The sequence below is a fragment of the Microbacterium sp. ARD32 genome (assembly GCF_031844385.1).
Classification (GTDB): Bacteria; Actinomycetota; Actinomycetes; order Actinomycetales; family Microbacteriaceae; genus Microbacterium.
Map to the genome: position 1 here is coordinate 1,249,086 of NZ_JAUZVD010000001.1, position 57,671 is coordinate 1,306,756.

Below are 57,671 nucleotides of genomic sequence, written 5' to 3' on the forward strand. Positions count from 1 at the left end.
ACCGTCAGGTCGACGTCGTTCAGCAGCCGGTTCAGTCGGCGGTTGCGCCGCACGTCGTCGATGTGCTCACGCAGGTTCCCGCCCACGACGCCCTTGATCTCTCCGGCGCGTGCGAGCAGCTCGTCGAGAGTGCCGAACTGCGTCAGCCACTTGACGGCGGTCTTCTCCCCCACCTTCGGGACTCCGGGGAGGTTGTCGCTGGTCTCGCCGACCAGAGCGGCGATGTCGGGATACTGCTCCGGGCGCACTCCGTAGCGCTCCTGCACGGCTGCGGGGTCGTAGCGTTTCAGCTGCGAGACGCCCTGCACCGAGGGGTACAGCAGAGTGACCTCATCGTTGACGAGCTGGATGGAGTCGCGGTCTCCGGAGACGACGAGCACGTCGTAGCCCTTCTCCGAGCCCTGCCTCGCCAGCGTCGCGAGGATGTCGTCGGCCTCGATCCCCTCCTTGGTGAGCACCTGCAGGGACATCGCCGCCAGGCAGTCCTGCAGCAGCGGGATCTGACCCTTGAACTCGCTCGGCGTCTCGGAGCGCGTCGCCTTGTACTCCGGATACTCCTCGGTGCGGAACGAGTGCCTCGACGTGTCGAAAGCGATCGCCATGTGCGTGGGCCTCTCGGCCTTGATCAGGTTGATCAGCATGGAGAGGAACCCGTAGATGGCGTTGGTGTGCTGACCGTCCCTGGTGGTGAAGTTCTCCACGGGGAGGGCGAAGAACGCCCGGTAGGCGAGCGAGTGGCCGTCGACGACCATGAGGGTAGGCTTTGCGGAGTCCGTCACCCTGCAAGCCTAACGAGAGCGACGGACACTCGCCGAGGAGGAAGTGTGACGAAGCAGACCCCGACGACGGACCGTGACCCGCAGGCCGGCCTGGACTGGGCCACGAAGCGCGGCATGGGCGCACTCGCGCAGAAGATGGGGATCGAGTTCACCGAGTTCTCCATCGACCGCAGCGTGGCCACCATGCCGGTGGAGGGCAACACCCAGCCGGTGGGTCTGCTGCACGGCGGCGCCTACGTCGTGCTGGGCGAGTCCCTCGGATCCATGGCGGCGAACCTGCATGCCGGCCCCGGGCGCCTGGCTGTGGGCGTGGACATCAACGCCACGCACACGCGGTCGGCCACCTCGGGGATCGTCACCGGGGTGTGCACTCCCGTGCACCTGGGGCGCAGCATCGCCGTCCACGAGATCGTCGTCACCGACGATCAGGGCCGGCGATGCTCGACCATCCGCATCACGAACATGATCAGAGACCTGTCCTGACGCGGGCCCCACTCACTTCTTGGGAGCGAGCTGCTCGATGATCGCCTTGGCGACGTCCTGCATGGTGAGGCGCCGGTCCATGGACGCCTTCTGAATCCAGCGGAACGCCTCGGGCTCACTCAGCCCCATCTTCTCGTTCAGCAGACCCTTGGCGCGGTCGACGAGCTTGCGGGTCTCGAAGCGCTCGACCATGTCGGCGACCTCGGCCTCGAGCGTGATGATCTGCTCGTGGCGGGCCAGTGCGATCTCGATCGCCGGCAGCAGGTCGTTCGGGGTGAAGGGCTTGACGACGTAGGCCAGAGCGCCGGCCTCGCTGGCGCGCTCGACGAGCTCCTTCTGGCTGAACGCGGTCAGCAGCACGACGGGCGCGATGTTGTTCTTGTGCAGCTTCTCAGCGGCGCTGATGCCGTCGAGCTGGGGCATCTTCACGTCCATGACGACCAGATCGGGACGCAGCTCGGTCGCGAGCTGAACGGCCGTCTCCCCGTCGCCGGCCTCGCCGACGACATCGAATCCGTTGTCGCGGAGGATCTCGACGATGTCGAGGCGGATCAGCGACTCGTCCTCGGCGACGACCACGCGTCGCGGGGCGGATGCCGTGGGCTGCTCAGGCTGTTCTACGTCAGTCACGGGATAAATCCTATCTGCTCACCTTGTGCCCGCGGCGCGGCAAGGTCGGTGCCGGCGGTGGGACTCGAACCCACACGTCTCTCGACAAAGCATTTTGAGTGCTCCGCGTCTGCCATTCCGCCACGCCGGCCCGGATCGACTTTAGCGCACGGGAAAGGGCGGGGCCGCAGCCCCGCCCCTCCCTGTGGCTCAGTTCTTCGACTTGTAGACCGGCGCGGCCCCGCCGACGGCATCCCCCACCTTGTGGATGCGGATGTCGTTCGTCGAGCCGATGATCCCGGGAGGCGAACCGGAGATCACGACGACCTTGTCCCCCTCCTTGGCCAGACCTGAGCCGAGCAGGTGCTCGTCCACCTGGTGGTACATCGCGTCGGTGTGCTCGACCATGTCGACCAGGGTGGAGCGGATGCCCCAGGTCAGAGCCATGCGGCGGCGGATGCTGGGCTCGGGCGTGTAGGCGAGCATCGGGATGCGCGAGCGCAGACGCGACAGGCGACGCGCCGAGTCGCCGGACTGCGTGAACACGCACAGGAACTTGGCGTCGACGAACTCCGCGACCTCGAGGGCCGCCAGTGTCACCGCACCGCCCTGCGTGCGCGGCTTGTTCGTGAGCGGCGAGATGCGCTCCAGGCCGTGCTCCTCAGTGGATTCGACGATGCGAGCCATGGTCTCGACGACCACGACCGGGTACTCCCCCACGCTCGTCTCACCGGAGAGCATCACGGCATCCGCTCCGTCGAGAACCGCGTTGGCGACATCCGAGGTCTCGGCGCGCGTGGGCACGGGGCTGGAGATCATCGATTCCAGCATCTGCGTGGCCACGATCACGGGCTTCGCGTTGCGACGGGCCAGCTCGACCGCGCGCTTCTGCACGATCGGGACAGCCTCCAGCGGCAGCTCCACACCCAGGTCGCCACGGGCGACCATGATCCCGTCGAAGGCGTCGACGATCTCCTCGAGGGCGTCGACGGCCTGCGGCTTCTCGATCTTGGCGATGACGGGGACACGAACGCCCTCCTCGGCCATGATCTCGTGCACGCGCTCCACGTCGGCGGCGTTGCGCACGAACGACAGCGCGATCAGATCGGCACCGGTGCGCAGGCCCCAGCGCAGATCGTCCTCGTCCTTCTCGCTCAGCGCGGGGACGTTCACGGCCACGCCGGGCAGGTTGATGCCCTTGTTGTTCGACACTGCGCCGGCGACGATGACGCGGGTGGTCACGACCGTGCCGTCGGTCTCGACGACCTGCACGCGCACCTTGCCGTCGTCGATCAGCAGGAAGTCTCCGGGCTTGACGTCCTGCGGCAGCCCCTTGAACGTGGTGCCACAGATCTCCTTGTTGCCGAGGATGTCCTCGGTGGTGATCTTGAAGATGTCGCCCTCGGCGAGCTCGTAGGGGCCGTCCTCGAACCTGCCCAGACGGATCTTCGGGCCCTGAAGGTCGACCAGCACGGCCACGGCGCGTCCGGCGTCGTCGGAGGCGCGCCGCACGTTGGCGTAGTTCGCCTCGTGGACGGAGTAGTCGCCGTGGCTGAGGTTCAGCCTTGCAACGTCCACACCGGCCTCGATCAGTGCTCGGACCGTTTCATAGGTCGATGTTGCAGGCCCGAGTGTGGCCACGATCTTCGCGCGTCTCAACGGCATCTCCAGGGTGAGAGTGGGACAGGGGGAATGGCGATGGCGCCGCCGCTCAGCCTACGCGGGCTGAACAGCGAGTGCGACATCCGTTGCAGTGACGGGCGCCGGCAGCGTGGTCGCGCCCATCAGGTCGCGGTCTATCGCGGATGCCGCGGCGCGGCCCTCCGCGATGGCCCAGACGATCAGAGACTGGCCGCGGCCGGCATCACCCGCCACGTACACGCCCGGCTCCGAGGATGCGAACCGCGCATCGCGCTGGAACAGTCCGTGCGAGGTGAGCGCGGGCGCGTCGACGTCGCCGAGCACGTCCGCGTCTGGCCCGGTGAAGCCCATCGCGATGAGCACCAGCTCGGCGGGGATCTCGCGCTCCGTGCCGCTGCGGGGCACGCGTCTGCCGTCGACGAACTCCGTCTCTGCCACGCGCAGTGCACGCAGGGCGCCGCGCTCATCCGCCAGGAACTCCACGGTGGAGGCGAGGTAGGCGCGCTCACCGCCCTCCTCGTGCGCGGACTGCACCTCGAAGAGCGTGGGCTGGGTGGGCCAGGGCTGGTGCGCAGCGCGCTCCGTGCCCGGCCGGCGTCCGATCGCGAGGTTCGTCACGCTGCGGGCGCCCTGACGGTGCGCCGTTCCGATGCAGTCGGCCCCGGTGTCCCCGCCGCCGATCACGACGACGTGCTTGCCCTGAGCGGTGATCTGGTCGGGCACCTCATCGCCCGCCCCGGCGCGGTTGGACTGCACCAGGTAGTCCATCGCGAAGTGCACGCCCGGCAGATCCCGCCCCGGGATGGGCAGGTCGCGGGGCACGGTCGCCCCGGTCGCGATCAGTACGGCGTCGTAGCGCGCCCGAAGGTCGCTCCACGAGAGCTGCACGCCGATCTCGACCCCGGGTCGGAAGCGTGTGCCCTCCTCCTGCATCTGCTGCAGGCGGGCGTCGACGTGCCGCTTCTCCATCTTGAAGTCGGGGATGCCGTAGCGCAGCAGCCCGCCGATCCTGTCGTCCCGCTCGTACACCACCACGGTGTGACCGGCACGGGTCAGCTGCTGGGCGGCTGCGAGACCTGCCGGACCCGATCCGACCACGGCGACGGTCTTGCCGGTCAGCCGCTGCGGCGGCTGCGGCTGCACCCATCCGCTCTGGATCGCATCGTCCGCGATGGACTGCTCGATGTGCTTGATCGTGACGGCCGGCTGGTTGATGCCCAGCACACAGGCGCTCTCGCAGGGCGCCGGGCACAGCCTGCCGGTGAACTCCGGGAAGTTGTTCGTGGCGTGCAGGCGCTCGCTCGCGGCGCGGCGCTCGTCCCGCCAGGTCAGGTCGTTCCATTCCGGGATGAGGTTGCCCAGCGGGCATCCGGAGTGGCAGAACGGCACACCGCAGTCCATGCAGCGACCCGCCTGACGGCGCAGCACGGTGCGATCACCGTCCTCATAGACCTCTTTCCAGTCCATGATGCGCACGGCCACCGGTCTGCGCGCGGGCAGCTCGCGCTCGGTCGTCTTCAGAAAGCCCTTCGGGTCAGCCACGGGTCACCTCCAGGATCCGGGTCCAGATACTCTCGCCGTCGGGGTCGTCCCCTGCGGCCTGCGCCTCGCGTCGGATCTCCTGCACCGCCGCGTAGTCGCGCGGCAGCACCTTCACGAAGGCGGATCGCAGCGACGACGGATTTGTCAGCAGTTCGCCAGCCAGCGGGGAGCCGGTGCACTCGTGGTGCTCTGTCAGCAGCCGCTGCAGGACTGCCGCGTCATCGTCATCCAGTTCTTCCAGCCGCAGCGCGCCGGCGGTCAGCGCCTGCGCGTTCACCTGCGACTCGCGCAGTCCGTGCACGTAGGCCACCCCGCCGGACATGCCGGCGCCGAGATTGCGGCCGGTGGTGCCGAGGATGACGGCGACCCCACCGGTCATGTACTCGAGGGCGTGGTCACCCACCCCCTCCACCACGGCCGTGGCACCGGAGTTGCGCACCAGGAACCGCTCCCCCACGACGCCGGAGATGAACATCGATCCGCCTGTTGCGCCGTAGCCGATCACGTTGCCGGCGATCACGTTCTCGTGCGGTGCGAAGGAGGCCTCCCGCGGCGGACGGATCACGATGTCGCCGCCGGAGAGCCCCTTGCCCACGTAGTCGTTGGCGTCGCCTTCGAGGCGCAGCATGATCCCTGCGGGCATGAACGCGCCGAGCGACTGTCCGGCGGTGCCTCGCAGGGTGACATCGATCGTCTCGGGCGGCAGGCCGGCGGCTCCATAGCGGGTGGTCACGTGGTGCCCCAGCATGGTGCCGACCGCGCGCTCGGTGTTGCGGATCGGCAGGTCGATGCGAACCGGATCGCCGTGCTCCAGGGCGTCACCCGAGAGTGCGATGAGACGGGCGTCGAAGTGCTTGTGCAGTTCGTGATCCTGCACCCGGCCGCTCTTTCGCGGTTCCCCGGCGGGGAAGAGCGGGCCGGTGAGGATCGGCGACAGATCCAGCCCCTGGGTCTTCCAGTGCTGCACTGCGGAATCCGTGCGCAGCAGGTCGGCGCGGCCGATGATCTCATCCAGCGAGCGGAAGCCGAGTGCCGCGAGGTGCTCGCGGACCTCTTCAGCGATGAACTCCATGAAGTTCACGACGAACTCCGGCTTGCCGGTGAAGCGCGCGCGCAGCAGCGGGTTCTGCGTCGCGACCCCCACCGGGCAGGTGTCGAGGTGGCACACCCGCATCATGATGCATCCGCTCACCACCAGCGGCGCCGTCGCGAAGCCGAACTCCTCGGCTCCGAGCAGCGCGCCGATGATCACGTCACGCCCGGTCTTGAGCTGGCCGTCCACCTGCACCACCACGCGATCGCGCATGCCGTTGAGCATGAGGGTCTGCTGTGTCTCGGCCAGGCCCAGCTCCCACGGGGTGCCGGCGTGCTTCAGCGAGTTGAGGGGGCTCGCACCGGTGCCGCCGTCGTGCCCGGCGACCAGGATCACGTCGCTGAGCGCCTTGGCCACGCCGGCCGCGACCGCGCCGATCCCGGACTGGCTGACCAGCTTGGTGTGGATGCGCGCCTTCGGATTCGCCCGCTTCAGGTCGAAGATCAGCTGCTTGAGGTCCTCGATCGAGTAGATGTCATGGTGCGGCGGCGGCGAGATCAGTCCCACGCCGGGCGTCGCGTGGCGCGTGCGCGCCACCCACGGGTACACCTTCTGCGGTGGCAGCTGGCCGCCCTCGCCGGGCTTCGCGCCCTGCGCGAGCTTGATCTGCAGGTCGGTGGCCTCAGTGAGGTACTGGCTGGTCACCCCGAATCGCCCGGACGCCACCTGCTTGATGGCGCTGCGCCGCTCGGGATCGACCAGCCGCTCCGGGTCTTCGCCGCCCTCACCGGTGTTGGACTTCGCACCCAGACGGTTCATCGCGATCGCGAGCGTCTCGTGCGCCTCCTGCGAGATCGAGCCGTAGCTCATCGCACCCGTCGAGAAGCGCTTCACGATCGCGCTGACGGGCTCCACCTCGTCCAGCGGCACGGCCGGCCGCTCCCCCACGCGCAGCTCGAACAGCCCGCGCAGGGTCTTCAGCTCGCGCGCCTGGTCGTCGACCAGGCCGGTGTACTCCCGGAAGATGTCGTACCGCCGGGTGCGCGTGGAGTGCTGCAGCCGGAAGACCGTGTCGGGGTTGAACAGGTGCGGCGAGCCGTCGCGTCGCCACTGGTACTCCCCACCGGTCCACAGCCGCTCGTGCGCACGGGCCGCCTCGTCCTCGGGATAGGCGTAGTCGTGCCGCGCCTGGTTCTCGGCGAACACGTCCTCGATGCCGATTCCGCCGAGTCTGGTCTCGGTGCCGGTGAAGTACGCGTCCACGAGCTCCTGGCTCAGGCCGATCGCCTCGAACACCTGAGCGCCTGCGTAGGACGAGACGGTCGAGATGCCCATCTTCGACATGATCTTCAGCACGCCCTTGCCGAGCGCGTGGATCACGTTGTGCACGGCCTGCTCGGGCGTGAGCCCGGTGATGTAGCCGGTGCGGACCAGATGCTCCACGGTCTCCATCGCCAGATACGGGTTCACGGCGGATGCACCGTAGCCGATCAGCGTGGCGACATGGTGCACCTCGCGCACGTCTCCCGCCTCGACGACGAGTCCGACCTTCATCCGGTTCTCGCGTCGGATCAGGTGGTGATGCACGGCGGCGACCATCAGCAGCGACGGAATGGGGACGAGGTCCTTGTTGGAGTCGCGATCGGAGAGGATGAGCAGTTCGGCGCCGCGCTCGATCGCGGCATCCGCTTCGGCGCACATCTCCGCCAGGCGGTCCTGCAGCGTGTGCGGTCCGGCGTCGAAGTGGTACAGGCCGCGGATCGTGGCGCTGGATCGGCCGGGCAGCGCTCGGTCGATGTGACGGATCTTCGCCAGCTCGTCGTTGTCGATCACCGGGAAGTCCAGATTCACCGTGCGCGCGTGCTCCGGCCCCCAGTCGAGCAGGTTCCGCTCCGGACCCAGGCCGAGTCGCAGGCTGGTCACGACCTCTTCCCGGATGGAGTCCAGGGGCGGGTTGGTCACCTGCGCGAACTGCTGCACGAAGTAGTCGAACAGCAGCCTCGGGCGGTCGCTGAGCACGGCGATCGGCGTGTCGCTGCCCATCGCGCCGAGCGGCTCGGCCCCGTGCTGCCCCATCGGGGTCAGCAGAATCCGCACCTCCTCCTCGGTGTAGCCGAAGGTGCGCTGGCGGCGGGTGATGGATGCCGCAGGATGCACGATGTGCTCGCGCTCGGGAAGGTCCGCCAGACGCACGGCGCCCTCCGCCAGCCAGTCCGCCCAGGGATGCAGGGATGCCAGCTCGCGCTTGATCTCGTCGTCCTCGACGATGCGGTGCCGTGCGGTGTCGACGAGGAACATCCGGCCGGGCTGAAGCCGCCCACGCCTCTTGATGCGCTCGGGCGCGAACTCCAGCACGCCGGTCTCGCTGCCGATCACGACCAGCCCGTCGGTCGTCTCCGTCCAGCGTCCCGGCCGCAGACCGTTGCGGTCCAGCGTGGCGCCGACCTGGGTGCCGTCGGTGAAGATCAGCGCCGCGGGGCCGTCCCACGGCTCCATCTGATTGGCGTGGTACTCGTAGAACGCGCGCAGATCGGGATCGAGATCGTTCTGCTTCTCCCACGCCGCGGGCACCATCATCATGATCGCGTGCGGCAGGCTGCGTCCGGTGAGGGTGAGCAGCTCGAGCACCTCGTCGAAGGAAGCCGAGTCGCTGGCCCCATCCGGGCAGATCGGCAGCAGCGGGGCCATGTCGCCGAGCAGCTCGGACTCGAGCTGCGACTGACGCGCGCGCATCCAGTTGCGGTTGCCGCCGATGGTGTTGATCTCGCCGTTGTGGGCGAGCATGCGCAGCGGCTGGGCGAGCGGCCACGACGGGAACGTATTGGTGGAGTAGCGCGAGTGCACGACGGCGAGCTCCGAGGCGAACCGCTCGTCCTGCAGGTCGGGGTAGAACGGCTCCAGCTGCAGGGTGGTGACCATGCCCTTGTACCCGAGCGTGCGTGCCGAGAGGGAGACGAAGTAGGCGCCGACCTCGTGGTCCGCGCGCTTGCGGAGTCGGTAGGCGATACGGTCCAGCGCGAGGCCGGAGAGCCCGTCGGACGATGAGACGAAGAGCTGCTCGAAGGCGGGACGCACCTCGTCGGCGAGCTTGCCGAGGTGCTCGTTGGCGGTGGGGACGACTCGCCACCCGAGCACCGTGAGCCCTTCTTCGGCGGCGATGCGCTCGATGCCGGCCTTCTGCTCGCGGCGTGCGCTCGACTCCAGAGGGAGGAACGCGAGGCCCGCGGCGTACTCGCCGAGCGAGGGGAGCTCGAAGTCTGCGACTGAGCGGAGGAACGCGTCCGGCATCTGCGTGAGGATGCCGGCCCCGTCGCCGGTGCCGGCGTCAGAGCCGATCGCACCGCGGTGTTCCAGGTTGCGCAGCGCTTCCAGCGCCAGCGCGATGATGTCGTGGCCGGGTTCCCCGCGGAGTGTCGCGACCATGGCCAGGCCGCAGGCATCCTTCTCGTGGGCGGGGTTGTACATCCCCTGCTTCGGGGGGTAAGCGCCGGAGGCGCCGTAGGGAGGCTGGAAGTACACCAGTCACCGTCCTCAGTGTTAGTCGTGAAACCGGGGACAGCGTTGGCCCGCTCGTTCAGTGTGAAGGATCACACGCTGCGAGACGCCTCGGGCGAGGTCTCGCTCTAGGGAGCTGTGCTTGTGGCGGGTGCTCCTGCGTCGATCTCGTCGGCCGGAGGCTCACTCAGGTCGACGTAATCGTGGGAATCGTGCTCAGATTCTACATCGCCGCCGGCGGGCTCCCGGCCCGTTGTGTACGGGGACGACTCGAAGCCGGTGTGACGGCGTGTCTGCACGATCAGGATGACGATGCCGACCAGCACGCCGATGATCGCCGCCCACACGTTGCTGCGCAGGCCCAGGAACACCTCGCTGGGGTCGATGCGGATCGATTCCCACACGATGCGTCCGGCGCTGTACCAGATCAGGTAGACCGCGAACAGCTTGCCCCACTGCAGGCGCAGCCTGCGGCCGAGCCACAGCAGCACGAGCACGCCCAGGCCGTTCCAGATCACCTCGTAGAGGAAGGTCGGATGGAACAGGGTGCCATCGGGAAGGCCAGGAGGGAAGGCGGAGTTGGTGGACTCGATCTCCAGTCCCCAGGGCAGGTCTGTCGGCAGGCCGAACAGCTCGTGGTTGAACCAGTTGCCGAAGCGGCCCATGGCCTGCGCGAGCAGCAGTCCGGGTGCGAGCGCGTCGGCGAAGGTCCAGAACCGGATGCCGGTCCACCGGCATCCGAGGTACGCGCCGATGCCACCGCCGATCAACGCGCCGAAGATGGCGATGCCGCCCTCCCAGATCGCCCACACCGAGCCGGGCTCGAACGGGTTCCAGGTGTTCTTCCCGGGCCCGAAGTAGAAGTTGAAGTGGGTGAGCACGTGGAAGATGCGCGCGCCGATGATCGCCAGCGGCACGGCGAGGATGGCGATGTCGATGACGACCCACCGCTCCGCCCCGCGCTTGGTGAGGCGGTGGTTCGTGATGAAGGTGGCCGCGATGATCCCCGCGATGATGCACAGCGCGTAGTAGTGGATGGTGAGGCCGAAGATCGGGAAGGTGCTGACCGGCGGGCTCGGGATGCTGGCGGGCACGCTCGAGATGAGGCTGTGAAGCGCAAGGGACATGAGAGTGAGTCTAGTTTCCTGTCGCGAATCGCGCCGACGGCGTGCCGTCGGCAAGGGCTCGGGTGGTTGCGGCGAGGCCGTCGAGGCCTCCGTCGCGCAGCGCCTTGACGAGCGCCGTTCCGACGATCGCGCCGTCGGCGTACTCGACGACACCGGCGATCTGCTCGGGGTTCGAGATGCCGATGCCCACGCAGGCGGATGCTGCGCCGCGGGCGCGCATGCGTTCGACGAGCGTGCGTGCGGCACGGTCGAGCGCGGCCCGTTCCCCGGTGATGCCCATGGTGGAGACGGTGTACACGAAGCCCGTCGACGAGGAGATGACCAGGTCGAGACGCTTGTCGGTGGAGGTGGGCGCGGCGAGGAAGATGCGGTCCAGCCCCGTGCGGTTGCTCGCCGCGATCCACTCCCCGGCTGCCTCGGGAGTGATGTCGGGGGTGATCAGTCCGGCACCGCCGGCCGCGAGCAGGTCGTCCGCGTAGCGGTCGATGCCGTACTGCAGCACCGGGTTCCAGTACGTCATGACCACGACCGGCACATCGGTCTGCGCGGTGATCTCGCGCACCGCCGTGAACAGGTCCCGGGTGCGATAGCCGTTCGCCAGCGCCTGCTGCGTGGCCTGCTGGATGACTTCGCCGTCCATGACGGGATCCGAGTAGGGCGGACCCAGCTCGATCACGTCTACGCCGTTGCGCGCCAGCGTGAGCGCGGCATCGATGCTGGTCTGCAGATCGGGGAACCCGATCGGCAGGTATCCGACGAAGGCACCGCGTCCGGAGTCATGGGCTCGGCGGATCGCCTCCTCGACACGGCTCACGACGCGTCCTTCTCGTCGTACAGGTGGAAATAGCGTGCGGCGGTGTCCATGTCCTTGTCACCGCGACCCGACAGGCACACGGCGATCACGGCATCCGGGCCCAGTTCGCTTCCGACGCGCAGCGCGCCGGCCAGCGCGTGCGCCGACTCGATGGCCGGGATGATGCCCTCTGTTCTGCTCAGCAGTCGCAGCGCCTGCATCGCCTCGTCGTCGGTGGCGGGGATGTACTCGGCGCGACCGATGTCGCTGAGCCAGGCGTGCTCGGGACCGACGCCGGGGTAGTCCAGGCCGGCCGAGATCGAGTGCGATTCCACGGTCTGACCGTCCTCGTCCTGAAGCACGTACGTCCTGGCGCCATGCAGCACTCCGGGACGCCCGCGTTCGATCGAGGCGGCATGCTTCGGCGTGTCCACGCCGTCGCCGGCGGCCTCCACGCCGTAGAGCTTGACCCCGGCGTCGTCCAGGAAGGCGTCGAACATGCCGATGGCGTTCGAGCCGCCGCCCACGCACGCCACGACCGCATCGGGCAGCCGGCCGGCTTCGGTGAGCAGCTGCTCGCGCGCCTCCTCGCCGATGATCTTCTGGAAGTCGCGGACCATCGCCGGGAAGGGGTGCGGACCGGCCGCCGTGCCGAAGATGTAGTTCGTGGTCTCGACCGTCGCCACCCAATCGCGGTAAGCGTCGTTGATGGCGTCCTTGAGCGTGCGGGACCCGGTCTTCACCGCGACGACCTCGGCACCGAGCAGTCGCATGCGCGCGACGTTCAGCGCCTGCCGCTCGGTGTCGACCTCGCCCATGTAGATCGTGCAGTCCAGCCCGAACAGCGCGGCCGCGGTCGCGGTCGCCACTCCATGCTGCCCCGCGCCCGTCTCGGCGATCACGCGCGTCTTGCCCAGTCGTCTGGTCAGCAGCGCCTGCCCGAGCACGTTGTTGATCTTGTGCGAGCCGGTGTGATTCAGGTCCTCGCGCTTGAGGAACACCCGCGCACCGCCGGCGTGCTCGGCGAAGCGCGGCACCTCGGTGATCGGCGAGGGCCGTCCGGCGTAGGAGTGCAGCAGAGCGGCCAGCTCCGCGCGGAACGCGGAGTCGGCGATCGCGTCCTCATAGGCCGCCGTCAGCTCATCGATCGCCGCGATGAGCGACTCCGGCATGTACCGCCCGCCGTAATCGCCGAACAGCGGTCCGTGCTGGTCGCGAAGTCCCACTGCGTCTACTCCTCTCCCCCGCGCACCGGCAGATCGCCGGCCGCGAGGAACGCGTCGAGGGTGGCGACCGGGTCGCCGGTGACCAGCGCCTCGCCGATCAGCACCACGTCGGCCCCGGCCTCTCGGTAGCGGCGAACGTCGTCCGGTGCGAGCACGGCCGATTCAGCCACGCGGATCGCCGTGTCGGGGATCCGGTCGGCCAGGCGCGCGAACAGGTCACGGTCCAGCTCGAGGGTCTTGAGGTTGCGGGCGTTCACGCCGATCAGCTCGGCGCCCAGGTCGATCGCGACCTCGAGCTCCTCGGCGGAGTGCGTCTCGATCAGCGCAGTCATGCCGAGTTCGCGGATCAGTGTGTACAGCTCGTGCAGCACCTTCACCGGCAGCCCTGCGACGATCAGCAGCGCCAGATCCGCGCCGGCGGCGCGCGCCTCGAGCACCTGATACGGCGTCGCGATGAAGTCCTTGCGCAGCACGGGCAGCGAGACGCGCGCGGTGACCGCCTCCAGGTCCGCCAGGCTGCCGCCGAAGCGGCGCTCCTCGGTCAGCACGCTGATCGCGGACGCGCCGCCCTGCTCGTACAGCGCGGCCTGCAGCGCGGGGTCGGGAATCTCCGCCAGCGCACCCCGAGACGGGCTCGCCCGCTTGACCTCGGCGATGATCTTCACGCGGTCGGCGGGTGCGAGCGCTGCGAGGACATCGCGGGCCGCCGGGCGCTCGAGAGCATCGCGCTCGACGTCGGCCAGGGGCCGGGCCAGAGCGCGCCGCTCGGCGTCCTCGACTGCGCCGGCCGTCAGGTCGGCGAGCACCATCAGTGTCCCTTGGGCGTGTACTTGGGGCCCTTCACTCCCCAGCCCGCCTTGGCCATGACCAGGCCGACGACGGCACCGATGACCACGAAGGCGGCCGAGATCCACACGCCCACGACGCCGGAGCCGTTCGGCAGGCAGAAGAAGAAGGTGCCGATCGCGAAGGCGACGAGCATGATCACGACAGCGGTCCACGCAGCAGGCGAGTGTCCGTGTCCGGGGTCGGCGATCGGGTTGGTCATGTTCTCCTCCGGGAGGTCGACGATGTCATCAGTCTATCGGGAAGGCCCGGTCGGATCCGTCCCGTGCGACAGCTCGTCCCAGGAATCCACCGGGTCCAGCGGGCCGGCATCCGCGTGCCGAACCGCGGGATTCTGCTCGTACCGGCGCCCGCCCGCCTTCCAGCGGTGGGCGGTGAGCAGCACGAACGCGGATGCCGCCAGAAGCAGCGTCCACGCGATCAGCGCGGCGACCGGCCAGGCGGTCGGCTCGAGTGCGGTGACGAGTGCCTGCAGGGCCTTCCCGCCGCTCAGACCGGTGGCCTTGGTGAGCACCGGCGCGACCGATGACAACGGCGGGTCGAGCGAGATCGGCAGGGTGCCGGCGATGAGCGCCGCCGCGGCGCCCAGCCCGAGCACCGCGAGCACGTAGCGCAGGGCACGGCCGGCGATCGAGAGAGCCGCGCCCAGCGCGAGCACCGCCAGCGAGAGCGCCGCCAGCAGCGGCACGGCATCTGCACCGGTCACCAGAAGCGGCTCGGCGGCATCCACCCGCCGCGCCATGATCCAGGTCTGCGTGGCCGAGATGGTGCCGATGCCGCCTGCGATCAGGAAGCCGACGACGGCGTACATGCGCGCCCGCTTCACGCTCCCTCCCCCTCGGTCGCTGCTGCGTGCAGGTCTCGTCCGTCGAAGCAGGTGCGCGTGCCGGTGTGGCAGGCGGGGCCGTGCTGGTCGACGGTGAGCAGGATCGCATCGCCGTCGCAGTCGACGGCGACGCCGTGGACCCGCTGCGTGTTGCCGGATGTGTCGCCCTTGCGCCAGTACTCCTGCCGCGAGCGGGACCAGTACACGGCGCGTCCGCCGGTGAGAGTGCGCCGGAGGGCCTCGGCATCCATCCACGCCAGCATCAGCACTTCGCGCGTGTCGAACTGCTGCACGATCACGGGGGCGAGCCCGTCGGGGTTCCACGCGACGCGCTCGATGTCGGATTCGACGGACACGCTCACCTCACCACCACGCCGTCGGCGCGCAGCGCGTCCTTGACCTGACCGACCGTGAGCTGCCCGCTGTGGAACACGCTCGCGGCCAGCACGGCATCCGCCCCCGCCCGGATCGCCGGTGCGAAGTCGTCGACGGAACCCGCTCCGCCGGACGCGATCACCGGCACGGACGAGAACTCGCGCATCAGGGCGACCAGCTCCAGGTCGAACCCGTGTTTGGTCCCGTCCGCGTCGATCGAGTTCACCAGCAGCTCGCCGGCACCGCGCTCGATGGCCTCGCGCGCCCAGTCCAGCGCATCCAGCGTCGTCTCGGCCCGGCCGCCGTGGGTGGTGACGACGAAGCCGGATGCCGTGGTCGCAGCGCGCTTGACATCCAGCGAGAGCACGAGCACCTGAGCGCCGAAGCGGTCGGCGATCTCGTCGATCAGCCCGGGCCTGGCGATGGCCGCCGAGTTCACGCCCACCTTGTCGGCCCCGACCCCCAGCAGGCGCGCGACGTCCTCCGCCGACCGCACCCCACCGCCGACGGTCAGCGGCACGAAGACGTGCTCGGCGGTGCGCTGGACCACATCGAAGGTGGTGGAGCGGTCATCGACGGTTGCGGTGACGTCGAGGAAGGTGATCTCGTCCGCGCCCTGCGCGGCGTAGTGCGCGGCCAGCTCGACCGGGTCGCCCATGTCGCGCAGATCCTTGAAGTTCACGCCCTTCACGACGCGGCCGGCAGCCACATCCAGGCAGGGGATGACGCGCGCTGCCAGTGACATCAGAGCCTCGCCGCGTGGATCGCGGTGACCAGGATGGCGCGTGCGCCCAGCGCGTACAGATCGTCCATCACCTGGTTCATGCCCTTGCGCGGGATCATCACCCGGACGGCGACCCATTCGGGATCGCGCAGCGGGGAGATGGTCGGCGACTCGCGTCCGCCGGCGATCGCCGTGGCCTGGTCGACCAGGCGAGCGGGCAGGTCGTAGTCCAGCAGCACGTAGCGTCGCGCCACCATCACCCCGCGCAGGCGGCGCAGCAGACGCGCCGTGCCCGGAGCGTCGCCCGGACGGCTGATCAGCACGGCCTCGGACTCGATGATGACCGGGCCGAAGATCTCCAGCCCCGCCTGGCGCAGCGTCGTGCCGGTCTCGACGACGTCGGCGATCACGTCGGCGACCCCCAGCTGCACGGCGGATTCGACGGCGCCGTCCAGCGGCACCAGCTCGGCGCTGACGCCGTGCTCGCGCAGGAAGTCGTCGACCAGCCCCGGGTATGCGGAGGCCACGCGCACACCCTCGAGGTCCTCGAGAGTGGCGTACTTCCCGGGAGGCGCGGCGAAGCGGAAGGTCGAGCGGGCGAAGCCCAGCTGCTCGATCTCCCGCGCGTCGTCCTGGCGCACGTCCCGCAGCAGGTCGCGGCCGGTGATCCCGACATCGAGGGCGCCGGAGGCCACGTAGGTGGCGATGTCACGCGGACGCAGATAGAAGAACTCGACGTCGCTGTCGGCGTCGACGACGTGCAGGGTCTTGGGATCGCGCCGGCCGGTGTAGCCGGCTTCGGCGAGCATCTCGGCGGCTGTCTCGGAGAGCGAGCCCTTGTTGGGAACGGCGATGCGCAGCATGGAGGTCCTTCTGTTCGAGCGGTCGGATGGGGACGCGCTCACAGATGTCGGTAGACGTCCTCCAGGCTCAGCCCCTTGGCGAGCATCATCACCTGCAGGTGGTACAGCAGCTGAGAGATCTCCTCGGCCGCGTTCTCGTCGCTCTCGTACTCGGCTGCCATCCACACCTCGGCGGCCTCTTCGACGATCTTCTTGCCGATCGCGTGCACGCCGCGGTCCAGCTGAGCGACCGTGCCCGAGCCCTCAGGGCGGGCCTCGGCGGTGCGCTGGAGCTCGGCGAACAGCTCGTCGAAAGTCTTCACGATTCCAGGCTAGCCGCTCGGGCGAGATGCCGGAGCCGCGTGACGGCGGCCTCGATGTCGTCGGCGCCGTACACGGCCGATCCCGCCACGAACGTGTCCGCTCCGGCCTCGGCGGCCTGCGCGATGGTCGCATCGGAGATCCCCCCGTCGACCTGCAGCCACACGTTCGAGCCGCGGCGGCGAGCCGCATCGCGCAGCGCGCGCAGCTTGGGCATCGTCTCGGGCATGAAGCCCTGGCCGCCGAAGCCCGGCTCGACCGTCATGACCAGGATCTGATCGAACTCGCCGAGGATGTCGTGGAGCGACTCGCCCGCGGTTCCCGGCTTGATGGCGACGCCGGCTCTGGCACCGCGCGCCCGCAGAGTCCGCGCGAGGGCGACGGGATCGGCGGCGGCCTCGAGGTGGAAGGTGACGCTCGCCGCTCCGAGCTCGGCATAGCCGGGAGCCCAGCGGTCGGGGTCGGTGATCATCAGGTGCACGTCGAGCGGAATCGGGCTGGTCGCCTGGATGCGCTCGACCATCTGCGGGCCGAAGGTCAGATTGGGCACGAAGTGGTTGTCCATCACGTCGACGTGCACGAAGTCGGCGGTGGCGATGCGGGCGAGGTCCGCCTGCATGTTCACGAAGTCGGCGGCCAGGATGCTGGCGTTGATGCGGGGTGCGTCGGCGAGGTTCACGGTCTTCCTTCCTGCGGGGTGCGCTGCAGCAGCGCGAGGAACATCGCATCGGTGCCGTGCCGGTGCGGCCACAGCTGGGCGTGCCGCGTCGCGCCGTCCGAGGCGCGTGCGAGATCGATCGGCGAGGCGGCGATCTCGGCGAGCACCGCCTGCGCGTCCAGCTGGGTGACATCCTGCCGCGTGCGCAGCACCTCGGCCACCACCCCCGCCGTCTCGGCCAGATGCGGCGAGCAGGTCGCGTAGGCGACGATTCCGCCGGGGGCGAGCGCGCCGATGGCGCCGTCCAGCAGCTCGCGCTGCAGTTCGACCAGCTCGGCCACGTCGGCCGGCGACTTGCGCCAGCGAGCCTCGGGGCGACGGCGCAGCGCCCCCAGACCGGTGCAGGGCGCGTCGACGAGGATCCGGTCGAAGGCATCCGGATGCTGTGCGGCGAACTCGCGGCCGTCCTGCTCGTGCACGGTGACCTCGATGGGCAGCGGCCGCACGGCGCGACGCACGAGTCCCGCGCGGGCGGGCACGAGCTCGTTGGCCTCCAGCCGCGCGCCGTCGCGGTGCGCGAGCGCCGCCAGCAGCGCCGTCTTGCCTCCCGGCCCCGAGCACAGGTCCAGCCACCTCTCCCCCGTCCGCACGGGCGCGGCGGCGGCCAGCGCGAGCGCCACCAGCTGCGAACCCTCGTCCTGCACGCGGATCGCGCCGCCGCCACCGGCGATCGCCTCGCGCGGGTCGCCGCCGGGCGAGCCGAACGCCGTCGGAGCGTATGGACGCGCGGGCTCGCCGCGCTCGGCCAGCCCCGGAAGCGCGACCAGTGTCACCTCGGGCGAGACGTTGTCCGCCTGCAGCAGGTCGTCCAGCTCGTCGGCGCGACCCTCGGCCGCCAGAGCGCGCCGCAGCGCGCGGATCACCCAGACCGGATGCGCGGTGCGCAGCGAGAGCCGCTCGTCGTCGGAGCGGGCACCCTGTTCGATGCGCTCCTGCCACGTCTGCGCGTCATCGCGACCGATCCGCCGCAGGACGGCGTTGGCGAACCCGGAGGCGCCGCGTCCGACCTCGGCGGCCACCAGGTTCACGGATTCGTTCACGGCGGCGTGCGGGGCCACGCGCGTCGCCAGCAGCTGATGCGCGCCCAGCCGCAGCGCATCGAGCACTGCCGGGTCGATGTCCGCGACCGGCCTGCGCGCGGCATCCGCGATGATCGCGTCGTACGTGCCGCGGCGCCGCAGCGTGCCGTAGGCCAGCTCGGTGGACAGCGCGGCGTCCTGGGCGTTCAGCCCCGCCTGCTCGATCAGCTTGGGCAGCAGCAGGTTCGCGTAGGCGTCGTCCTCCGAGACCGCACGCAGCACGTCGTAGGCCACCCAGCGCGCGGGCTGGATGCCTGCCTTCCCCGACGGCGCGGTCATGATCCGGCCCTCACCGTCTGCGCGGGACGCCGTCCGCGCCACCAGTCGGCAGCGCTCATCGGGCCCTTGCCTGCCGGCTGCACGCGGGTGATCTCCAGCGCCCCCTCCGCGGTGCCGACGAGCACCGCGCTCTTCGTGCCGCGCAGCTCTCCCGGTGCCAGGTCGCGGACATCCGGCGCGGGATGCGACGCGAGGATCTTCAGGCGCGCGCCGTCGATCGTGGTGTGCGCCCCGGGCTCGGGAGTGACGCCGCGATAGCGGGCGAAGACAGAGGCCACCGGCTGCGACCAGTCGAGCTCGCCGTCGGCGAGGGTGAGCTTCGGCGCCAGAGTGGCCTCGCCGCGCTGCGGCCGTGCGGACGCGGTGCCCGCGGCGATCTCACCGACCACACCGGCGGTCACCTCGGCGCCGTCCTCTGCGAGCTGCCCGAGCACCGCGTCGGCCGTGGCCTCGGCCGGGACGGCGACGGTGCGCAGCGCGAACACGTCGCCGGCGTCGAGCTCGGGGACGAGCTGGAACACGCTCACCCCCAGTTCGGAGTCGCCGGCGATGAGAGCGCGCTGCACCGGGGCGGCTCCGCGCCAGGCGGGCAGCAGGGAGAAGTGCAGATTGATCCAGCCGTGCACCGGCGCCGACAGCAGCGGCTCGCGGACGATGCCGCCGTAGGCGACGATCACGCCGAGCTCGGCCCCCAGCGCGGTGACCCGCTCGGTGGTCTCCGCGTCGAGCCGGGACGCCTTGACGACCGGCAGCCCGAGCTCGTCGGCCGCCGCCGCAACGGGCGACGGCGTGAGCACGCGCTTGCGGCCCAGCGGCGCGTCGGGGCGGGTCACGACGCCGACGATCTCGTGTCGCGCCGCGAGGGCGCGCAGCGTGGGAACGGCGACGGCGGGGGTGCCTGCGAAGACGAGGCGCATGAATGCTCTCCGGTCGGTCGGGCGATCGGACCAGCGGTCAGATCTCTGGTTCGAGGATATCGAGGTGCACCGAGAGCGACGCTCTCGCACCCCCGCGCGGGCGGCGACTGCGGGTGGCGTCGGAGACGACCGCCGCTCGCAGCGCGTCGGCGACAGCCTGCCCTGCCGAGTACGGGAAGCGCACCAGCGCGCGCACCCTGCCGTCGTCTCCGACGGGCAGCGGGCCGAGAACGGCCTCGCCGGTGACGCCCAGCGGCGCGAGCGCGTCGAGTGCGGCGCGGACCGAAGCCGGGATGCCTTCGAGCTGTCCGACCCGCGTCGTCGGGGGCATCCGCAGCGGTAGGCGCGCGTGCAGCTCGCTGCGGGCGTACGCGGCCGGCGTCCATGTGGCAAGGGCCCTGGCCACCGGTCCGTCGACCCCGACCAGGTGGATGGGAGCGCCGGCGGCTGCCAGCGCCGCCGCGTTGGCCCACCAGCGCAGGCACGATTCGGCGATCCGCAGCTCCGGCGCCTGCAGCATCCGCGCCCCGTCCAGCAGGATGACGGCGCGGTATCCGCCCGCCGCCAGCGGCTCGGCTCCGCGGGTCGCCACCACGAGCGCCGGCTCGGCGGCCACCTGCTGCACGGGGTGCGCGCCGTCGGAGACGATCACCCGGATGCCGGGGAACGCCCGGCCCAGCTCGTCCGCCGTGCGCTCGGTGCCCGACGACGCGAGTCGCACCTGCTCCGCGGAGCAGTGGGCGCACCGCCAGGAGTTGGCCGCGCGGCCGCACCACCCGCACACCGGCACTGCGCCGCGACGACGTGCCCCCAGCGGTCCACCGCAGTGGGTGCAGCGCGCCGCCGCACGGCACTGCGCGCACACCAGGCTCGGAGCGAAGCCGGGACGGGCCACCTGCACGAGCACCGGACCCTCCGCCGCTGCCGCGCGCGCCGCCGCGAACGCGCTGGACGGCACGCGCTGTCCGGTGCGCTCGAGTTCCTGGGGCGTGCTCAGCCGCACCTGCGGGATGACGCGACGCGCGGCGGTCACATCCTGCAGCCACCCGGTCTGCACCAGCCGCTCGGCATCGGTGGAGCGCGTGTGCCCGACCAGCAGCAGGGCGCTCTGCTCCTCGACCTGCCGGATCAGCGCCGCGTCGCGGGGGTGCACGTACGGGGCGAGCGGTTCGGCCAGCAGCGGGTCGCCGTCGTCCCAGATCGCGACGAGTCCCGCTCGCACGGGCGAGTAGACCGCCGAGCGGTTGCCGACCACGACGCACGGCTGATCGGCCAGAGTCCGCAGGAAGGCGCGGTATCTGTCGGGATTCGGCTGGCGGGCGTCGTGGCGCACCACCGCGTCGTCCTCGAGCATCGTCGCCAGGGCGGAGAGCAGCCGATCCTGGTCGCGATGATCCGGCACCACCAGCACGCTGGAGCGTCCGTCGGCCAGGTGCAGCACGGCGCCGGCGGCCAGCATCAGCGCCCACCCGGGGTGGTCATCCTGCAGCAGCGGGATCGCCTCGACGGCCGCCCGGCCCGCGGACGACAGCACGCCGTCCAGTCCGTCATAGGCGGCGATGATCTCGCGCGCCCGCCCCACAGCATCCGCGGACGGTGCCGGGGCCGCCTCGGGCGCGCGCCAGGCCTTCTCCACGCGCACCTGGCGCTTGGGGATCGCGAGTCGCAGGATGTCGGATGCCGAGCCCGCCGCCCGGTCAGCGGCCTTGCGGGCCAGCCGGTACAGCCGGTCGGGCATCACCACGGTCGACGAGACGACGCTCTCGATCTCGGAGAGCGTGCGCGACGCATCCGCCTCCCGCGCGATCTCGACGACGTATCCGTCGATCACGCGGCCGGCAGTGCGCAACGGTGCCTTGACGCGCACGCCGGGCTCGACCGCGCCCAGCTCGTCGGGCAGGGCGTAGTCGAACAGCCGGTCCAGCTGCGGGAGCGGCGAGTCGATGAGCACTCGCGCGATGCGCCGTCCCCCGTCGGGAGCGGGCGCGCGCCCCGGCACGGCGCCCACGGCTCAGACGCCGGCGGCGCGGCGCAGCTGGTCGGCGCGGGTGGTCTGCTCCCAGGTGAAGTCGGGCAGCTCGCGGCCGAAGTGACCGTATGCCGCCGTCTGCGCGTAGATCGGCCGCAGCAGGTCGAGCTCCTCGATGATCGCCTGCGGGCGCAGATCGAACACCTGGTCGATGGCGCGGGTGATCACGTCGTCGGAGACCGCACCGGTGCCGAAGGTCTCGACGTACAGGCCGACCGGGCGGGCGACGCCGATCGCGTACGCGACCTGCACCTCCGCGCGCTCCGCCAGCCCGGCGGCGACGACGTTCTTGGCGACCCAGCGCATCGCGTACGCCGCCGAGCGGTCGACCTTGGACGGGTCCTTGCCGCTGAAGGCGCCACCGCCGTGCCTTGCAGCACCGCCGTAGGTGTCGATGATGATCTTGCGGCCGGTGAGGCCCGCGTCGCCCTTCGGCCCGCCCGTGACGAACGGCCCCGCGGGGTTGATGTAGTACTTCAGGTCGGCGGCGAGGTCCAGCCCGGTCTGCGCGAGCACCGGGTCGATGACCTTCTGCCGCACGAGCGCCTTCAGCTCGTCCTGTGCGATGTCGGGGTGGTGCTGGGTGGAGAGCACCACGGCGTCCACGGTCTTGGGCGTGAAGCCGTCATACCCCAGGGTGACCTGCGTCTTGCCGTCAGGCCGCAGGAAGGCGAGCTCGCCGGAGCGGCGCACCTCGGTGAGACGCTCCGCGATGCGGTGCGCGGTCCACGCCGCCATCGGCATCAGCTGCGGCGTCTCGTTCGTGGCGAAGCCGAACATGATGCCCTGGTCGCCCGCGCCGAGTTCATCCCGAGGATCGGTCGAACCGCCGTCACGGCGCTCCTGCGCGTTGTCGACGCCGTTCGCGATGTCCGACGACTGCTCCCCGACCGACACGGTCACCCCGCACGACGAGCCGTCGAAGCCGGTCTCGCTGGAGGTGTATCCGATGCCGTTGACGACGTCCCGCACGATCGTGGGGATGTCGACGTATCCATCCGTGCGGATCTCGCCCGCCACGTGGACGAGGCCGGTGGTCACCAGCGTCTCGACTGCGACGCGAGAGCCGCTGTCGACCGCCAGCAGCCCATCCAGCACGCTGTCGGAGATCTGGTCGCAGATCTTGTCCGGGTGCCCCTCGGTGACGGATTCGGACGTGAACAGGCGCAGCGCGCTCATGTGTGCTCCAAAGCGGGTCGGTCGTGCAGGGCCGCGCTCGGCCCGGTGCCAGTGTGCAGGAAGCCGCCGACATCCGCGTGCGGACGTCGGCGGCTCACAGGGGAAGGAGTGTCACTCGGCGTGGCGGATGCGGAGCTTGTCCTCGTTGATCTCGTGCAGGGCGATCGTCAGCGGCTTGTCCTCGACGGAGGAGTCGACCAGCGGTCCGACGTTGTCGAACAGGTTGCCCTCGTGCAGGTCGGAGTAGTAGTCGTTGATCTGACGCGCGCGCTTGGACGCGTAGATCACGAGCTCGTACTTCGACTCGACCCGCTCGAGCAGGTTGTCGATCGGCGGGTCGATGATGCCCTGGTTGCTTGCGGCCATGGTGGACCTCCTGGTCAGGCGACGCTTCATCGGATGATGACGTGTCGCGAAGTAGATGTCGGGCGCGCGCAGGCGTTCAGCGCGCAGCGCTCGTGGACAATTCTACGACCTCGCGCGCCGCGGTGGCGACGTCGGCGTTCACGACGACGTAATCGAACTCCTGCTGGGCGGCCAGCTCGATGCGCGCTGTGCGCAGCCGGCGGGCGCGCTCCTCGGCATCCTCGGTGCCGCGGCCGACGAGCCGTTTCACCAGTTCGTCCCAGGACGGTGGCAGCAGGAAGACCAGGGATGCCGACGGCTCGGCGGCCCGCACCTGGCGGGCACCCTGCAGATCGATCTCCAGCAGCACCGTCCTGCCTGCGGCCAGAGCGGCGTCGACAGGACCGCGCGGGGTGCCGTAGCGGTGCCTGTTGTGCACGGTGGCGTGCTCGAGCAGCTCACCGTCTGCGATCAGGCGGTCGAACTCGGCGTCGTCCACGAAGAAGTAGTGCACCCCGTCGACCTCGCCGGGGCGCGGCGCGCGCGTGGTCGCCGACACCGAGAGATGGATCTCGGGATGCTGCGCACGGATCTGCGCGGCCACCGTGCCCTTGCCGACGGCGGTGGGCCCCGCCAGCACCAGCAGCCTGCTGCGACCCGGGCGCGCGGTGTGCGGCGGGAAGCGGCGGTCCAGCCACTCGGACAGTGCGGCGAGCTGGCGCACGCCGAGACCTCCGAGGCGCTTGACCGGCGAGATGCGCAGCTCTTCGAGGATGCGGTCGCGCTTGCTGGCGCCGATGGCGGGCAGCGCCATCAGGAAGTCCGTGATGCGCAGCGTGGCGGCATCCGAATCGGCATCCTCCAGGGCGCGCCGCAGGATCTCCTGCGGCGCGGTCACCCTGGTCGCCAGATCCCGCTTCAGCGCTGCGCGGGCGCGACGGCGCTGCAGCGCGCGCCGGGACGCGGCCGCGCGATCGACCTCGGGCACGACACGACCTTCAGCCACGGATGACCTCCTGATATCGAGCGGCGCGATCGGTGATCGTCGCCGCGATGGCGCCGGGACCGGCGCTCAGGATGCTGCGGCTCTCGCTCGCGAGCACCTGCGAGGCGACCGGGCCGAATCGCGCGATCAGATCGGCCGGCTCCGCCCCCTGCGCGCCGAAGCCGGGGGCGAGCACCGGGGTCGCCGCCAGCTGCTGCGCGCTCAGCCCCGCCTCCGCGAGATCCACGGTCGCGCCGATCACCACGCCGACCGGGCCGAGGCCGTCCGCGAAGGCCGGGGACCCGTTCGCCCAGGTGACATCGCGCACCACGCGCTGGGCGACCGACTGATCGTCGGTCGCGGCGACGTCCACCGTGCGCGCGGTCTGCAGCGCTGCCGCCTCGGGGTTGCTGGTCGCGGCGAGCACGAACACGCCCTTGCCGGCACGCACCGCGGCGGTGATGGTCTCGCGCAGCGACTCCGGGCCGAGATACGGACTCACGGTGACGGCATCGGCCTCCAGCGGTGAACCGGGCTCGAGCCACGCCGACGCGTAACCGGCCATCGTCGAGCCGATGTCGCCGCGCTTCGCATCCGCGAGCACGATCAGTCCCGCGTCGCGGGCCGCGGCCATCACGTCCTCCAGCGCGGCGAAGCCCGCGGAGCCGAAGCGCTCGAAGAACGCGACCTGCGGCTTGACCACGCCCACGCGGCCGGCGGCGGCCTTCACCACCGCCAGCCCGAAGGCACGCAGCCCGTGCGCGTCCTGCGGCAGGCCCCAGCGGTCCAGCAGCGCGGCGTGCGGGTCGATGCCCACGCACAGCGGTCCGTGGGCATCCAGCGCCGCGCGCAGGCGCGCACCGAACGCTGCGGTCATCGCGCCCCCTGACGATCGAGGTCGTACTCCTGCAGGCTGCGCACCGAGAAGCCCTCGTTCGCGGCATCCATTCCGCTGACCGCCGCGCCCAGCACCGCCATCGTGGTGAACAGCGCCTTGTCCGCCGCGACCGCGGCCGCCCGGATCTCGTAGCCGTCGGCGCGCGCCGCTCCGCCGCTGGGCGTGTTCACGACGATGTCGATCTCGCCGTCGTTGATCAGGTCGACGATGTTGCGCTCGCCGCTGTTCTGCGTCTCGCTGTACTTGGCGGCCAGGGCGACATCGATGCCGTTGCGCGCGAGGATCTCAGCGGTGCCCTCCGTGGCCAGCAGCGAGAATCCGAGCTGCGACAGCCGGTGGGCGGGCAGGATCACTTCGCGCTTGTCGGAGTCGGCGACCGAGATGAACACGGTGCCGGAGGTGGGCATCCCACCGTACGCGGCCGCCTGGCTCTTGGCGAACGCCGTCGGGAAGTCGGCTGCGATGCCCATCACCTCGCCGGTCGAGCGCATCTCCGGTCCGAGCACCGAGTCCACGACCTTGCCGTCGTGGGTGCGGAACCTCTTGAACGGCAGCACGGCCTCCTTGACGGCGATCGGCGCGCCCAGCGGCACACTCGACCCGTCCTGCTCGGGCAGCATGCCCTCGGCGATGAGCTCGCCCACCGTGGCACCGGCCATGATGCGGCTGGCTGCCTTCGCGAGCGGGAAGCCGAGCGCCTTCGACACGAAGGGCACCGTGCGGCTGGCGCGCGGGTTGGCCTCGATCACGTACAGCACTCCGGCGCTGATCGCGAACTGCACGTTCAGCAGGCCACGCACGCCCACGCCCTGCGCGATCGCGCGGGTGGCCTCGCGCACCCGCGCGATCTGCGAGCGTCCCAGCGACATCGGCGGAAGCGAGCAGCTGGAGTCGCCGGAGTGGATGCCGGCCTCCTCGAGGTGCTCCATGATGCCGCCGATGTACAGGTCGGTGCCGTCGAACAGGGCGTCGACATCGAGCTCGATCGCGTCGTCGAGGAAGCGGTCCACCAGCAGCGGCTTGCCCTCCTCGATGATCACGTTGCCCGCCGTGCGCACGAAGTAGTCGCGCAGCGACGAGGTGTCGTAGACGATCTCCATGCCGCGGCCGCCGAGCACGAAGCTGGGCCGCACCAGCACCGGGTAGCCGATCTCCTCGGCGATGCGCACCGCACCCTCGACGTCGATCGCGGTCCCGTTGCGCGGTGCCACCAGGCCCGCGTCGTCGAGCAGCCGCGAGAACAGCTCGCGCTCCTCGGCGAGGTCGATCGCCGCGGGGCTGGTCCCCAGCACCGTGTATCCGGCCGCCTCGATGCCCTTCGCCAGACCCAGCGGCGTCTGACCGCCCAGCTGGCAGACCACGCCGAGGATCGTCCCGCTGCGAGCCTCGGCGTCGAGCACCTCCAGCACGTCCTCGAGCGTGAGCGGCTCGAAGTACAGCCGGTCCGAGGTGTCGTAGTCCGTCGAGACGGTCTCGGGGTTGCAGTTGACCATGATCGTCTCGTACCCGGCATCCGACAGCGCGAACGACGCGTGCACGCAGGAGTAGTCGAACTCCACGCCCTGCCCGATGCGGTTCGGCCCGGACCCGATGATGACCACCTTGGTGCGCTCGGACGGCGCCACCTCGGTCTCGAAGTCGTAGCTGGAGTAGTGGTACGGGGTCAGCGCGGGGAACTCCCCCGCGCAAGTGTCGACGGTCTTGTAGACGGGTCGCAGGTCGAAGGCGTGGCGGATGCCGCGCACCTCCGCCTCGTCGATGCCGCGCAGCTGCCCGATCTGGGCGTCCGAGAAGCCGTGCTCCTTGGCCTGGCGCAGCGTCGCGGCGTCGAGCTCCGCGGCGTCCGCGACGGCCTGCGCCACCTCGTTGATCAGCACGATCTGGTCGAGGAACCACGGGTCCATCGCCGTCGCCTCGAACGCCTGCTCGATCGTGGCGCCCTTGCGCAGCGCCTGCTGCAGCACCACGATGCGGCCGTCGGTCGGGGTCTTCGCGATCTCGAGCAGCTCCTCGACGGAGCGCTCCTCGGCGCCCCAGTGGAAGGACGAGCCGCGCTGCTCGAGCGAGCGCAGCGCCTTCTGCAGGGCCGTTGTGTAGTTGCGGCCGATCGCCATCGCCTCGCCGACCGACTTCATGGTGGTCGTCAGCGTGGCATCCGCCGCCGGGAACTTCTCGAAGGCGAAGCGCGGCACCTTGACGACCACGTAGTCGAGCGTCGGCTCGAAGCTGGCGGGCGTCACACCGGTGATGTCGTTCGGGATCTCGTCGAGCCGGTAGCCGAGGGCGAGCTTGGCGGCGAGCTTGGCGATCGGGAACCCGGTCGCCTTCGACGCCAGCGCGGAGGAGCGCGAGACGCGCGGGTTCATCTCGATCACGATGATGCGCCCGTTGCTCGGATCGACGGCGAACTGGATGTTGCAGCCGCCGGTGTCCACGCCCACGGCGCGGATGATGTCGATCGAGATGTCGCGCATCTTCTGGTACTCGCGGTCGGTGAGCGTGAGCGCCGGGGCGACCGTGATCGAGTCGCCGGTGTGCACGCCCACCGGGTCGACGTTCTCGATCGAGCACACCACGACCGTGTTGTCGGCCGTGTCGCGCATGAGCTCGAGCTCGTACTCCTTCCAGCCCAGGATGGACTCCTCCAGCAGCACCTCGTGCGTGGGCGAGTCGTGCAGGCCGGCGCCGGCGATGCGGCGCAGGTCCTGCTCGTCGTAGGCGAAGCCCGAGCCCAGTCCGCCCATCGTGAAGGACGGGCGCACCACCAGCGGGTAGCCGAGCTCCTCGGCGCCCGCGAGGATCTCGTCCATGGTGTGGCAGATCCGCGAGGCGGCGACGTCGGCGCCCGCCTCGATGACGAGCTCCTTGAAGATCTGGCGGTCCTCACCCTTGCGGATGGCGTCGACCTTCGCGCCGATCAGCTCGACGTCGTACTTCTCCAGGATGCCGCGCTCGTGCAGGGCCATGGCGGCGTTCAGCGCGGTCTGCCCGCCGAGGGTCGGCAGGATGGCATCCGGCTTCTCCTTGGCGATGATCGTCTCGATCACCTCGGGGGTGATCGGCTCGATGTAGGTCGCGTCGGCGAAGTCCGGGTCGGTCATGATCGTGGCGGGGTTGGAGTTCACCAGGATGACGCGGACGCCCTCCTCGCGCAGCACCCGGCACGCCTGGGTGCCCGAATAGTCGAACTCGCAGGCCTGGCCGATGACGATCGGACCGGAGCCGATGACCAGAACGGAGGTGATGTCGTCGCGCTTCGGCATTACTTGCCGCCTTCCTGGGCCTGAGCGAGGTTCGCGAGCACCACGTCGCGGAAACGGTCGAAGAGGTAGTGGGCGTCGTGCGGCCCTGCGGCCGCCTCGGGGTGGTACTGCACCGAGAACGCCGGGATGTCGTGGGCGCGCAGCCCCTCGACGACCTGATCGTTCAGGCCGATGTGGCTGACTTCCACCAGGCCGTAGCCGTTCGGGCTGGGGAACGTGCCCTCCAGCGGCGCCTCGACGGCGAAGCCGTGGTTGTGCGCGGTGATCTCCACGCGGCCGGTGGCGCGGTCGAGCACGGGCTGGTTGATGCCGCGGTGGCCGAAGGCCAGCTTGTAGGTGCCGAGCCCGAGAGCCCGCCCGAACAGCTGGTTGCCGAAGCAGATGCCGAAGTAGGGCAGCCTGGCGTCGAGGACCTCGCGGAGCACCGCGACCTGCGTGGCGGAGGCGGACGGGTCCCCGGGTCCGTTGGAGTAGAACACTCCCACCGGGTCGACAGCCCGGATGTCGGCGAAGCTCGACGACTGCGGCAGCACGTGCACGTCGAAGCCGAGCCGGGCGAGGTTGTCGAGCGTGGACTGCTTCACGCCGAGGTCGAGCACCGCGAGGTTGCCGATGCGATCGGTGGTCGCGGGGATCACCCGGGCCTGGGCGACCGAGACCTCGGCCGACAGGTTCTGCCCGGCCATCTCCGGCGCCGCCGTGACGCGCCGCAGCTGTTCATCGGCATCCAGCCCGGCATCCGATCCGGAGAAGATGCCGCCGCGCATGGCACCCCTGTCGCGGATGCGTCGGGTGATCGCCCTGGTGTCGACGCCGCTGATGCCGACGATGCCGTCGCGCACCAGGGCGTCGTCGAGGGACTCCTCGGCGCGCCAGTTCGAGGCGCGGCGTGCGGGGTCGCGGACGATGTATCCGGCGACCCAGATCTTCGAGGACTCATCGTCTTCGCGGTTCATGCCGGTGTTGCCGATGTGCGGTGCGGTCTGCAGCACGATCTGACCGGCGTAGGAGGGGTCGGTGAGGGTCTCCTGATAGCCGGACATGCCGGTGGCGAAGACGACCTCGCCCAGGGTGGTGCCGAGGGCGCCGTAGGCGCGGCCGGCATAGCGGGTGCCGTCCTCGAGGACGAGCACGGCCGACGTGAGCGGGGACTGCGCCCCGGGGGTGGGACTGGTCACGGCTGTTCTCCGTTCTCCGAGCCGGCGACGAGGCGCTGCAGCTCGGGGAGGATCTGCTGCGACCCGGCGGATGCGGGGCGCAGGTACGAATCTACGATGGTGCCGTCGGTGACCCGCCACACGAGGCGGATCAGTCCGTTCGGCTCCACGACACGGTCGATGGCGACGGTGGCGAGGTCGGCTGCGAGCAGCCGTTCGGTTGCGATGAACACGGTGGGCGCACCGTCGAGGCTGAGCGCCGCTCCCCTGTCGGTGAGTGCGAGCTCGCCGCGGGCCCGGTACGCCAGCGGTGTCATCGCGATGCGCTCGAGCGGCTGGTCGTGTGCGGTCGTCGCGACGTAAAGCACTTCGTGACGAGCGACGACCTCCGCGTGCTCCGGGACTCCGATGGGCGCGGTCAGGGCGGAGTCCCGGCGAACGCGTCGTCGCCATCCGATCGCCATCGCGACGAGGATCAGGACCGCGACGGCGACCGTGACCAGAATCGCCAGTTCACGACTCATGCTGACAGCTCCTGCAGGTCGCCGTCGGCGACCGTGACGGTGCCGCCGTGGATGGTCCACTGCACGCGTCCCGGCAGCTCCCTGCCCAGGTACGGCGAGTTGCGGCTGCGACCGTGCAGATCGGACTCGGTGAACACGCCCTCGGCCGACGGGTCGTACAGCGTGATGTGCGCAGGCGCGCCCGAGGTCAGCGAGCCGAACCCGTCGAGACGTCCGATCTGCGCCGGGGTGGTGCTCATGACCCGTGCGACGTCGGCCCAGTCCAGCATGCCGGTGGAGACCATCGACTGGTGCACCACCCGCAGCGCGCTCTCCAGGCCGACCATGCCGTTGGCCGCGGCCTGCCACTCGCAGGCCTTGTTCTCGGCCGGGTGCGGGGCATGGTCGGTCGCGACGATGTCGATCGTGCCGTCGGCGAGACCCTCGCGGACCGCGAGCACGTCCTCCTCGCGGCGCAGCGGCGGGTTGACCTTGTAGCGGGCGTCGTAGTCGCGCACCAGCTCGTCGGTCAGCAGCAGGTGGTGCGGGGTGACCTCGGCGGTCACCCGGATGCCGCGCTTCTTGGCCCAGCGGATCAGCTCCACCGACCCCGCGGTGGACAGGTGGCACACGTGCAGCCGGGAGCCGACATGCTCGGCCAGCAGCACGTCGCGGGCGATGATCGACTCCTCTGCCACCGCGGGCCAGCCGGTCAGGCCCAGCTCGGCCGACACCGCGCCCTCGTTCATCTGGGCGCCCTCGGTGAGGCGGGGATCCTGCGCGTGCTGCGCGATGACACCGTCGAAGGCCTTCACGTACTCCAGCGCGCGGCGCATGATCAGCGGGTCCCAGACGCAGAATCCGTCGTCGCTGAAGACGCGCACCCTGGCCCGGGAGGCGGCCATGGCACCGAGCTCGGCCAGGCGCTCGCCCTTCTGCCCGACGGTGACCGCACCGATGGGCTGCACCGTGGCGTAGCGGGCTGCTTCACCGAGAGCGAGCTCCTGCTCCACCACGCCGGCGGTGTCGGCGACGGGCTGCGTGTTCGGCATCGCGAACACCGCGGTGAATCCGCCGGCCGCTGCCGCGCGAGTGCCGGTGAGCACGGTCTCGGACGCCTCGAACCCGGGTTCGCGCAGGTGCGTGTGCAGGTCGACCAGGCCGGGCAGCGCCACGAGACCTGCGGCGTCGATCACGCGCGCACCCAACCGGCTCAGTCCTGACCCGACCTCGGCGATGACGCCGTTCTCGATCACGATGTCGGCGCTGTCGCGCCCGAGCAGCTGGACTCCTGAGATGACGAGGGTCTGGCTCACTTCACTTCCCCTCGCTCGTCGTTCCGCTCCCCCGCAAGAAGCAGGTAGAGCGCTGCCATGCGCACCGAGACGCCGTTGGTGACCTGCTCCAGCACGGTGGATCGTGCGGAGTCGGCGGCTTCGGATGAGATCTCCAGGCCGCGGTTCATCGGACCGGGGTGCATCACAATGCTACCGTCGGGCAGCTTCGCCGCGCGCAGTGCGTCCAGCCCCCACAGCCGGGAGTACTCCCGCTCACTGGGGAAGAACGCGGCGTGCATGCGCTCGGTCTGGATGCGCAGCATCATGACGGCATCCGGTCCCTCGGCGAGGGCCTGGTCGAGGTCGTACAGCACGCGCGCCGGCCACTGCGTGACGTTCTGCGGCACCAGAGTGGGCGGAGTGACCAGCGTGACCTCCGCGCCCAGGGCGGCCAGCAGCCACACGTTCGAGCGGGCGACCCGGGAGTGCAGCACGTCGCCGACGATGACCACACGCAGGCCGCTCAGGTCGCGCCCGCGGCTGTCGGCGCCGTAGCGGCGCTTGCGGATGGTGAAGGCGTCCAGCAGCGCTTGGGTGGGGTGCTCGTGCGTGCCGTCGCCGGCGTTGACGACGCCGGCGGAGATCCACCCGCTGGTCGCGAGGGTGCGGGGGGCTCCGGATGCCGAGTGGCGGACGACCACGGCATCCGCTCCCATCGCCTGCAGGGTCTGAGCGGTGTCCTTCAGGCTCTCGCCCTTGGAGACGCTGGAGCCCTTCGCGGAGAAGTTGATCACGTCGGCGGAGAGCCGCTTGGCTGCGGCCTCGAACGAGATGCGCGTGCGGGTCGAATCCTCGAAGAAGAGGTTGACGACGGTCTTGCCGAGCAGCGTGGGCAGCTTCTTCACCTGCCGGGACTGGGTGTCGGCCATGTCCTCGGCGACGTCGAGGATGCGCAGCGCGTCCTCCCGGCTGAGCGTACGGGTGTCGAGCAGGTGCCTCATGATTCGATCGTCACCTCTTCGGCGCCGTCGAGCTCCTTCAGGCGCACGTTCACGCGCTCGGTCCGTGAGGACGGGATGTTCTTGCCGACGAAGTCGGGCCGGATCGGCAGCTCGCGATGGCCGCGATCGACCAGGATCGCCAGGCGCACGGCGGCGGGGCGCCCGACGGACTGGATCGCGTCGAGGGCTGCCCGGATGCTGCGCCCGGAGAACAGCACGTCGTCGACGAGCACGATGGTCTTGCCGTCGATGCCGCCCTCGGGGATCTGCGTGCGCTTGGGGGCACGGGTGGGATGCTGCGCGAGGTCGTCTCGGAACATCGTGATGTCGAGCGACCCCACGGGGATCTCGGCCTGCGCGATGTCGGCGATGATCGGTCCCAGCCGATCGGCCAGCGTCACTCCCCTGGTCGGGATGCCGAGGAGGACGATGCCCTCCGCGCCCCGGTTGGATTCGAGGATCTCATGGGCGATGCGCGTCAGAGCGCGCGCGATATCGGCTTCGTGCAGCACGGTGCGTGCAGACAATGGCCACTTCCCTTCTCCGCCTCACAGGACGGTGTTAAAGGTGGTGATGGCTTCAGTCTAGCGCGGCGACCGGGGACCCATGACGCGCGAGGTCGGTAGCCTCGGAGCGTGAACCCGCCGACGAACCGTGTGCCGCCTCGGCGCATCACCTTCATCCGACACGCGATGCCGCGTGTGGATGCCGCTGTCTCTCCCGATGCCTGGGAGCTCAGCGCCGCAGGGGTCGCCGCAGCAGCCGAGCATCCGCTCACCGTCGAGCGCGCGATCGTCGTCTCGAGCCCGGAGCGCAAGGCGCTGGTGACGACCACGCTCATGACCGGACACGGTGCAGTCGGCGTGGACGCCCGGTTCCGTGAGGTCGACCGCGTTGAGCGAGTGCACGACGATTTCCGCGCTGCGCGCGCCGCGTGGATCTCCGGTCGCCTCGACAGCCGCCACAGCCAGTGGGAGACGCCGGATGCCGCAGCGCAGCGCTTCCACGACGGGTTGCTCGCCCATCCCGCCGACCACCTCGTCGTCGGCACGCACGGCATGGTGCTGACGGCCTGGTTGGTCGGGCAGGGGCTGATCGAGCCCGGCGGCGCCGCCGTCGTGTTCTGGGAGTCGCTGACGTTCCCGCACGTCATCGAGCTCGAGGCTCCGCTCCTGCGCGTGCGCGCCGTGCTGACGGATGCCGACGGCCGCTGCGTGTTGATCAAGCGCACCCGCCCGGGGCACCGGCCGTACTGGACCGCGCCCGGCGGCGGAGTCGAGCTTGCGGATGCGACGGCGGAGGATGCACTGCGACGGGAGCTGCGCGAGGAGCTGGGCGCGGAGGCATCGGTCGGACCCGTGCTCTTCGAACGTCAGATCGACGGCATCCGCTCTGAAGCCTTCTACCGGGCGCGACTGATCAGCATGGATCTGCAACTGCTCGACGGGCCGGAGCTCGGGGACCCGGCTCGCGGCAACTACGACGTCGAGTTCGTCACCCGCGATCGTGTGGCGGGACTGGACGTGCTCCCCGCTGAGCTGAAGCAGCACCTGCTCAGCCGGCGCGCAGCGCCTCGTCGGTGAGGGGGCACTGCGAGACGCGGATCGGGTGGCCGGTGGTGGTCAGGCACCTGCCCGTCTTCAGGTCCCACTTCCAGTCGTGCATCGAGCAGGTGAGGATGCCGTCCTCGTCGATCCTGCCGGTGCGGGTGAGGTCTGCCCGCAGGTGCGGGCAGCGGCGCTGCACGACCCAGTCGCCGATCTCGGCGTCCTCGGTCTGATCGGTCTGCTCCTGGTACCAGTTCTCCACGTACTCGATGCGGTCCACCGACAGGCACTTCAGGAAGGTGGTCAGGAACTCGTTGAACTTGCCGCTGCGGCCCACGGAGAACTGCATGGACAGGAAGATCGAGTTCGACCAGTCGATCTCGTGATCGACGATGTTGGTGGAGACCAGGTCGGCCGGGATCGTGTACCAGTAGATGCACTCCTCCCCCGCGTACTCGCGCACCTTGGCCTTGGGGAAGTCCACCACCATGTCCAGCTCGCCGATGCGGAAGCGCACGCACCCGCCGACGCCGAGCCGGATCGTGCGCGACTTCTTGATCAGCGGCTCCCACCACTCCTTGATCGCGGCGAGCATCTCCGCCGGAGGCATGATCTCGGCGCGACGCGCCTCCTCGTCGCGCAGCTCCTGCTGGCGCGACGCGCGCTGCTCCTCGAGGTACGCCCACTTCTCATCGAAGATGTGGTTGATCTCGGCATCCGAGTACAACGACTGCGAGACGGTCAGCTCGCCGCCGTCCATCTCCACCACCGTGCCGGGGATGAACAGCTGCCCGTCGTACTGCGGCGCCTGCTCCTTCAGGTGGGCGAGGAACTCCTTCTGATCGGTGAAGATCGAGTCGTCGTCCTGACCGGTGCCGTTGTAGCGGAAGATGTCGTCGCGCAGGAACATCGGCGGTCCGGCCATCGGGAACACGTGCGGGGCATCCACCTTCTCGATGTAGTACATCGCACGCTTGTTCTGCGCCTCGCGCTTGAGGCGCGCGAAGTTCTGCTTGGCGTCCTGCGGCAGGTCGTAGACCATCGGCCACCAGATGGCGCCGGAGACCTGCGTGAAGTACGCCTCGGGCTTGCCGAAGCTCAGCAATGCCTCCAGGTCGAGGGGGTGCGAGTCGTTCTGGTTGAGGATGGATGCCGTGCCGTCATCGACGCTCAGCGAGGAGTCGCCAATCGGTCCGTCGCTGGGGGCGCGCAACGGCGTGATCATGAGCTTCGTGCCGCCGCGCTCGAAGATCTCGCCCGCCGGCGCGTAGAAGATGTTCTCGTATCCGAGAGCCCGGATGTCGTTCTCGAGGTCGTCGGTGACGTACTCGGGCAGCAGCACCTCGATGTCCTTGCGGATGTGCTTCTCGAGCAGCCGCGGATCGAAGTGGTCACGGTGCCGGTGCGAGATGTACAGGAAGTCGGCCTCACGCCCGTAGCGCTCCCAGTCCAGCCCGCGGTTGTCGGGGAACGGGAACCACGAGCCGAAGAAGGATGGGCCGAGCACAGGGTCGCAGATGATGTTCCCGCCGACCGTCTCGATGAACATCCCGGCGTGGCCGAGTCCCGTGATCCGCATGTCTCTCCTCCTGCTTGGACAGCCCCGATTCTACCGGCGGGTCCTGTGCGGCGGCGGTGACCGACCGGTCCGACACGGCGGGCGCGGTGCGTCCGGCCGATCGCGGTCAGGCCTCCAGCAGCCCGCGGATGTCGTCGGCGGTGAGCACCTTGGAGAACAGCTCGTCGTCGTCCATGACCGCGGTGAACAGTCGTGCCTTGCGCTGCTGCAGCGCCAGCACCTTCTCCTCGATCGTGCCGGATGCGATCAGGCGGTAGACGAACACGCGGCGGGTCTGTCCGATGCGGTGCGTGCGGTCGATGGCCTGCGCCTCGGCGGCGGGGTTCCACCACGGATCGAGCAGGAACACGTAGTCGGCCTCGGTGAGGGTCAGTCCGAACCCGCCGGCCTTCAGGCTGATGAGGAACACCGGCTGCTCGCCGTCCTTGAAGCCGTCGATGACCTCGGTGCGATTGCGTGTGGAGCCGTCCAGGTGCACGTGCGCGATCCCCGCTGCGGTCAGCCGCTCCTCGGCGAGATCGAGGAAGCTGGTGAACTGGCTGAACACCAGCGCCCGGTGACCCTCGGCGCGCAGCTCCTGCACATGCTCGATGAGCACGTCCAGCTTGCTGGAGCCGATCGCGGCGTCGGCCGGATCTATCAGGCCGGGTGCGAGCGACAGCATGCGCAGCATGGTGAGGGATCGGAACACGATGAACCGGTTGCGGTCCAGGTCTGCCAGCAGTCCGAGGAGCTTCTGTCTTTCGCGCTGCAGCACGGCGTCGTAGCGGGCGCGGTGCGCCGGCGCGAGGTCGACGAACACCTCCTGCACCTGCTTCTCGGGCAGGTCGGCGGCGACGACCTCCTTGGTGCGTCGCAGCATGAGCGGACGGATGCGTCGTCGCAGACGCTCGAGCCGGCGCTGCCGGTAGTCGCCGCCCTCTTCGTTCTCGGGCACCTTGCCCTTCTCGATGGGCTGCACGTACTCCTCGCGGAACCTGCGTGCCGAGGGGAACAGCCCGGGCGCGGTGAGTGAGAAGAGCGCCCACAGGTCGGTGAGGCTGTTCTCGAGCGGTGTGCCGGTCACGGCGATCTTCACGCGGGCGCGCAGCGCCGCGATCGCCTTGTGCGCCTTCGTGGCGGGATTCTTCGCGAACTGCGCCTCGTCCAGGATCGCCCCGGCCCACTCGACGTCGGCGTACTCGGCGTCGTCCAGCCGCAGCAGCGTGTACGAGGTCACGATCACGTCGGCGTGCTGCACGGCATCCGGGATCCGCTCCCGCCGGCGCGACGCGCTGCCCTCGACGATGCGCAGCCGCAGTCCGGGAGCGAATCGCGCCGCCTCGCTGCGCCACGTGCCCAGCACCGATGTCGGGGCGATGACCAGGAACGGCCGCTGCTCGCCCTGCTCGCGGGCGTGCACGACCAGTGCCAGCAGCTGCAGCGTCTTGCCGAGGCCCATGTCATCGGCCAGCACGCCGCCCAGCCCATGACTCCACAGGAACGCCAGCCAGTCGAAGCCCTGCTTCTGATACGGGCGCAGCTGCGCGTTCAGACCTTCCGGCACCGGCGCGGGCGGCACCTGCTGCACATCCCGCAGCCCCTCGGCCAGCGCCCGCCACGACACGGCGGGCTCGGATTGATCGGCGAGGTCCTCGAAATCCGCCCACAGCGCCGTCTGGTGCCGGCTGATGCGCGGACCCGTCTCCCATTCGGCCAGGTCGGCCGCCTCGTCGATGAGCTCGCGAAGCGCCTGGAGCGCAGGATGGGCGAGCGAGAAGTAACTGCCGTCGACGAGCATGAGCTTGGTGCGTCGCATGCTGAGCGCGGTGAACAGCGGCGTGAAGGGGATCGAGACGCCGTCGATCTTGACGATGACCCCCAGGTCGAACCAGTCCGGGTCGGTGGACTCGACGGTGGAGACGGTGATCTCGGGCGTGCCGGTGAGTTCACGGTACTGCTTGCGACGACCCGTCACCACGACGCGCACCTCGCTGTCCTCGAACGCGGGCAGCACGGTGGTCGCCCATTCCGCAGCGGTGACGCCCGCCATCGCCGATCGCGTCTGGAAGGGCTCGGGCGTGGCGGATGCCCAGATGCGCTCCAGCGATCGCAGCTCCTGCCGCTCGGCATCCGCGTCACGGAAGGCGTGATCACCCGGCACCGGCTCGTCGGCGACCACCGGCACTGCGGGATGGCCCGCATACTCCCACTCGAACCGGTGCTCCACCCTGTCTGCCGACCGGAAGGCGACACGCAGCAGCGGAACAGGACGCACCGGTACCGGAAGCGCGAGGCCACGCGCCGCTGTCACCGTGCTCTGCCGGGCGATCACCGGGTACACCTCGGTGAGGAAGGCACCACGGTCCGCGGCGGACACTTCGATCGTGTCGCCCGCGGTGATCGCCGCGTGCACCGGTGCGCTCAGCGGCACGGGCGCGAGTGCGACCTGGATGCCGGTGGCGACCACTTCCCAGTGGTACACGCCGGTCCGCCCGATCGGCCGCACCTGGGCGGTCGGAACGGGCTCTGCGTCGATCGTGATGTCGGCATCGACCCGCAGGCCGCCCTCATCGTCACGATCGATGCGGATCCCCCCTTCGGCCCGGCCGGCGAGCCGGACGGTGGTGTGCTTCTGGGCGGCGATCATGGCGATCCCCAGCCCGGAGGACGAGCGCAGGTGCTGCCAGAGCAGCGGCGACTCCACGCGGTCGAGCGGGATCCACTCCGACGCGGTGCCGGAGAGAAGGGAATCACGGGCGATCGCGAGGAAGTCCGTGAACCATCGTGCCTGCGCGACGTCGAAGCGGTTGCCGGGTCGTCGCATGCCGTCCCAGGTGACGTCGCCCTGGATCCACTTGCCGGTCGTCTCGCTGCGCATCAGGGGCCGGGCCGACAGCTGCACCTCGCCGTGATCCCTCGTCAGCTCGCGAGGGGTGGCCGTGCGCGCGGGGCTCGCACCCCAGCGGTCTCGCGAGCGCGGCGGTCGCACGCGCAGCTCGAGTCCGAGCGCGAGCGGGACCAGCTGCGCACCGGATGCGCTCTGCGGAGCGAGCCGCCGCCACGCGGCCCGCTGGGTGTCGCGCCGCGCGGCCGCAACGGCCTGACGCTCGGCGAGCCGGGGCGGCGCCGCGAGCAGCGCCGCGACGACGTGCTTGCAGTCGCGCTGCACCGGACAGGAGCACACCGTCGCCAGGATGGCCCCGCCGCGAAAGCGGATGCGGCAACGATAGGCCATCATCCCGGTGCCGTACACCTCAGCGCTGAGCTGCTCCGCCTCTCCATCCCACGACGCGTGCGCGACGCGGCCCCCGCGGGCGTAGTCCACGCCCCGCTGGTACGCCCCGTCTCCGGCCAGTCGACGCAGCTGCTGGGCGCTGGGCCGGGGAATGCTCATCACAGCATCCTCTCGCACATCACCGACATCGGCACGATGCCCGTTCGTTATCGAAAGCTTGTCGGATCGTGATCACCGACCCGCGGTGCACTGCCTACCCTGAAGGCATGAGCTCCACGAAGAAGCGGTCTTCTGCGGTTGTCGCCCTCGCCACTCTGCTCGCGCTGCTGACGGGTTGCTCGGCCGGAAGCGGCGCCCATTCGGGCGGCTCCGTCGCGCAGAACGCGGATGCGGCCGTCGAGCAGACCGCCGATGGGGAATCGCCGGATGCCGCGGTCGTGATCACCGGCAGGATGTCGGTGCAGACCGATGAGCCGCTGGTCGCCGCCGACAGCGCTGCCCGCATCGTCGGCGACGCCGGCGGCCGCGTCGACGGACGTGACGAGCAGGCTCGATCCGACGGGCAGTCCGCGCGGGCGGAGCTCGTGCTGCGCATCCCGTCCGATTCCCTGGATCGCACGCTCGATGCGGTGCGGCAGCTGGGTGAGCTGAGGGAATCATCCCTGCAGAGCACACCGGTCGCCGCCGCCCAGCGCGACCTGGAGGCCCGGATCTCGTCACTGAGCACGTCGCTCTCACGCTACAACGAGTGGCTGAGCCGCGCCGAGAAGACGTCCGACCTGATCGAGCTGGAGAAGGAGATCTCCGATCGGCAGAGCCAGCTCGAGAGCCTGGAGGCGGAGCAGCGGGACCTGAAGGACCAGGTAGCCATGGCGACCATCACCGCGGTGTTCGAGGCCGAGTACGTTCCCGTCAGCAGCGCCCCTCGCAGCCTGCCCGAGGCGATCGGCGCGGGGTGGAGCGGCTTCGTCGCCTTCTGGACGGGCGCGATGATCGCGCTCGGGCTGATGCTGCCGTGGCTGGCGCTGATCGGTCTGATCGTCGTGGTGGTGCTGTGGCTGGTGCGCCGGGCACGACGTACGAGCCAGCCGGGAGACCCCGGCCCGCCGCCGGCGGCGGCTCCTGCCGCGGCACCTCCGGCGACGGCGGCTCCTGCCGCCACTCCGCCGGCGTCGAAGCCCGAGTGAGCGCGGTTGCGCTCAGAGCACGCCCTCAGTGAGCACGCTCTCAGCGCGCGCGGTCGATCCTGGCGAGCACGCCGTGCACGAAGGCGCCGGAGTCCTCGGTGGAGAGCTCCTTGGCCAGCTCCACCGCCTCATCGATCGCGACGGCCGTGGGCACCTCGTCGTTGAAGAGGATCTCCCAGGTGCCGATGCGGAGCAGGGCGCGATCGACTGCGGGCATCCGCTCGATCTTCCAGTCGCGACTGTGCGTCGTGATCTGCTCGTCGACCTCGTCACGGTGATCGACGATGCCGTCGACGATCTCGCGTGCGTACAGCCACGAGCTCTGCCGTGCCGGCTCGCTGGCCGCTCTGGCGGCAGCGGCGGCCAGGGCGACCGATAGCTCCTCCCCGCGCACGTCGGCGGAGAAGAGGATGTCGAGGGCGCGCTTGCGCGCCTTGGTGCGTGCGCTCAACTCAGTCGTTCACGCGGCCGAGGTAGTCGCCCGTGCGGGTGTCGACCTTGACCTTGGTGCCCTGCTCGAGGAACAGCGGTACCTGGATCTCGTAACCCGTCTCGAGCTTGGCGGGCTTGGTGCCGGCCGACGAGCGGTCGCCCTGGAGGCCCGGCTCGGTGTAGGTGACCTCGAGCACGACGGATGCCGGGAGCTCGACGTAGAGCGGGTTGCCGTTGTTCAGCGCGATCTGCACCTGCTGGTTCTCGAGCATGAAGTGTGCGGCGTCGCCGACGGTGGCGGCCGGGACGTTGATCTGGTCGTAGTCCTCCTGGTCCATGAACACGAAGCTGTCGCCGTCGGTGTACAGGTACTGGAAGTCACGCCGGTCGACGTTCTCGATCTCGATCTTGGTGCCGGCGTTGTAGGTCTTGTCGACGGTCTTGCCCGAGACGACGTTCTTCAGCTTGGTGCGCACGAACGCGCCGCCCTTGCCGGGCTTGACGTGCTGGAACTCCACGACGCTCCAGAGCTGTCCGTCGATCTTGATGACGACGCCGTTCCTGATGTCTGCAGTGGATGCCATGCGGGTGCGAGTCCGTTCGTTTCGAAGGTTCAATGGTCGAGCGCGGATGCGCGCAGAGAAGTGACCGAGAGTCGATTCTATCGGATGCCGCGGAGCCCACCCGCGAACCTGTCGAACCCCGGCTGCTGCGCCTGTCGAAGGGTCGCGGTAATACCTGTGCGAGCCTTGCCCTGTTCGAACATCTGTTCTATACTGGAATCATGGCCATCGATGAGCGCACCGGCTTCGCACCGCAGTCCGCGGGCGAAGCGCTGGGCGCGCTTCTCGATGATGTGAGGTGCTCCGAGGTGGACACGAATCGGTATGCGGCCAGACAGGCCGAGCGGCTCGCCGATGCCGTGGAGTTCACCCGCCGCCATCCCGAGATCTACACGATCGACGCGGATGCCGAGATGGCGGAGCGCGCGGTGATGCTCGAGCTCTCGCTGCGACTGCGCCTGTCGCAGGAGCGAGTGCGGGAGCTGTGCTCGGCCACCGAGACCGCGCGTCGAGACCTGCCGCTGCTGTGGCAGCGCGCCAGGGACGGGTTCGCGTCGATGTACAGCGTGAGCGTCGTGGTCGCCGCATCCGGCCCGCTCGCCGCCCCGATGGGTGCACCGCAGGAGGTTCTGGATGCCGAGGCCGAGGCGCTTGCACTGCTGGACCGGTCCGCGCAGGACTGGGTGATCGACTGCTCAGTGGCACAGCTGCGCCATAAGGCGAAGAAGCTCGTCGACCGGATCACCGGTGATTCCGCGGCTCGTCGTCACACCCGAGCCATGGCCGATCGGAAGGTCATCCGTGCTTCCGCCGGTGACGGCATGTCGTGGATCACCGCATTGCTCCCCACTCACGAAGCGGTCGCGGCGATGCGACGCCTGACTGCCACAGCCAAGCACACCCAGAAGGACGAGCGGGAGGAACGCACCCGGGATCAGATCCGCGCAGACCTCTTCAGCGCCTGGCTGCGCGGTGTCGGCACTGCCACCGCGGTGAAGACCAAGGTGTTCGTCACAGTTCCCGTGCAGTTGCTTGCCGGCGATCCCGTTCCGGTGGAGCAGGCGACCATCGTCGGTGGCGACACGCTGGATGCGATCACCGCCAAGCAGCTGTTCCTCGACGCCCGCGGGTTCCACCGGGTGATCACCGACCCGGTCAAGGGCGTGATCGTCGACATGGACCGCCGCACCTACCGGCCTACCGCGGCGCAACGCGACTGGCTGGTCCTTCAGCACGGCACCTGCTCTCGTGACGGGTGCATGCGCCTCGCGGTCGATGCCGATCTCGATCACGATCGACCCTGGTCGCAGGGCGGCACGACCGACATCCGGCAGTTGCGTCCGCTCTGCCCGCGCGATCACAAGCTCCGACATCGCACCCGGATCCGGTATCGGACCAGACCCGGCAGATCGGTTCAGGTCGTCTCCCCTACCGGCTTCGAGAGCACCGCCCCTCCGCCGTTCTGACTCGACGCTTCGACAGGCTCAGCGACCCAACGACTGCGCGCCGACACCGCAGTTCAAGGGGCTGGACTGCTGCGTCTGCCGAAGCACCCTCAACGAGCTGCCTGCAGCATCCGGCGGATCTCCGGCCATGCGCGCGCGCCGAGCTCGGCATCCGCTTCGGGTGAGCCGCCACGGCGCATCGCGACTCCGCCGACAGCCGGCGACTCCCCCGGCAGCAGCAGCCGATGTCCGGCGCCGGGGTGCGTCACCACCGTCGTGACGAGACCGCGTTCGGACCGTGCGGCCTCGACCTCCGCCGCGAAGCGCGCACTCGGCCACACCTGATCGTCGCCGCCGGCGATCAGCAGCACCTCGCCGGCGATGTCCCCCACCGGAATCCGGGCGGCCGCCGTCGCATCAGCATCCAGCAGAAGACTCGTCTCATAGAGCGAGACGAAGGCGGGCGGGTCGGTCTTCGGCGACCACGAGGGATCGAACGCCACGTATGGCACCGGCTCTCCCCCGTGCGTCCAGTGCGATGACCAGGATCCGGCATCCGCACCGGCCCACACCACCGACGACGGCGCGACCGCGATCACACCATCCACGGCGTACCTGCTCGCCGTGACCAGGACGGCCTCCGCGCCGAACGACGTGCCGAACAGCACGATCCGATCCACCTCGCGCAGCAGCGATTCGATCTCTGACGCGAAGAGCTCCACAGGCACCTCGTGCGGACTCGGCCGCTGGCCCTCACCGCCGAACCACCGGATCGCGCGCACGCGTGCGCCCGTCGTCGCCAGCAGCTCGGCGCGCTCGCGCTCCACCCGGCCGCTCGATCCGGCCAGCAGCAGCACGCCGGTGCCGTTCGGCGCAGCAGGAACGGCTTCGAACCGATCCTCGGATGCCACCATGGCCGCTACTCGCCGATCTGCGCGACCAGTTCCCGCACCGCCTCGGCGTACCCGTCGATGCCCTTGCCGACCACGCGTACGGCCGCGACATTCTCCAGGTAAGAGAACTGGCGGAAGGATTCCCTGGCGTACACATCCGAGATGTGCACCTCGGCGAACGGCAGGCTCACTCCGGTCAGCGCATCGCGCAGCGCGACGGACGTGTGCGTCAGGCCGCCCGGGTTGATCAGGATCGCCGCACAGTCCTCACGCGCCGCGTGGATCGCGTCGATGAGAATGCCCTCGTGGTTGCTCTGCAGGGCGCGCACCTCGTATCCGAGCCCCCCGGCGACCTCCGCGACCAGCTGCTCGACATCCGCGAGCGTCGCCGTGCCGTACACCTCGGGCTCGCGCGTGCCGAGCAGATTGAGATTCGGGCCGTTGAGCAGCATGAGGCGGTGAGATGCGGTCACGATCCGCACACTATCAGCGTGGCCCGATGAGGATCAGCCGGACGCTGTGACTTCGCTCAGCAGCACGACGCCCGTCTCGCCCGCACCGCAGAAGCCACCGAACGAGCCGAAGTACGAGTCGCGCTCGTCGCCCTGTGGAAGATCCTCCAGTGCGATGATCGCCCCGAAGCCCGACAGCGTCGAACCGGCGGCGATCACCTCACCGTTCTCCAGCACCACGCGGGCCCCATCTGCGTCGTCGAGCCGCGCAGAATCCGGCCAGACTATCCACGCCCCGTCGCCGATGTCCCCGCTCCAATGGAAGCATCCACTGGAGCTCACCGCGAGCCACCCTTGCAGGGGGCCTTCGACCACGCCTGCCGCGTCCGCCGCGCGCACCGCGTCTTCGGACGACAGCGTCCCCAGCCCGAAACCGCCCTCGTCAGTGGGCGCCGTACCGCACGCCGACAGCGAGGAGACCACTACCAGCAGTCCCGCCATACACGCCCATCTGTGCATGATCGGACGGTATCAGCTCGCGTCAGGATCGGGGGTGACCGGGCTCTCCGCCGTGGCGGTGCTCGTCTGCGCGCTGCTGCCCGCGTCGCGCAGACCCGAGTCCGCGACCTCGATCAGCACGTCCTCCTGACCCGCGGCACCGACCGCCGCATCTCGTACTCGGCGCCGAAGCCCTCGGTGGTCAGCTCACCGCACTTCTCGAATCCGTTCCGGCGGTAGGCGGCCTGTGCGCGCTGGTTGTCGACATGCACCTCGAGATACAGCTCGCGCAGGTCGCGTGAGGCCGCCCAGTCGGATGCCTCGTCGAGCATCGCCTCGAACACGCCCTGCCCGCGCTGCTCGGGAGCGAGGTACACGCCGACGATCAGCCCCGCGTCCGCGTGCGCCCGATGCGGAATCACCGTGACCGAGCCGATCCAGTCGGCGTCTTCCGAGATCGCAACGATCTGCGCCGCGGCCGAGTCGCCCGCCGCGTTCCTCGCCCGTTCCTGCCAGTAGCCGTCGGGCTGCGCAGCTGCGTTCTCGACGGTGTCGAGGAACGCGATGGGAGCGGAATCGTCGGCCAGCGCCCGAAGACGCAGCGTCTTCACCTCACGCCACTCCGATGCCTCGACGCGACGCACGCTGATGGTCACGCGGCGATCTCCTGATATGCGGCGAACATCAGCGACTCGTCAGGAGCCTGCAGCACGGTGGGCTTGGCGATGTCATCAAGGAGGATGAACCGCAGCATCCCGCCGCGCGCCTTCTTGTCGCGCTGCATCGTGGCCAGCAGCGTGTTCCACGCGCCGGCACGGTAGGTGGTGGGCAGTCCCAGCGACTCCAGCACGCTGCGGTGCCTGTCGACCGCGGCATCCGAGAGCCGACCCGCCAGCCGGGACAGCTCGGCGGCGTACATCATCCCGATCGAGACGGCGGCGCCGTGCCGCCACTGGTAGCGCTCGGTGTGCTCGATGGCGTGACCGAGCGTGTGCCCGTAGTTGAGGACCTCGCGCAGCCCCGCCTCCCGGAAGTCATCCGAGACGACTCGCGCCTTCATCTCGATCGCGAGCTCGATCGTGCGACGGAACTCGTCGGTCGCGGTGTCGACGGTTCGTGCCGGATCGGCTTCGATGATGTCGAGGATCTCGGGAGCCCAGATGAAGCCGGCCTTGACGACCTCGGCGTATCCGGCCGTCGCCTCGTTCGCGCTCAGGCTGCTCAGCTCCTCGAGATCGCCGATCACCGCGCGCGGTGCCCAGAACGCGCCGACCAGGTTCTTGCCCTCGTTCGTGTTGACACCCGTCTTGCCACCCACGGCCGCGTCCACGAGCCCGAGCACCGTGGTCGGCACCTGAACCACCTGCACTCCGCGCAGCCAGGTCGCCGCCACGAAGCCCGCGAGGTCTGTCACCGCGCCGCCGCCGTAGCCGATCACGGCATCCGTGCGGGTGAAGTCGGCCTGCCCCATCACCTGCCAGCAGAAGGCGGCCACCTCGATCCGCTTGCCGGACTCGGCATCCGGGATCTCGGCGAGCAGCACCTGCAGCGAGCCGTCCGCCAGCAGCCGGTCGCGCAGCTCGGCCGCGCGGCTCGCCAGCGTGGGCGGGTGCACGACGAGCACCTTGCGCACCGCCGGGTCCAGCGCCGTCCGCACCCGGTCGAGGATGCCGCGGCCGACGGTGATGTCGTACTCCGCCTGCCCGGTCACGCTGATGGTCTTCACGCTCATGGCTGTTCCTTCCTCCAGGCGGCGATGCTCTCCGCCAGCATCCGCATCGGCCTGCGCGAGGTGTCGACGGTGAGATCCGCGACCTCCTCGTACCAGGCGCGACGCTCATCGAATATCGTCCGCCAGCGCTCCACCGGGTCGTCCTCGCCGGCCAGCAGCGGGCGCGTGCTGCCGCCGATCCGCCGTCGCACCGCATCCGCGGACACGGTCAGGAAGACCACCGGATGCTGCGCGAGCAGCGCCCGCGTGGCGGCATCCGCCACCGCTCCCCCGCCCAGTGAGACGACGCCGCCCTCGGTGATCGCCACGGCGACGGCTTCGCGCTCCAGTCTGCGGAAGTGCCGCTCGCCGTGCGCGTCGAAGATCTGCGGGATCGGCCCGTGCTCCGCGGCGATCCGCTTGTCGGTGTCGGTGAACGGCACCTCCAGCATGCGGGCGACCTTGCGGCCCAGGCTCGTCTTGCCCGCGGCCATCGGCCCGACGAGGACGGTCGTCAGCGGGCGCTCCGAGGGCTCAGGAGAGCTCATCATGAGCGAGCAGCGCCGCCTCCGACGCGGGAGCCGTCCGCAGCGCGTCGGGAATGCCGGCGAGGTACGCATCGAGGTTGCGCCGGGTCTCGCGGATGCTGTCGCCGCCGAACTTCTCCAGCACGGAGTTCGCCAGCTCGATCGCCACCATCGCCTCGGCGACGACGCCCGCCGCGGGCACGGCGCACACGTCGGACCGCTGGTGGTGGGCGGTGGCCTGCTCGCCCGTCGCGACGTCGATGGTGCGCAGCGCGTGCGGCACGGTGGCGATCGGCTTCATGCCGGCACGGACTCGCAGTACCGTGCCCGTCGTCATGCCGCCCTCGGTGCCGCCGGCGCGGTCGGAGCCGCGGGCGATGCCTTCCGCGGTCTCGAAGAGCTCGTCATGCGCGGCCGAACCGCGGCGGCGGGCGGTCTCGAAGCCGTCCCCGACCTCCACGCCCTTGATGGCCTGGATGCTCATCAGTGCCTGCGCGAGGCGCCCGTCCAGCCGGCGGTCCCAGTGCACGTGCGAGCCGACACCCGGCGGAAGTCCGTACGCGAGCACCTCGACGATCCCGCCGAGCGTGTCGCCGTCCTTGCGTGCCGCGTCGACCTCTGCGACCATGCGCTGCGAGGTCTCGGCGTGGAAGCAGCGCAGCGGATCGGCATCCAGCCTCTCCACGTCGTCGGGCGAGGGCAGGGGCGTGCCGTCCGGCACCTGGACCGGGCCGATGGACAAGGTGTGGCTGACCAGCCGGATGCCGAGCTCCGACAGGAAGGCGCGGGCGATCGCCCCCAGGGCGACGCGAGCTGCGGTCTCGCGGGCGCTGGCCCGCTCCAGGATCGGACGGGCCTCGTCGAAGTCGTACTTCTGCATGCCGACCAGATCGGCATGCCCGGGACGAGGGCGCGTCAGCGCGGCACCTCGGCCACGGGACTTCTCGGTCAGCTCGGTGGGTGCGGGGTTCATCACCTCGGTCCACTTCGGCCACTCGGTGTTGCCGATGCGCAGGGCGATCGGGCTTCCCAGTGACAGGCCGTGGCGAACGCCGCCGGAGATCGTGAGCTCGTCCTGCTCGAACTTCATCCGGGAACCGCGCCCGTAGCCGAGCTTGCGGCGCTGCAGATCGGCCTGGACGGCCTCCGCCAGCACCGGGACACCCGAAGGCAGTCCCTCCATGACGGCGATGAGTTCGGGGCCGTGCGATTCGCCGGCCGTGAGCACGCGGAGCATGGCTCTAGTCTTCCATGGCCGCGCGGCGCATGACGGCCACGATGACGTCCTCGTCCGGCAGCGGCACGTCCTGCTCGCCGTTCAGGAAGATGCGGATCTGCCGCACCGCCTGGTGCAGCAGCATCTCGAAGCCGGAGATCACCGGCGTCGTCGTCCAGCCAGCAGCGAGGGCCGAGGGCCAGGGCGCGTAGGCGGCCTCGAACAGCACCCCGCCCGCCGCGGTCAGGGCTTCCGCGACAGCGGCATCCAGCGCCGTGCCGCTGGGCAGGGTCGCGATCGTGGCGTCGACATCGCCGGCGGAGGCGTCGAAGGGCACCACGGAGACGTGGGCCGCCAGCGCAGCGCCGATGCGCTGCAGCCGCTGCGCGGCCTCGGGGCGACGTGCGCGCACCTCCACGCGGTCGGCGCCGAGTTCGCGAGCCGCCACCAGCGCCGAGGCCGCCGTCGCCCCGGCCCCGAGGATGCGCACCCTGTCCAGGGCGTGCACGCCCGCGCCGCGGAAGGCGTCGACGATGCCGCCGACGTCGGTGTTGAAGCCGCGCAGGCGCGCGCCGAGCAGCAGCGTGTTGACCGCACCCGTCAGCCGTGCGTGCGCGTCGAGGTCACCCGCCGCGTCGTGCGCGCGCTCCTTGAGCGGCATCGTCAGTGACAGCCCTCGCCAGGTGCGGTCGAGTCCGCTCAGTGCGGTCGCGAAGCCGGCGGCATCCACCCGCCGCCGCTCGTACTCCCAGCCCAGCCCCAGCCGCGCGTAGGCGGCGCGATGCAGCGCGGGCGAGCGGCTGTGCCCGATCGGGTCGCCCCACACGGCCAGGCGCGAGCGCTCGCCCACCTCAGCAGCCCGTATCGGGGTTGGCCCGGCACCAGCTGCGCATCTGCTTGATCGCCTGCTGATGCTCGGCGTAGGTGTCCGAGAACACCGTCTGCCCCGTGCTCATGTTCACTGTGACGAAGTACAGCCACGTTCCGTCGGCGGGGTGCATGGCCGCATCTATCGCCGCGTCGCCGGGGTTGGAGATCGGCGTCGCGGGCAGCCCCGTGATGGCGTACGTGTTCCAGTCGTTCTCGGCGTGCTGTGCCTCCTTCGAGGTGCTCGCCTTGCCCGCGTGCAGCTCGCCGTAGCCGTACTGCGCAGTGGAGTCCATCTGCAGCTTCATGCCGTCGTCGAGGCGGTTCTGGATCACCCGCGACACCTTCGTGAAGTCGGGTGTGCGCGCCTCGCGCTCGATGATGGAGGCGATCGTGAGCACCCGCTGGGCGTCGGCGTCGGGCACGCCCGCCTTGGACAGCGACTCGCGGGTGCGGTCCACCATGCGCTGGATGACATCCGTCGCGGTGGCACCGGGGTCGAACGTGTAGGTCGCGGGGAACAGCCAGCCCTCGAGCGATGCCGCCTGCACGCCGTAGGCGGCGGGGTCCTTCACGGCGGCCTGCAGATCCTCGAGAGCCAGGCCAACGCCGTCGACGATGCGCGGCAGCGACGACTCGATCGTGCCGCCCTCCGCGATGCGCACGGTGTTGGCCATGCGGTTCTCCGGGTCCTCCAGCGCCTTGAGCGCGGCCTCCGCCGTCATCCGCTTCTGCAACTTGTACACGCCCGGGTAGAACGTGGCGGTCGGCTTCTCCTTGATCAGGTAGTCGTAGAAGACGCGATCTGTCTTCGTCACGCCCGCCTTGAACAGCGCCGTGGAGACCGGCGAGCCGGTGTCGCCCTTCATGATGGTGACCTGCACCTCGCCGGTGGCCTCGCCGCTGGCGTAGTCCTTGGGCTCGCCCCAGCCCATCATCTCGTTGATCTTGTCCTGATACGTGTTGTAGACCCATGCGCCGCCGGCGGCGATGCCACCGAGCACGACCAGCACGATGATCAGACCGATCAGGCGTCCACGACCGCGCTTGCGCGGCACCTCGCGGTGCTGCTCGGGGGCGAACAGGTCCTCCATCGAGGACGATTCCTGCGCCGCCTCGCTCGGAGAAGGAGCCGTCGGCTCCGGAGCCTCGGCGGGCTGCGGCGGCACGACCTCGTCGGCGCTCCGGTCCGCGGCGGCGCGTGCCTCGCGCATCGCGCGGCGCGACCCCGGCGGCGGGGCGTCGCGCTGCGCGCGCTCGGGCAGTCCGGATGCCGCGGTGGGGAGGTTCTCGAACAGGTCTCCCAGGCCCGAGGATGCGTCGGGATCAGGCATCGTGCGTGGGCTCCTCGTCGAGGTCTATCACAGCGCCGGCGGGGTTCCCGGTGCTCTTCTCCAAGTCGACCGCGTGCTGCAGGAGCACGACCGCGGCCACCTGATCCACAATGCTACGAGAGTTCTTCTGAGTTCTGCCCGAGGATCGCAGTGCGGCGTGAGCGGTCACCGTGCTGAGGCGCTCGTCGACCAGCCGCACGGCCATCCCCGTGCGACGTGCCAGCTGCGCCGCGAACTCACGCGCATCCACGGTCGAGGCGGTCTCCTCGCCGCGCAGGTTGACGGGAAGGCCGACCACCAGCTCCAGCGGCTCCCACTCGCGCGCCAGCTCGGCGATCCGGTCGATCGAGGTCTCCGATCGGGCGACCGTCTCCACCGGGACGGCGAGCATCCCGTCGGGGTCGCAGCGGGCGACGCCGACGCGCGCCTTCCCGACGTCGATGCCGAGCCGGATGCCCCGACGGAAGCCGGTCACGCTGCGGAGAGCTCCGCGACGACCGCCGTGAGCGCGGCATCCAGAGCGGAGGCGTCCGTTCCGCCGCCCTGGGCGACATCGTCCTTGCCGCCACCGCCGCCGCCGAGCACGCCGGCCGCGACGCGCACGAGCGCGCCGGCCTTGGCGCCTTCGGCACGCGCCGCGTCGTTCGTGGCGACGACGACGATCGGCCGACCGCCCGCCACGCCTCCGAGCGCGACGACCGCGGCATCCGCTCCGAGCCGTTCGCGCACGCTCAGCGCGAGGGTGCGGACGTCGTCCGCCGAGCCGATCTCGCCGAGCGAGGTGGCCACGACACGGTACGAGCCGGCGTGCCGCGCCGCCTCGGCCAGCGCGGGCACGCGTCCCTCGCGCTCCTTGGCCTCGAACTGCGCGATGCGCTTCTCTGCGGACTTCAGGTTCGCCTGCAGCTCCTCGATGCGGGACGAGAGCTGATCGCGGGGTGCCTTCAGCGCGGCCGACAGCTGCGAGACCACAGTGCGCTCGGCCGCCAGCTCGCGGAACGCGTCCTGCCCGACGAGAGCCTCGATGCGGCGGTTGGACGCGCCGACCGACGACTCGCCCACCACGCTGACCAGCCCGATCTCCGAACTCGACGACACATGCGTGCCCGCGCACAGCTCGCGCGACCACGGGCCGCCGATGTCGACCATGCGCACCACGTCGCCGTACTTCTCGCCGAACAGCGCCATGGCGCCGGCCTCCTTGGCCTCGTCCAGGGAGACGACGCGGGTCGTCACCTCGAGCGCGTCGTTGACGGCGCGGTTGGTGATGTCCTCGATCTCGGAGCGGGTCTGCGCCGACAGCGGCTGGGACCAGGCGAAGTCGAAGCGCATGTAGCCGGCTCGGTTCAGCGAGCCGGACTGCGTGGCGGTCTTGCCGAGCGTGTCGCGCAGTGCCGCGTGCACGAGGTGCGTGGCGGAGTGCGCCTGGCGTGCGGCGCGGCGGTTGGCCGCGTCGACGACGGTGGTCGCGCGATCGTCGACGGCGACGCTGCCCGAGGCGACGTGCACCGTGTGGCTGATCAGCCCGGGGACCGGCTTCTGCACGTCGAGGACGTCGAGCTCGAACCCGGCGCCGACGATCGTGCCCTTGTCGGCGACCTGACCGCCGGACTCGGCGTACAGCGTCGTCTCGGCCAGGATCACCTCGGCGACCTGGCCCTCGGATGCCGACTGCGCGGGTGCGCCGTCGACGATGATGCCCAGGATGCGGGAATCGGTCTGCAGGTCGGTGTACCCGGCGAAGGTCGTCTCGCCCTGAGCCCGCAGGTCGCGGTAGACCGAGACGTCGGCCAGCTGACGCTTGCGGTTGCGGGCATCCGCCTTCGCGCGCTCGCGCTGCTCCTTCATGAGCGTGTCGAAGGCGGAGCGGTCCACGTCGAGTCCGGCCTCCTCGGCGACCTCCAGCGTGAGATCGATCGGGAAGCCGTAGGTGTCGTGCAGCAGGAACGCCTCGGATCCGCTGAGCATCGAACCGCCCGACCGCCTGGTCTCATCCAGCGCCAGATCCAGGATCGTGGAGCCCTGCGCGAGCGTGCGGCGGAACGTCTCCTCCTCGGCGAAGGCGGCGGACGACAGCGTCTGCCAGTCCTGCTCGAGCACCGGATAGGCGCTCTTCATCGCGTCCTTCGACACCTCGAACAGCTCGGGGAACGACGGCGCGTCCACGCCCAGCAGCCGCATCGCGCGGACCGTGCGCCGCATCAGGCGGCGCAGGATGTAGCCGCGCCCCTCGTTGGAGGGACGCACGCCGTCGGAGAGCAGCATCAGCGCGGAGCGCACGTGATCGGCGATCACCCGCAGGCGCACGTCATCCTCGTGCGCGGCGCCGTAGGTGCGGCCCGAGAGCTCGACCGCGCGATCGAGCACCGGTCGCACCTGGTCGATCTCGTACATGTTCTCGACGCCCTGCTTGAGGAACGCGACCCGCTCCAGGCCCATGCCGGTGTCGATGTTCTTCTGCGGCAGGTCTCCGACGATGTCGAACTCGGTCTTGCCGCGGATGTTGTCGATGAAGTCCTGCATGAACACGAGGTTCCAGATCTCCATGAAGCGCGTGTCGTCCACCGCCGGGCCGCCGTCCCGACCGTATTCCGGGCCGCGGTCGAAGAAGATCTCCGAGTCCGGCCCGCCGGGCCCCGGCTGGCCGGTGTTCCAGTAGTTGTCCGCGCGGCCCAGGCGCTGGATGCGCTCGGGCTTCAGGCCGATGACGTCGCGCCAGATCGACTCGGCCTCATCGTCGGTCTCGTACACCGTGACCCACAGGTTCTTCTCGTCGAACCCGAGCCCGCCGTCCGACTCGGAGGAGGTCAGCAGCTCCCAGGCGTAGCGGATCGCGCCTTCCTTGAAGTAGTCGCCGAACGACCAGTTGCCCAGCATCTGGAAGAAGGTGCCGTGGCGGGCGGTGCGTCCCACCTCTTCGATGTCGTTCGTGCGGATGCACTTCTGCACATCGGCGATGCGGGGGTGCGGCGCGGGAACGACGCCCGTGAGGTACGGGATCATCGGCACCATGCCGGCCACCGTGAACAGCAGTGACGGATCATCGCTGACCAGCGACGCCGAGGGGACGATCAGGTGGTCGTTCTTCTCGAAGTAGGCGAGGTAGCGCTGCGCGATCTCCGCGGTTCTCATAGTGCTCGTGGGTTTCCTTGCGTGGCGGAGCCGCGCCCGAAGACGCGACGGGGTGTGGGAAGTGCGGGTCAGTCGTCTGCGGAGTCGGCGAGACGCGCCTCCTGCTGACGGTAGGCCTCACCGAGGATGCCGGTGAACTCGGAGATGCGCGCGTCGATGTCGGCGAAGATCTCCTGACCGCGGGGGTCCTTGTTCATGAAGTGCGCGGCGACGAAACCGCCGATCACACCGATCAGGAACCAGAGCAGATTCTTCATTCCGCCATCCTACGACGAGAGGCGCCGGGGAATCCCCCGACGCCTCTCTGATGGATGCTGTATCAGCGAGCCGCGTAGTACTCGACGACCAGCTGCACCTCACAGGTCACGGGGACCTCGGCGCGCTTCGGACGACGCACCAGGCGGGCCTGCAGCTTGTCGAGCTCGACCTCGAGGTAGCCCGGAACCGGGGGCAGCACCTCGGCGTGACCGCCGGCGGCTGCCACCTGGAAGGGCTCGAGCGCCTCGGACTTCGCCTTGACGTGGATGAGCTGACCCGGCTTCACGCGGAAGGACGGGCGGTCGACGAGCTGACCGTCGACGAGGATGTGGCGGTGCACCACCAGCTGGCGGGCCTGTGCGGTGGTGCGGGCGAAACCGGCGCGCAGCACGAGGGCGTCCAGGCGCATCTCGAGCAGCTCGACCAGGTTCTCACCGGTCAGGCCGTCCTTGCGGCGGGCCTCGTTGAACGCGATGCGCAGCTGCTTCTCGCGGATGCCGTACTGCTCGCGCAGACGCTGCTTCTCACGCAGGCGGACGGCGTAGTCGCTGTCGGCCTTGCGCTTGGTGCGGCCGTGCTCGCCGGGAGCGTAGGGACGCTTCTCCAGGTAGCGAGCGGCCTTCGGGGTGAGCGGGATGCCCAGCGCGCGGCTGAGACGGACCTTGCGGCGGTCCTGGGACTTCGTGACCACGAAGTGTTCCTTCCATGACGCGGTCGTGTCTCTCACGACTCGCGGACGTATCGCCTCGGTTCCCTCTTCCCGTCGTGCACGCCGGGGCACGTCGAGAAGCTGTTCAGGAGTGGAGGGATGCCCGAAAACTCCGGTTTCGAGCCGCTCCATCCTAACAGATCGACTCTGCGGTCTCAGCGGTCGCCGAGGATCCTGCGGATCCGCTCCAGCCGCGCGGACACGTCGCGTTCGGCGCCCAGGTTCTTGGGCTCGTAGTACCGGCGGCCGACCAGCTCATCGGGCAGGTACTGCTGCGGCAGGATGCCCGCGTCGCTGTCGTGCGGGTAGCGGTATCCCTTGCCGTGCCCGAGTCGCTTGGCACCCGCGTAGTGCGCGTCGCGCAGGTGGACCGGCACGCGCCCGAAGCCGCCGCCGCGCACATCGGCGATCGCGGCGTCGATCGCCAGGTATGCGGCGTTCGACTTGGCCGTCGTGGCGAGATAGATGGTCGCCTCGGCGAGCGGGATGCGGCCCTCCGGCATGCCGATGAACGCCACGGCATCCGCCGCGGCGGTGGCGATCGACAGCGCCTGCGGATCCGCCAGACCGATGTCCTCCGCGGCGGAGATGACGAGTCGTCGCGCGATGAAGCGCGGGTCCTCCCCCGCCTCGATCATGCGGGCCAGGTAGTGCACCGCGGCATCCGGATCGGAACCGCGAATCGACTTGATGAACGCGCTGATCACGTCGTAGTGCTCGTCGCCCTGACGGTCGTAGCGCAGCAGCGCGCGGTCCACCGCCTGGGCGACGTCGTCGGCCGTGATCTCCGCCTCGCCTCCGCGCGACAGCGCGACGGCGGCGGCCGCCTCGAGCCCGGTCAGCGCCCGGCGGGCATCGCCGGAGGCCAGCCTGATCAGCGCGGCGCGCGCATCGTCGGCCACCGTGACCGCGCCGGACAGACCGCGCGCATCCGTGATGGCGCGATCGATCAGAACGCCGATGTCGTCGTCGGTCAGCGGCTGGAGCGTGAGCAGCAGGGAACGCGACAGCAGCGGTGAGATGACCGAGAACGAGGGGTTCTCGGTGGTCGCGGCGATGAGGATCACCCAGCCGTTCTCGACACCCGGGAGCAGGGCGTCCTGCTGCGCCTTCGTGAAGCGGTGGATCTCATCCAGGAACAGGATCGTGGTCTGGCCGTAGAGGTCCCGCTGTGTGATGGCCTCCTGCATCACCTCGCGTACGTCCTTGACGCCCGCGGTGATCGCGGACAGCTCGACGAACCGTCGACCGGACGACCGCGCGATCGCCTGCGCGAGCGTCGTCTTGCCGGTGCCGGGTGGGCCCCACAGGATGATCGACACCGCGCCGGGTGCCTTGGCGTCAGGATCGGCGAGGGCCACGATGGGAGACCCCGAGCGCAGCAGGTGCGCCTGCCCCGCCACCTCGTCGAGCGAGACCGGCCGCATGCGCACGGCGAGCGGCGTCTGACCCGAGAGGAGAGGAGCGGAGGTCATGACTCCAGGCTACTGGGCGGCACCGACAGCGGAGGCGCGCGACTTCACAGCGCGCATGGCGGGAGGTGAGCTCTTCGTTCCACTGCCGTAACCCCATCCGCCATCCCCTGAAACGCGACCCGGCGACGCTGGACCCGAGCGAGCCCGTCGGGCTCCTGTCACTGGAGGTCCTCATGTCCTATGTCAAGCCCGCCGAGCTCGTCGAGCGCATGCTCGACGCCGGCGCCAGCAAGATGCAGCTCTCCGCGCGCGACACCGTCGTGCGCGCCTTCATGGGCGCGGCCCTGCTCACGATGGGAGCGGCCTTCGCCGTGACCGTGTCGACGCAGACCGGCCAGCCCCTGCTGGGCGCCCTGCTCTTCCCCGTCGGCTTCGCCATCCTCTATCTGTTCGGATACGACCTGCTCACCGGGGTGTTCACCCTCGGCCCGTTGGCGGTGATCGCCCGAAGGCCGCGACCGTACCCGCCATGCTCCGGAACTGGGGCCTGGTGCTCCTCGGCAACGCGGGCGGCGCAGTCCTCGTCGCGGTGCTCATGGCGCTGTACTTCACGTACTCGTTCTCCTCCGAGCCCAGCGCCGTCGGGCAGGCGATCAGCGAGATCGGTCACGGCCGCACCGTGGGCTACGCCGAGCACGGCGCGGCCGGCATGCTGACGCTGTTCGTCCGCGGTGTGCTGTGCAACTGGCTGGTGTCCACCGGCGTCGTACTGGCGATGGCCTCTGACAGCATCACGGGGAAGGTCCTGGGCATGTGGCTGCCCATCATGCTCTTCTTCTACATGGGCTTCGAGCACTCCGTGGTCAACATGTTCCTGTTCCCCTCCGGCCTGCTGCTCGGGGCGGACTTCACGCTGTGGGACTACCTCATCTGGAACGAGTTCCCCACCCTGCTGGGCAACCTCGTGGGCGGTCTGCTGTTCGTCGGACTCCCGCTCTACCTGAGCCACGGCCGCACCCGCCCGCGCACGGCGGGCACGTCGGCGCCGCGCACCGTCGCCGCGGTCGAGGTCCCGGCCTCGTCATCCGTCTCCCCCGCCCCGGCGGAGCTCGAATCCGACGCCGGCGCCGACTCGGTTCTCGCCGATGTCGAGCGCGAGCGGCAGCCCACGGCGGTCTGATGACCTGGCGGCGGAGGGGCGTGGCGCGGTCGGGAACGACCGCGCCACGCCCTGCGTGGTCAGGCTGTTCGGAAGCGCTCGACGATGACCTGGGCGATACGCGGATCCGCACCGAGTGGCGCGGAGACCACATCGGCACCGGCTTCGTGGACGAGGCCGGCGAAGAAGCCGGGCGCGAGCAGGTGGCTGGCCGCGATCACGCGCCCCGCTCCCTCCAGTCGCGCACCGGCGACGGCATCCGCGATCCGCGGCCGCATCGTCGAGACATAGCCGACCGACACCGGGGCGGGGATCAGAGCACGCAGGTGCTCGGCCGCCGTGTCCACATCGACCGCTGCGACGGGATCGCTCGACCCCGCCGCAGCAAGCACCACCCGATCGCCGGCGCGCCAGGAACCGCTCACAGCGGCGCGCAGGCGCGTGGCGAGCACGTGCGCGACGAGCGGATGCGAACCCAACGGCTCGGTCCGGCGAGCACCGGGATGCCCTGCGATCGCCTCGGCGATGTCGACGGCGGTGTGGTGGCCCGCAGACAGCAGCAGGGGCACCACTACCACGTCGTCCTCCGTGCTCTCTTCGACGACGACGTCGCGGATCGCGGGGGTCTGGACGTCGACGAAGGCCTGCACCACCCGCACGCCGGGCAGCAGCTCGCGTACCATCTCCACCAGCCGGACGATCGTCGCGCGCCCTGCGCCGGAGTCCGTGCCGTGCGAGCAGGCGATCAGAGTAGTCACGCCGTCTCCGGCACGGTCAGGCGGTATCCGCGCTTGACCACCGTCCTCACGGCATCCGCGCCACCGAGACCGTCGCGCAGGCGCGCGATCGCCATCTCCACGGCGTGGGCGCTCTCGCCCCCGCGCGGAAGCGTTCGCCCCAGCTCCTCGCGTGAGAGCACCCGCCCGCGGGCATCGAACAGTGCCCCGAGGATGCTCGCCGACGATGGGGAGAGCGGGGCGAAACGACCGTCCAGCAGTGCCCCGCCGCTACGCACCTCGAGTTCCCCCGCCGCGGTGGTGGCGAACGGCGTGCCGCCCGCGGCGAAGTGATCGACGACGCAGCGCACCAGCGATCCGAGCCTTCCCCGCACGGCCGTCTTCACGTTCAGAGCCGCCTCTGCGAAGGGAGCCGCGGTGATCGGGCCGACGGCCGCCAGCAGCAGCCGGCCGTTCGCCGCGCGCTCCCGGATGGCGCGGATCGCTCCCGCGTCCTCCGCC

53 protein-coding genes, 1 tRNA gene and 1 pseudogene (2 of these 55 cut by a window edge) are annotated in these 57,671 nt (G+C 70.1%); 5 read left to right on the top strand and 50 right to left on the bottom strand.

Features of this window, described 5'->3' with window-relative positions; genetic code table 11:
* Positions 1–779, bottom strand: the 5' end (the start) of a protein-coding gene (polA, locus tag Q9R19_RS05915; RefSeq protein ID WP_311255400.1) for a DNA polymerase I. 1,855 nt of this gene lie to the left of the window's left edge; only the first 779 of its 2,634 coding nucleotides appear in the window; the start codon lies at positions 777–779; the stop codon falls past the left edge of the window.
* 114 nt (positions 780–893) lie between these two features.
* Between polA and Q9R19_RS05920 the strand changes: the two genes are divergently transcribed.
* On the top strand, positions 894–1,262 hold the full coding sequence (locus Q9R19_RS05920; protein ID WP_311255882.1) for a hotdog fold thioesterase: 369 nt from the start codon (positions 894–896) through the stop codon (positions 1,260–1,262).
* Positions 1,263–1,274: 12 nt separating this feature from the next.
* On the opposite strand, the gene Q9R19_RS05925 is transcribed toward Q9R19_RS05920, so the two are convergent.
* The 29 genes from Q9R19_RS05925 to pyrR form a co-directional block, all read right to left on the bottom strand.
* Positions 1,275–1,892 carry a response regulator gene (locus tag Q9R19_RS05925; protein WP_311255401.1) on the bottom strand — a complete coding sequence of 206 codons (618 nt, stop codon included), beginning with the start codon at positions 1,890–1,892 and terminating at the stop codon, positions 1,275–1,277.
* A gap of 49 nt (positions 1,893–1,941) precedes the next feature.
* Positions 1,942–2,022: transfer RNA gene (locus Q9R19_RS05930), tRNA-Leu, on the bottom strand.
* 59 nt (positions 2,023–2,081) lie between these two features.
* Positions 2,082–3,530 (bottom strand): pyruvate kinase, encoded by a 1,449-nt coding sequence (pyk, locus tag Q9R19_RS05935; RefSeq protein WP_311255402.1) that lies wholly within the window; start codon positions 3,528–3,530, stop codon positions 2,082–2,084.
* A 57-nt stretch (positions 3,531–3,587) separates the two neighbouring features.
* Positions 3,588–5,054: a glutamate synthase subunit beta gene (locus tag Q9R19_RS05940; RefSeq protein WP_311255403.1), complete on the bottom strand. Its 1,467-nt coding sequence runs from the start codon at positions 5,052–5,054 to the stop codon at positions 3,588–3,590.
* Positions 5,047–9,552 (bottom strand): glutamate synthase large subunit, encoded by a 4,506-nt coding sequence (gene gltB, locus Q9R19_RS05945; protein WP_311255883.1) that lies wholly within the window; start codon positions 9,550–9,552, stop codon positions 5,047–5,049. Before gltB ends, Q9R19_RS05940 begins: the two co-directional genes overlap by 8 nt.
* A 158-nt stretch (positions 9,553–9,710) precedes the next feature.
* Positions 9,711–10,709 (bottom strand): prolipoprotein diacylglyceryl transferase, encoded by a 999-nt coding sequence (gene lgt, locus Q9R19_RS05950; protein ID WP_311255404.1) that lies wholly within the window; start codon positions 10,707–10,709, stop codon positions 9,711–9,713.
* 10 nt (positions 10,710–10,719) lie between these two features.
* Positions 10,720–11,523 (bottom strand): tryptophan synthase subunit alpha, encoded by an 804-nt coding sequence (gene trpA, locus Q9R19_RS05955; protein ID WP_311255405.1) that lies wholly within the window; start codon positions 11,521–11,523, stop codon positions 10,720–10,722.
* On the bottom strand, positions 11,520–12,728 hold the full coding sequence (trpB, locus tag Q9R19_RS05960; RefSeq protein WP_311255406.1) for a tryptophan synthase subunit beta: 1,209 nt from the start codon (positions 12,726–12,728) through the stop codon (positions 11,520–11,522). The genes trpA and trpB overlap by 4 nt, the downstream gene beginning before the upstream one ends.
* Positions 12,729–12,733: 5 nt before the next feature.
* On the bottom strand, positions 12,734–13,534 hold the full coding sequence (trpC, locus tag Q9R19_RS05965) for an indole-3-glycerol phosphate synthase TrpC (protein WP_311255884.1): 801 nt from the start codon (positions 13,532–13,534) through the stop codon (positions 12,734–12,736).
* Between the two features lie 2 nt (positions 13,535–13,536).
* Positions 13,537–13,776, bottom strand: a complete 240-nt coding sequence (locus Q9R19_RS05970; RefSeq protein WP_311255407.1) for a DUF6704 family protein — start codon at positions 13,774–13,776, stop codon at positions 13,537–13,539.
* A 33-nt stretch (positions 13,777–13,809) separates the two neighbouring features.
* On the bottom strand, positions 13,810–14,385 hold the full coding sequence (locus Q9R19_RS05975) for a Trp biosynthesis-associated membrane protein (protein WP_311255408.1): 576 nt from the start codon (positions 14,383–14,385) through the stop codon (positions 13,810–13,812).
* An 11-nt stretch (positions 14,386–14,396) separates the two neighbouring features.
* Positions 14,397–14,762 (bottom strand): phosphoribosyl-AMP cyclohydrolase, encoded by a 366-nt coding sequence (gene hisI, locus Q9R19_RS05980; RefSeq protein WP_311255409.1) that lies wholly within the window; start codon positions 14,760–14,762, stop codon positions 14,397–14,399.
* Positions 14,759–15,520, bottom strand: a complete 762-nt coding sequence (gene hisF, locus Q9R19_RS05985; RefSeq protein WP_311255410.1) for an imidazole glycerol phosphate synthase subunit HisF — start codon at positions 15,518–15,520, stop codon at positions 14,759–14,761. Before hisF ends, hisI begins: the two co-directional genes overlap by 4 nt.
* On the bottom strand, positions 15,520–16,362 hold the full coding sequence (hisG, locus tag Q9R19_RS05990) for an ATP phosphoribosyltransferase (protein ID WP_311255411.1): 843 nt from the start codon (positions 16,360–16,362) through the stop codon (positions 15,520–15,522). The genes hisF and hisG overlap by 1 nt, the downstream gene beginning before the upstream one ends.
* Positions 16,363–16,400: 38 nt before the next feature.
* Positions 16,401–16,664, bottom strand: a complete 264-nt coding sequence (locus Q9R19_RS05995; RefSeq protein ID WP_311255412.1) for a phosphoribosyl-ATP diphosphatase — start codon at positions 16,662–16,664, stop codon at positions 16,401–16,403.
* Positions 16,661–17,341: a ribulose-phosphate 3-epimerase gene (rpe, locus tag Q9R19_RS06000; protein ID WP_311255413.1), complete on the bottom strand. Its 681-nt coding sequence runs from the start codon at positions 17,339–17,341 to the stop codon at positions 16,661–16,663. Before rpe ends, Q9R19_RS05995 begins: the two co-directional genes overlap by 4 nt.
* Positions 17,338–18,738 carry a transcription antitermination factor NusB gene (locus Q9R19_RS06005; RefSeq protein ID WP_311255414.1) on the bottom strand — a complete coding sequence of 467 codons (1,401 nt, stop codon included), beginning with the start codon at positions 18,736–18,738 and terminating at the stop codon, positions 17,338–17,340. Before Q9R19_RS06005 ends, rpe begins: the two co-directional genes overlap by 4 nt.
* Entirely contained in the window at positions 18,735–19,655 is a 921-nt protein-coding gene (gene fmt, locus Q9R19_RS06010; RefSeq protein ID WP_311255415.1) for a methionyl-tRNA formyltransferase, read from the bottom strand. Before fmt ends, Q9R19_RS06005 begins: the two co-directional genes overlap by 4 nt.
* Positions 19,656–19,692: 37 nt before the next feature.
* Positions 19,693–21,663: a primosomal protein N' gene (locus Q9R19_RS06015; RefSeq protein ID WP_311255416.1), complete on the bottom strand. Its 1,971-nt coding sequence runs from the start codon at positions 21,661–21,663 to the stop codon at positions 19,693–19,695.
* A 3-nt stretch (positions 21,664–21,666) separates the two neighbouring features.
* Complete coding sequence (gene metK, locus Q9R19_RS06020; RefSeq protein ID WP_311255417.1) at positions 21,667–22,863, bottom strand: methionine adenosyltransferase; 1,197 nt, start codon at positions 22,861–22,863, stop codon at positions 21,667–21,669.
* 111 nt (positions 22,864–22,974) lie between these two features.
* Entirely contained in the window at positions 22,975–23,229 is a 255-nt protein-coding gene (rpoZ, locus tag Q9R19_RS06025; protein ID WP_311255418.1) for a DNA-directed RNA polymerase subunit omega, read from the bottom strand.
* Positions 23,230–23,305: 76 nt separating this feature from the next.
* Positions 23,306–24,214, bottom strand: coding sequence for a guanylate kinase (gene gmk / locus Q9R19_RS06030; RefSeq protein ID WP_311255419.1), 909 nt, complete (start codon positions 24,212–24,214; stop codon positions 23,306–23,308).
* Entirely contained in the window at positions 24,207–25,070 is an 864-nt protein-coding gene (pyrF, locus tag Q9R19_RS06035; protein ID WP_311255420.1) for an orotidine-5'-phosphate decarboxylase, read from the bottom strand. The genes gmk and pyrF overlap by 8 nt, the downstream gene beginning before the upstream one ends.
* On the bottom strand, positions 25,067–28,354 hold the full coding sequence (carB, locus tag Q9R19_RS06040) for a carbamoyl-phosphate synthase large subunit (protein ID WP_311255421.1): 3,288 nt from the start codon (positions 28,352–28,354) through the stop codon (positions 25,067–25,069). Before carB ends, pyrF begins: the two co-directional genes overlap by 4 nt.
* Positions 28,354–29,532: a glutamine-hydrolyzing carbamoyl-phosphate synthase small subunit gene (gene carA, locus Q9R19_RS06045; protein WP_311255422.1), complete on the bottom strand. Its 1,179-nt coding sequence runs from the start codon at positions 29,530–29,532 to the stop codon at positions 28,354–28,356. The genes carB and carA overlap by 1 nt, the downstream gene beginning before the upstream one ends.
* Entirely contained in the window at positions 29,529–30,035 is a 507-nt protein-coding gene (locus Q9R19_RS06050) for a hypothetical protein (protein ID WP_311255423.1), read from the bottom strand. The genes carA and Q9R19_RS06050 overlap by 4 nt, the downstream gene beginning before the upstream one ends.
* Positions 30,032–31,312: a dihydroorotase gene (locus Q9R19_RS06055; RefSeq protein WP_396653465.1), complete on the bottom strand. Its 1,281-nt coding sequence runs from the start codon at positions 31,310–31,312 to the stop codon at positions 30,032–30,034. The genes Q9R19_RS06050 and Q9R19_RS06055 overlap by 4 nt, the downstream gene beginning before the upstream one ends.
* A 14-nt stretch (positions 31,313–31,326) precedes the next feature.
* Entirely contained in the window at positions 31,327–32,292 is a 966-nt protein-coding gene (locus tag Q9R19_RS06060) for an aspartate carbamoyltransferase catalytic subunit (protein ID WP_311255425.1), read from the bottom strand.
* Positions 32,289–32,819 carry a bifunctional pyr operon transcriptional regulator/uracil phosphoribosyltransferase PyrR gene (gene pyrR, locus Q9R19_RS06065; RefSeq protein ID WP_311255426.1) on the bottom strand — a complete coding sequence of 177 codons (531 nt, stop codon included), beginning with the start codon at positions 32,817–32,819 and terminating at the stop codon, positions 32,289–32,291. The genes Q9R19_RS06060 and pyrR overlap by 4 nt, the downstream gene beginning before the upstream one ends.
* 108 nt (positions 32,820–32,927) lie before the next feature.
* On the opposite strand from pyrR, the gene Q9R19_RS06070 reads away from it, so the two are divergent.
* A complete protein-coding gene (locus Q9R19_RS06070; protein ID WP_311255427.1) occupies positions 32,928–33,875 on the top strand; it encodes an NUDIX domain-containing protein in 948 nt (315 codons plus the stop codon).
* On the opposite strand, the gene Q9R19_RS06075 is transcribed toward Q9R19_RS06070, so the two are convergent.
* Together Q9R19_RS06075 and Q9R19_RS06080 are read right to left on the bottom strand one after the other, a co-directional pair.
* Positions 33,847–35,418 (bottom strand): Rieske 2Fe-2S domain-containing protein, encoded by a 1,572-nt coding sequence (locus Q9R19_RS06075; protein WP_311255428.1) that lies wholly within the window; start codon positions 35,416–35,418, stop codon positions 33,847–33,849. The two genes, Q9R19_RS06070 and Q9R19_RS06075, sit on opposite strands and share 29 nt — an antisense overlap.
* 106 nt (positions 35,419–35,524) lie before the next feature.
* Positions 35,525–38,794 (bottom strand): DEAD/DEAH box helicase, encoded by a 3,270-nt coding sequence (locus Q9R19_RS06080; RefSeq protein WP_311255429.1) that lies wholly within the window; start codon positions 38,792–38,794, stop codon positions 35,525–35,527.
* A 107-nt stretch (positions 38,795–38,901) separates the two neighbouring features.
* Between Q9R19_RS06080 and Q9R19_RS06085 the strand changes: the two genes are divergently transcribed.
* Entirely contained in the window at positions 38,902–39,822 is a 921-nt protein-coding gene (locus tag Q9R19_RS06085) for a DUF4349 domain-containing protein (protein WP_311255430.1), read from the top strand.
* A gap of 40 nt (positions 39,823–39,862) precedes the next feature.
* On the opposite strand, the gene nusB is transcribed toward Q9R19_RS06085, so the two are convergent.
* On the bottom strand, positions 39,863–40,273 hold the full coding sequence (gene nusB / locus Q9R19_RS06090) for a transcription antitermination factor NusB (protein WP_311255431.1): 411 nt from the start codon (positions 40,271–40,273) through the stop codon (positions 39,863–39,865).
* Between the two features lies 1 nt (position 40,274).
* Entirely contained in the window at positions 40,275–40,838 is a 564-nt protein-coding gene (gene efp, locus Q9R19_RS06095) for an elongation factor P (RefSeq protein WP_311255432.1), read from the bottom strand.
* A gap of 200 nt (positions 40,839–41,038) precedes the next feature.
* Here efp and Q9R19_RS06100 point away from each other — a divergent pair, with 200 nt between their 5' ends.
* Complete coding sequence (locus Q9R19_RS06100) at positions 41,039–42,283, top strand: DUF222 domain-containing protein (protein WP_311255433.1); 1,245 nt, start codon at positions 41,039–41,041, stop codon at positions 42,281–42,283.
* A gap of 89 nt (positions 42,284–42,372) precedes the next feature.
* On the opposite strand, the gene Q9R19_RS06105 is transcribed toward Q9R19_RS06100, so the two are convergent.
* The 14 genes from Q9R19_RS06105 to Q9R19_RS06170 form a co-directional block, all read right to left on the bottom strand.
* Positions 42,373–43,176 (bottom strand): acyl-CoA thioester hydrolase/BAAT C-terminal domain-containing protein, encoded by an 804-nt coding sequence (locus tag Q9R19_RS06105; protein WP_311255434.1) that lies wholly within the window; start codon positions 43,174–43,176, stop codon positions 42,373–42,375.
* A 5-nt stretch (positions 43,177–43,181) separates the two neighbouring features.
* Entirely contained in the window at positions 43,182–43,628 is a 447-nt protein-coding gene (locus Q9R19_RS06110) for a type II 3-dehydroquinate dehydratase (RefSeq protein ID WP_311255435.1), read from the bottom strand.
* A 33-nt stretch (positions 43,629–43,661) separates the two neighbouring features.
* On the bottom strand, positions 43,662–44,126 hold the full coding sequence (locus tag Q9R19_RS06115) for a hypothetical protein (protein ID WP_311255436.1): 465 nt from the start codon (positions 44,124–44,126) through the stop codon (positions 43,662–43,664).
* A gap of 113 nt (positions 44,127–44,239) precedes the next feature.
* Entirely contained in the window at positions 44,240–44,761 is a 522-nt protein-coding gene (locus Q9R19_RS06120; protein WP_311255437.1) for a GNAT family N-acetyltransferase, read from the bottom strand.
* The gene (aroB, locus tag Q9R19_RS06125) at positions 44,758–45,837 is read right to left on the bottom strand and encodes a 3-dehydroquinate synthase (protein WP_311255438.1); all 1,080 of its coding nucleotides are present in this window, start codon (positions 45,835–45,837) and stop codon (positions 44,758–44,760) included. The genes Q9R19_RS06120 and aroB overlap by 4 nt, the downstream gene beginning before the upstream one ends.
* The gene (locus tag Q9R19_RS06130; protein WP_396653466.1) at positions 45,834–46,364 is read right to left on the bottom strand and encodes a shikimate kinase; all 531 of its coding nucleotides are present in this window, start codon (positions 46,362–46,364) and stop codon (positions 45,834–45,836) included. Before Q9R19_RS06130 ends, aroB begins: the two co-directional genes overlap by 4 nt.
* Entirely contained in the window at positions 46,351–47,580 is a 1,230-nt protein-coding gene (gene aroC / locus Q9R19_RS06135) for a chorismate synthase (RefSeq protein ID WP_311255440.1), read from the bottom strand. The genes Q9R19_RS06130 and aroC overlap by 14 nt, the downstream gene beginning before the upstream one ends.
* A gap of 4 nt (positions 47,581–47,584) precedes the next feature.
* Positions 47,585–48,409 (bottom strand): shikimate dehydrogenase, encoded by an 825-nt coding sequence (locus Q9R19_RS06140; protein ID WP_311255441.1) that lies wholly within the window; start codon positions 48,407–48,409, stop codon positions 47,585–47,587.
* A gap of 1 nt (position 48,410) precedes the next feature.
* Positions 48,411–49,760: an endolytic transglycosylase MltG gene (gene mltG, locus Q9R19_RS06145; RefSeq protein WP_311255442.1), complete on the bottom strand. Its 1,350-nt coding sequence runs from the start codon at positions 49,758–49,760 to the stop codon at positions 48,411–48,413.
* Positions 49,753–50,235 carry a Holliday junction resolvase RuvX gene (gene ruvX / locus Q9R19_RS06150; protein WP_311255443.1) on the bottom strand — a complete coding sequence of 161 codons (483 nt, stop codon included), beginning with the start codon at positions 50,233–50,235 and terminating at the stop codon, positions 49,753–49,755. The genes mltG and ruvX overlap by 8 nt, the downstream gene beginning before the upstream one ends.
* Positions 50,232–52,892: an alanine--tRNA ligase gene (gene alaS, locus Q9R19_RS06155; protein ID WP_311255444.1), complete on the bottom strand. Its 2,661-nt coding sequence runs from the start codon at positions 52,890–52,892 to the stop codon at positions 50,232–50,234. Before alaS ends, ruvX begins: the two co-directional genes overlap by 4 nt.
* Before the next feature lie 68 nt (positions 52,893–52,960).
* Positions 52,961–53,149 (bottom strand): hypothetical protein, encoded by a 189-nt coding sequence (locus Q9R19_RS06160; RefSeq protein ID WP_311255445.1) that lies wholly within the window; start codon positions 53,147–53,149, stop codon positions 52,961–52,963.
* Between the two features lie 62 nt (positions 53,150–53,211).
* Complete coding sequence (rpsD, locus tag Q9R19_RS06165; protein ID WP_099196950.1) at positions 53,212–53,841, bottom strand: 30S ribosomal protein S4; 630 nt, start codon at positions 53,839–53,841, stop codon at positions 53,212–53,214.
* A gap of 173 nt (positions 53,842–54,014) precedes the next feature.
* Positions 54,015–55,334: a replication-associated recombination protein A gene (locus Q9R19_RS06170; protein WP_311255446.1), complete on the bottom strand. Its 1,320-nt coding sequence runs from the start codon at positions 55,332–55,334 to the stop codon at positions 54,015–54,017.
* A 173-nt stretch (positions 55,335–55,507) separates the two neighbouring features.
* Between Q9R19_RS06170 and Q9R19_RS06175 the strand changes: the two are divergent.
* Positions 55,508–56,454 (top strand): annotated as a pseudogene (locus Q9R19_RS06175) (formate/nitrite transporter family protein).
* Positions 56,455–56,513: 59 nt separating this feature from the next.
* Here the strand turns inward: Q9R19_RS06175 and Q9R19_RS06180 are convergent.
* Positions 56,514–57,191: a CbiX/SirB N-terminal domain-containing protein gene (locus Q9R19_RS06180; protein WP_311255447.1), complete on the bottom strand. Its 678-nt coding sequence runs from the start codon at positions 57,189–57,191 to the stop codon at positions 56,514–56,516.
* A protein-coding gene (locus tag Q9R19_RS06185; protein WP_311255448.1) for a uroporphyrinogen-III synthase crosses the window boundary here: on the bottom strand, positions 57,188–57,671 show its 3' end. Its footprint extends 647 nt past the window's final position; the window shows 484 of its 1,131 coding nt (coding positions 648–1,131); its start codon lies beyond the right edge, outside the window; the stop codon is at positions 57,188–57,190. The genes Q9R19_RS06180 and Q9R19_RS06185 overlap by 4 nt, the downstream gene beginning before the upstream one ends.

What these genes read in the sequence shown, in the direction of transcription:
- Q9R19_RS05970 (WP_311255407.1), bottom strand. Translation starts at nt 13,776, where the DNA reads ATGACCAACCCGATCGCCGACCCCGGACACGGACACTCGCCTGCTGCG.
- Q9R19_RS06170 (WP_311255446.1), bottom strand. Translation starts at nt 55,334, where the DNA reads ATGACCTCCGCTCCTCTCCTCTCGGGTCAGACGCCGCTCGCCGTGCGC.
- Q9R19_RS06130 (WP_396653466.1), bottom strand. Translation starts at nt 46,364, where the DNA reads ATGAGCTCTCCTGAGCCCTCGGAGCGCCCGCTGACGACCGTCCTCGTC.
- aroC (WP_311255440.1), bottom strand. Translation starts at nt 47,580, where the DNA reads ATGCTCCGCGTGCTCACGGCCGGCGAATCGCACGGCCCCGAACTCATC.
- alaS (WP_311255444.1), bottom strand. Translation starts at nt 52,892, where the DNA reads ATGAGAACCGCGGAGATCGCGCAGCGCTACCTCGCCTACTTCGAGAAG.
- metK (WP_311255417.1), bottom strand. Translation starts at nt 22,863, where the DNA reads ATGAGCGCGCTGCGCCTGTTCACGTCCGAATCCGTCACCGAGGGGCAC.
- aroB (WP_311255438.1), bottom strand. Translation starts at nt 45,837, where the DNA reads ATGAGCGTGAAGACCATCAGCGTGACCGGGCAGGCGGAGTACGACATC.
- rpoZ (WP_311255418.1), bottom strand. Translation starts at nt 23,229, where the DNA reads ATGGCCGCAAGCAACCAGGGCATCATCGACCCGCCGATCGACAACCTG.
- Q9R19_RS06105 (WP_311255434.1), bottom strand. Translation starts at nt 43,176, where the DNA reads ATGGTGGCATCCGAGGATCGGTTCGAAGCCGTTCCTGCTGCGCCGAAC.
- Q9R19_RS06085 (WP_311255430.1), top strand. Translation starts at nt 38,902, where the DNA reads ATGAGCTCCACGAAGAAGCGGTCTTCTGCGGTTGTCGCCCTCGCCACT.
- pyrF (WP_311255420.1), bottom strand. Translation starts at nt 25,070, where the DNA reads ATGACCGCAGCGTTCGGTGCGCGCCTGCGCGCGGCGCTGGATGCCCAC.
- Q9R19_RS06080 (WP_311255429.1), bottom strand. Translation starts at nt 38,794, where the DNA reads ATGAGCATTCCCCGGCCCAGCGCCCAGCAGCTGCGTCGACTGGCCGGA.
- mltG (WP_311255442.1), bottom strand. Translation starts at nt 49,760, where the DNA reads ATGCCTGATCCCGACGCATCCTCGGGCCTGGGAGACCTGTTCGAGAAC.
- Q9R19_RS06075 (WP_311255428.1), bottom strand. Translation starts at nt 35,418, where the DNA reads ATGCGGATCACGGGACTCGGCCACGCCGGGATGTTCATCGAGACGGTC.
- Q9R19_RS05975 (WP_311255408.1), bottom strand. Translation starts at nt 14,385, where the DNA reads ATGTACGCCGTCGTCGGCTTCCTGATCGCAGGCGGCATCGGCACCATC.
- Q9R19_RS06100 (WP_311255433.1), top strand. Translation starts at nt 41,039, where the DNA reads ATGGCCATCGATGAGCGCACCGGCTTCGCACCGCAGTCCGCGGGCGAA.
- hisG (WP_311255411.1), bottom strand. Translation starts at nt 16,362, where the DNA reads ATGCTGCGCATCGCCGTTCCCAACAAGGGCTCGCTCTCCGAGACAGCC.
- Q9R19_RS06050 (WP_311255423.1), bottom strand. Translation starts at nt 30,035, where the DNA reads ATGAGTCGTGAACTGGCGATTCTGGTCACGGTCGCCGTCGCGGTCCTG.
- lgt (WP_311255404.1), bottom strand. Translation starts at nt 10,709, where the DNA reads ATGTCCCTTGCGCTTCACAGCCTCATCTCGAGCGTGCCCGCCAGCATC.
- Q9R19_RS06060 (WP_311255425.1), bottom strand. Translation starts at nt 32,292, where the DNA reads ATGAGGCACCTGCTCGACACCCGTACGCTCAGCCGGGAGGACGCGCTG.
- Q9R19_RS06115 (WP_311255436.1), bottom strand. Translation starts at nt 44,126, where the DNA reads ATGCACAGATGGGCGTGTATGGCGGGACTGCTGGTAGTGGTCTCCTCG.
- efp (WP_311255432.1), bottom strand. Translation starts at nt 40,838, where the DNA reads ATGGCATCCACTGCAGACATCAGGAACGGCGTCGTCATCAAGATCGAC.
- hisF (WP_311255410.1), bottom strand. Translation starts at nt 15,520, where the DNA reads ATGTCACTGGCAGCGCGCGTCATCCCCTGCCTGGATGTGGCTGCCGGC.
- Q9R19_RS06005 (WP_311255414.1), bottom strand. Translation starts at nt 18,738, where the DNA reads ATGACCGCGCCGTCGGGGAAGGCAGGCATCCAGCCCGCGCGCTGGGTG.
- fmt (WP_311255415.1), bottom strand. Translation starts at nt 19,655, where the DNA reads ATGCGCCTCGTCTTCGCAGGCACCCCCGCCGTCGCCGTTCCCACGCTG.
- Q9R19_RS06160 (WP_311255445.1), bottom strand. Translation starts at nt 53,149, where the DNA reads ATGAAGAATCTGCTCTGGTTCCTGATCGGTGTGATCGGCGGTTTCGTC.
- gltB (WP_311255883.1), bottom strand. Translation starts at nt 9,552, where the DNA reads ATGTACAACCCCGCCCACGAGAAGGATGCCTGCGGCCTGGCCATGGTC.
- Q9R19_RS05920 (WP_311255882.1), top strand. Translation starts at nt 894, where the DNA reads ATGGGCGCACTCGCGCAGAAGATGGGGATCGAGTTCACCGAGTTCTCC.
- carB (WP_311255421.1), bottom strand. Translation starts at nt 28,354, where the DNA reads ATGCCGAAGCGCGACGACATCACCTCCGTTCTGGTCATCGGCTCCGGT.